This is a genomic window from Saccharopolyspora sp. ASAGF58, assembly GCF_012277335.1.
Lineage (GTDB): Bacteria > Actinomycetota > Actinomycetes > Mycobacteriales > Pseudonocardiaceae > Saccharopolyspora > Saccharopolyspora hattusasensis.
Genome location: NZ_CP040605.1, coordinates 4,215,888 through 4,273,558, shown reverse-complemented (window position 1 = coordinate 4,273,558; position 57,671 = coordinate 4,215,888). Strand labels below are relative to the sequence as shown.

Sequence of the window (57,671 nt, the reverse complement as noted above, 5' to 3'; positions counted from 1 at the left end):
CGTAGAACGGCCGAGAACCGGAATCCCGCCTTCAGCCCAGCACCACCCGATCGGCCGCTTAAGGACTTGAGAACCCGCAGCGGTGCAAGCTGAGTCCCGCACCGCAAGCGGCTCACGCCGTTTAGGTGAAGATCCCAGGTGGTGTCCCGGTGCCGAAGGGCTTGCCGCCCAGGGCTTCTCGGCCGTGCGGGGTGCCCCAGCCCGCGAGATCCGGGCCCACCGGGACGATTCCGGTTGGGTTGATCTGGTGGTGCGTCGCGTAGTAGTGGCGCTTGATGTGGTCGAAGTCGACCGTCTCGCCGAACCCCGGCGTCTGGAACAGGTCCCGCGCGTACGCCCACAGGACCTGCATCTCGGTGAGCTTCTGGCGGTTGCACTTGAAGTGGCCGTGGTAGGCGGCGTCGAATCGGACCAGCGTGGTGAACAGCCGGACGTCGGCCTCGGTGATCGCGTCGCCAACCAGATAGCGGCGGTCCGCCAACCGCTCGGAAAGCCAGTCCAGGCGGGCGAAGAGCCGCTCGTAGGCCTCCTCGTACGCATGCTGCGAGGTAGCGAAACCGCAGCGGTAGACGCCGTTGTTGACATCGGCGTACACCACCGCGTTGATCTCGTCGATCTCCGCGCGCAGGTGCTCCGGGTACAGCTGCGGTGCGCCGTCGCGGTGGTACGCGACCCATTCCGTGGACAGGTCGAGGGTGAGCTGCGGGTAGTCGTTGGTGACGACCTTGCGCTCGGCGACGTCCAGGACGGCGGGAACCGTGTAGCGGCCGGTGAACTCGGGATCGGCGGCCAGGTACGCCTCGGACAGGAAGGCAATCCCGGTCACCGGGTCCACGCCCTGCGGGTCGAGGGTGAAGCGCCAGCCGCGCTCGTCGCGGATCGGGTCGACGACCCCCAGCGACAGCACGTCCTCCAGCCCCAGCAGGCGGCGGACGATCACCGACCGGTGCGCCCACGGGCAGGCCAGGCTCACCACCAGCCGGTACCGATCCGGCTGCACCTTCCACCCAGACGAGCCGTCCGCGGTGATCCGGCTGGTGAACCGGTTCGCCTGCCGCACCCACTCGCCCCGCGTCGAGGTCTCCGCCCCGAACTCTGCTTTGGCCATACCCCCACCCTAGGCCCTGCGAGAACCCCGGTTTCAGTTGAAACGGGGGTTACTGACAGTTCCGGAGCTGTGTCAATGTGTGACAGAGCGTGGCGTAGTGTGTTGCTTGCTGACCGAGCGAAAGCCAAGCCCGGTCAGCGGTTTTCCTTCGGCGGCAGTGAGAGGCGTCAGGTACCGCGAGTTGCGTGGGAACCGGCCGTAAGGCCAAACGCACGTGGAGACCGTGTCAGACCAGCGTTCGTGCTGGCAGTGGTCGAGGAAGCGTGAAGCCACCAGTCTTCCTGATGGTCAACGCAGGTGGCGCAAGTCATCTGCTCACGGGACGTTTTGACACGTTTCGTGAACGGTTTCCCAGCAAATGGACGTGCACGGTCAGCGGATTCCCTCGCAGTTTCAATGGAAACCGCGCGGGAACCTGGTTCCGGGTCGTGGAGGGGTTCGGGTGGAGTCGGGCGCGGATTAGGGTTTCGGGCATGGATCTCGATCTTTCCGGACGCTGCTTCCTCGTCACCGGCGCCAGCAAGGGGCTCGGCTTCGCCACCGCGCGGGCGCTGGTCGACGAAGGCGCCGACGTCGTCGTGTCGTCTTCCTCCGAGGACAACACCGCCGCCGCTGTCGCAGCGCTCGGCGACCACGCCCGCGGGCTCGCCGTCGACCTCACCGACCCCGCCACCCCGCGCCGCCTGATCGACTACGCGCGCGAGCAGTTCGGGCGGCTGGACGGGCTGTTCGTCAGCCACGGCGGACCGCCCGCCGGACTGCCCAGCTCGCTCGACGACGACACGCTGCGCCGCGGCCTGGAGATCGCCACGATCGCCCCGATCCGGATCGCCCGCGAGGTCGCCGCGGAGCTCGGCGAGGGCGGCTCGATCGTGGTGCTGACCTCCACCTCCGGCGCGGAGCCGCTCACCGGGCTGGCCAGCTCGAACGTCGCCCGGCCCGCGACGCAGGGCTTCGTGAAGGACCTCGCCAACGAGATCGGGCCGCGCGGCGTGCGGGTCAACGCGCTGCTGCCGGGGCGCTTCGACACCGAGCGCTCCCGCCAACTCGCCGCCGGGAACCTGAAGGCGCTGGAGCAAGCCGAGCAAGCTGCGGCCCTGCGACGGTCCGGCGACCCGGCGGAACTGGCCGCGGTCGCGGCATTCCTGCTGTCCCCAAAGGCTTCCTACGTCACCGGGGCCGCCTGGACGGTGGACGGCGGGCGGCGCGCCGAGATGTGATCAGGCGACGCCCTGCTCGTCGGCGGCGCTGCGGGCCTGCTCGACGCGGGCCCGCAGCTCGTCCGGCAGCGTCAGGCCCCGCTCGCCGCTCGCTCCTCGCCGAGGTGAGGGGCACCCTTGCGCGACTATGGAGCCTGTTGCGTTTTAGGCGAAAACGGCTGAACCGAAGTACCAAATCAGTCTCGTTCGCCGCCGTTCGTCCTCCAGCGGCCATCTCAGCATGCAACAGGCTCTATGCCCCGTCGACTATGCCGCTCAAGGGTGTCCCTCACCTCGCTCTGTTCAGCCCGCTCGGTGGGCGAGGACGTCGGCGTGGCAGGGCTTGGGCGCGCACCAGCAGCCCAGCGCGCGCCCGCTCAACTCGCCCTCGCGCAGCTTCGTGAGCAGGTTCGGCTGCTCGTCCAGCCACTTCTCGTAGTGCCGGACCATCCCCTCGCGATCGACCTTGGCCTCCTTCAGGAACGGGCTGGCGAACTCCGAATCCGGCCAGTGGTGCCGCGGCCCGGCGTGCCCGACGTAGGTCAGCAGGCCCTGCTCCTCCAGCCACGGCACCAGGTGCTTGTGCGGGCCGCCCTTGCGCACGTTGACCACGACGGCATGCCCGTCGAGCAGGGCGTCCGCCCGCTCCCGCTCGTCATCGCTCCAACTGCTCGCCTCGTCCGGCAGCACTACGACCACCTCCGCCGCTCAGGGTGCCGCCCCGGGGCGCGACGGACAATTTCGCGAGAACCGACGACCGGCGTCACCCGGGGCCTGCGCAATTTCTCGCGAAATTGTGCCAATCCCAGGCGGCGGTGACTGTGCGCAGCCGAATGCAGCCGAGTGGTGGTCACCCCGGGCGCGGTCAATTTCTCGCGAAATTGCACTCGCAGAACGGCTCAGACGTCGGTGATGCGGAGGCCCGCGTGGGCCTTGTATCGGCGGTTGATCGCGATCAGGTTCGCCGTGAACGCCTCCACCTGGTGGGCGTTGCGCAGGCGTCCGCCGTAGATGCCGCGCACGCCCGGAATCACGCCGGCCAACTCGCGGACCACGTCGGTGGCCTCGCGGTCGTCGCCGAGCACCAGGACGTCCAGGTCCACGTGGCCGACCGCGAGATCGGCCAGGGTCACCGCGGAGACGTGGTGGAACGCCGCCGTCACCCGCGACTCCGGCAGCAGCCTCGCCGCCTGCTGTGCCGCGCTGCCCTCCGGCACTGGCAGCGCGTACGGGCCCGTCTTGTCGAAGCCGAGCGGGTTGACGCAGTCGATCACGATCTTGTCGGCGAGCTCCGCCTGCAGGGACTTGAGCAGGTCCGCGTGGCCCTCCCAGGGCACCGCGGCCAGCACGATGTCCGAGGCCGCCGCGCACCCGGCGTTGTCCTGGCCCGAAACGTCGCCACCAGCGATCTCGACGATCTCGGCCGCCGCCTGCTGGGCACGCTCGGCATTGCGCGAGCCGATCACGACCTTCAGGCCCGCCTTCGCCCACCGGATCGCCAGCCCGCGCCCCTGCGCCCCGGTGCCGCCCAGCACCCCGACCGTCATCTCCCGCACCTCAGCCACGCCGGGCCCCTTTCGTCGCCGTCGACCATGCGAATTCCACAATCGACCCGGAGACACGAATGCGCCACGGGGTGTGCGTCAAGCCACTTCGAACGCGACATCGCGGCGCGCCGGGTCGGCCTCGACGAGCCGCACCCTGACCTGCTGGCCCTCGCCGAGCCCGGTGCCGGTGCACCGCGCGATGACCGGCGGATCGGCCACGAACACCTCGCCCGCCGACCCGTTGGGCACGCGCAGCACCGTCGCGGCGAACTCCTCACCGACGCGCGACGCCAGCGACCAGGCCTGTGTCTGGGCGATGCAAGCGCGCTCCACCTGCCCGGCCATCCGGTCGGAGCTGCCCATCGCTGAGGGCAGCTCCGCCAACGCCGCCCGCACCCATTCCGGTACTTCCCGGTCCGAAGCCACCGCCAGGCACACCTCGGCGCTGTAGCGGTCGACCAACCGGCGCAGCGGGGCCGTCACGTGCGCATACGAGGCTCCGATGCCCGCGTGGTTGGCCTTCGCAGGCGCCCCGTCGCCGAAGGCCGTGTAGCCCGCGCCGCGCAGCAGGCGGGTCGCCGCCACGTGTACTGCCAGCGCCTCCGGCTTGATCGGGTTGAGCCTCGCGAGCGCGGCTGCGGGTGGGGTATCCACCGGCCAGTGCACGCCGAGCCTGCTCGCCGAACGGCGCAGGCCAGCGACCGTTTCCGGCTCCGGGTCGGGCACCGTGCGTAGCACGCCGATCCCGGCCGACAGCATCATCTCCGCCGCGCACATGCCGGTGAGCAGGGAGATCTCCGCGTTCCATTCCTCGACCACGAGACGCGGCCGCAGCACGAGCCGCCACCCGCCCGCACCGTCGGATTCCACCTGCTGCTCCGGCAGGCCGAGCTCTATCGCGCCGCGCAGCACCGCCTGCTCCCGGCGCAGCCGCCCGACCTCGGGAAGCAGCGCGATCGAAGGATGCGGGTCGCCGTGCCGCAGCGAACGCTGCACGCCGTCGTAGTCCAGCTGCGCGACCGACCGCACCAGCGCCCGCCGGACGTCGACGCGCACCGGCAGCCCGTCGGAATCCAGGTCGAGCGTCCACAACACGGCCGCGCGCACCTGGTCCGGCAACAGGCTCGCGGCGTCTTCGGACAACCGCGTCGGGTGCAGCGGAACGTTGCCGTCCGGCAGGTAGAGGGTCTGCCCGCGCCGCCGCGCCTCGACATCCAGCGCGCCACCGGGCAGCACGAAAGCGGCGACGTCGGCGATCGCGTAGTGGATGCGGAACCCGCTGCGCCGGCGGCGGACCAGCACCGCCTGGTCGAGGTCCTTGGAGCCGGGCGGGTCGACCGTCACCAGCGGCAGGTCGGTGGCGTCCACCCGCGCCCCGGTGGGCACCGGCTGCGCGACGGTCTGCTCCACCTCGGCGAGCGCGGCGGTCGGATAGTCGATGGGCAGCCCCAGCTCGGCGCGGATCGCCGAGAAGTCCAAGCCCAGTTCCGGCCGACTCCGACCGGTCGGTAAGGCGGCGGCAGCTACGGTGCCACCCGGTGGGATCCCCGCCGCCGCCACGAGCTCAGTCCTCGCTGTTCCAGCGCCGGTCGGCGTCGTCGGCCGCTTTGGTCCGCTCCTCGGCTATCTCCAGCGCGCGAGCAGCGGTCTCCCGGTCCGGGTACGGCCCCAGGCGCTCAGCAGCCCGGCAACCGGCCTTCGGCTCCACCTGCCGATGCTTCAAACAGAAGTACCAACTTCCGCCGCCCATGCCTCGAGCCTCGCACGACAGCGCGCACCTGTCACGCTCCGGGCCGCGACACGACCGGTATGTCCCAACCTCACCAGGCCGGCGGGGGAGGCGCGGCCGGCATCGGCTGCTGGCCGCCGGGGTCCTGCCGCAGGATCGGGTCCAAGCAGGACACCAGCACCTGGTGGTTCTCCGGGTTGGCGATGCGGCGACCATCCCGCATCCGGTACTCCAGGTCGCCGTTGTCGCCGACCTCCACGGTGCACCCGACCTCGGCGAGCTGGTCGTCGTCGAGGTCCACCAGGCGCTCGTAGCGGGACGGCACCACCCGGTACACGGGCCACTGCAGGTGCCCGAAGGCCTGGTGGAACTCCGCCAGCAGGTTGCTCATCTGCTGCTGCCACGGCAGCGGCATGGCCTCGGCCAGCGATCGCGGCAGCACCGCGTACCCGCCGTCCACCCCGGGCCGGGGCTGCCTGGTCAGGTAGTCCCCGAGCGGCGTGCTCGACGCGGGCGGACGAGACGGCCACGGAATCGGGTCCGGCGTGAACATGATCAACCCTTTCCGAAGGTCAGCAGGCCGCCGCCATTCTTACCTACCGCGCACCCCCGGCGGCAGGAGCGGGCGCGCCCGGCGACGGCGTGTCGGCGGGTGCACCGGGCTCGCGCGGCGCGGTCCCGGCAGGCGGGGCGGGCTCGCTCGTCGAGGATCCAGCCCCGCTCGACGGCGCCGGATCGGCGGCCGGGCGGACCACCGTGGGCAGCAACTGGCCGCCGTCCCACAACTTCGTCACCTCGACGGACTCGCCGGGCTGCGGCGCGTGCAGGACCTCGTTGTCGCCCAGGTACAGCGCCACGTGGTGGATTCCGTTCGGATCCCGGCCGTACCCCCAGAACACCAGGTCACCGGGCTGCGCCTGGGCCAGCGGGACGTGCGCGCCGCCCTGGAAGTACTGGCTCTGCGAGTACTTCGGGATCTCCACCCCGGCCGCCTTCCAGGCCTGCTGCGTCAAGCCCGAGCAGTCGAAGGCGTTCGGCCCCGCCGCGCCCCACACGTACGGCTTGCCGAGCTGGGTCTGGGCGTACTGGATCGCCTGGCTGGCCAGCACGCCGGCGCTGGGCAGGTCCTGGCAGGCACTGATGCCCTCGACGTTGCCCTCCACGCTCACCAGGTGCGCGGCCATCGGCTCCCACTTGTGATAACGCAGCGGGAACGCCGACCGCTCCACCCGCTGGGAGGCGTCGCCCGGCCGCATCTCCTCCCAGCCAGGCACCGCGAGCAGCACGTCGTAGAACTTGTTGATCGCATAGTCCACGTCGGTGACCTGCTGGGCCGAGCCCCAGCCCATGGACGGCCGCATCTGGAAGATGCCCAGCGAATCCCGGTCGCCGTGGAACACGTTGACCAGGTTCGACTCGGTCTTGCCCGCCTGGATCGCGATCTGCCAGGCCCGCGGCGGCAGGCCGCGCTGCTTGCCGATCTCGATGATGCGCTTGGCGATGGCGATCGATTCGCCGGACAGCGCCGCGGCGTCCCGCTCGCCGCGGCCCGCGCCATCGCCCCACGGCCCCAGGTCTGCGCTGCAGTTGGACCAGCCCGCGCCCCGCCCGCCGCTGCCGACCAGCAGGGCGGTCACCGCGCCGACGCCGATCAGACCTGCGAAACCCGCGAGCACGACGAACGCAACCACGAGCTTCCGCATGTCAACCTTCCTTGTCGTACTGGGCGACTCGCCAACCGGCAGGGGTCTTGTTCACGGTCACCGAGAGCGCGCCGATGTCGGTTGGCAACCGCACCACCATCGAGCCCCCGGTGGAACTGACCACGGTGGTCGCACCGGTGATCACGTTGCCCGCGTTGCTCGGATCCACCGACGCCATCTCGGTGAGGAACTCGTCCGTCGTGTACGGGCGCAGCTTGTCCAGCCATTGCTGGCGGTCGGCGCCGACCGGGTGGTCCACCCACGCCTTGCCCCACTGCTCGACGACGGCCAGCCCGGCCGGGTCGGGGGCGACCGGCGCCGGGCCGGCCTGCGGCACCGTGATCGTCGGCGGCGACTTCGTCCGGGTCGGCGGCGGCACCACCGCCGAGCGCTGGGACGCGGAGGCGCGGGGGGCGGCCATGTTCCCGCTCGGCGGCGGCTCGGGCAGCAGGAAACCGATGGCAGTAGCCACCACGGCGAGCGCGATCACCGCAGTCGCCAGGTGCTTCGGCGAGCGCAACGGCCAGCCCCACAGCCTGCGGTACACCGCGGCCCGGCCGCGATGCGTCCGGATCGGCATCAGCTACCCCTCTTCCGCTCAGCCATCGGCTACCTCCAGCCCTCGGGAAGGCCGGTAGACCACGTAGACCGGCCGGCCGGCCACGACCTCCATCTCCGCTCGGCGCGGTGCCGGTTGTTCCGGCGGTCCGGGGACCGGGGAACCGGCCGTGCGCGACGGGATCAGCACCGGATCTTCGTCCATCCCATCCCATTTGGCATCCGCCACCGGGTTGGTATCGACCACTCGGCTCGTGCTCCGTGCCTCCGGCAGCGCCGCCGCTCCGCCTGGTCGGCGCGCCGCGCCTCCGGCGGGCAACGCGGTTCCCGCGCCCGCCGCCACCGCGGCCGGCGCGTCGCGGTCCAACCGCTGCGCGGTCGCCGCGACCGACATGTGCTGTGCCTCCGGACGGCTCCGCCGGCGGCCGCGCTGCGGCGTCCCGTGCTCCTCGTCGGGATCCATGTCGCGCACCTGGTCCCAGAAGTTGCCGCCCTCTTCCTCCGACCGCCCGCGCCCGCGGAACTTGGCGAACAGGCCCTGCGGGGCGCGCGGCATGGCGCGGCCGACGGTGCCCACCGACAGCTGGACCATCTGGCCGATCCGCCGGACCGGCTTGGCCACCAGCAGGAACACCACCGTGACCAGCGCGGCGAGCAGGATCTGGGTCAGCGCCGAGAATCCGCGCAGCGGGTCGAAGATCCAGGTCAGGATCAGGGTGTGCAGCCCGGCCAGCGCCGAGATCATGACCACGTTGAGCACTGCGGCCCCGGCCACCCGGCCGATGGTGCGCAGCACCTGGTGGTAGATCAGCGCAACGAGCCCGATCAGCGGCCCGGCCAGGATCAGCACCCGAAGCAGCACCTGGGCGAGCAGGATCGTCGCCTTCGCCAGCAGCTGGAACGCCGCGTAGGACAGGCCCTGCACCAGGGCCAGCATCCCGGAGCCGACGCGGCTGCCGTCGACACCCTGGAAGTAGCCGTAGGAACTGCCCATCTTGCCGGCGACGTCCTCGAAAGCCTGCTTCTTCGGCTCCGGTGAACCGGCGTCGGCCCCGTCGTTGACCTCCTGCTTGGTCCACGCCTGCGCGCGCAGCAGCTCCCGGCCGAACTGCTGGGCCTGCGGGGAGTCGGGCGAGCCGAACTCGCCGCGCAGCCAGTTGCGGTAGATGACCTGGTCGTGCAGCAGCGTCGGCAGCGCGTTGGCCTCGTCGACGCCGACCTCCCGCAGGAACCCCGCCTGCACCGCCGAGGTCCCGGTGATCACCACGTCGTCCAGCGCGTGCGTGTAGACCAGCGGCGTCAGGTAGGTCGCGGAGGCGAACCAAAGCCCCGCCAGCGCCCACATGCCCCGCTTGCCGATCGTGGCCAGGTCGCCCTGCCAGATGTAGCGGAACAGCACTATCGCCAGCACCAGCGCGACCAGCCCGAACCACGGGGTGAACACGCTGTCGTAGAGCGCGACGGTGCCGGTGGCGATGACGTCGTCCAGCGGGTCCATCAGGTCGCCGTTGAGCAGCGCGTAGTGGAGGCCGTTGGTGGCGCCGACGAGGTTCTTGGCGACGTTGAACATCTCGTTGCCGAGCCACGTGTCGACCAGCGCGTTCGGATTGGTCACGCCCTGTGGGCCGCAGCCGAGGTCGTAGGTGTGCCAGACCAGGCCTGCGTAGCCGACCTCGTCGTAGGCGCTGCCCGGATTCCCGACACCCATCGGCGCGGGATCCAGCGCTCCGACCATGCCCGAGCCCGGTCGCTCAGGATTGGGCGCTTCCTTGCAGTCGAAGCCCTGACCCCAGGCCGGGGCGCCGATCAGCGCCTGGATCGCGATCAGCCCGGCGACGAGCGCGAACGCGCGGCGCTTGGGCGCGGTCCGCTTGGGTGCGGTGTGCTTGGGTGCGGTGTGCTTGGGTGCGGTGTGCTTGGGTGCGGTGTGCTTGGGTGCGGTGTGCAATTTCAATGGAAATCGAAGGTCCGATTTCCATTGAAATTGCGTTCGGGTCTCACGCCGCCGCCGAAGTCGCAGGGCCATGACGATCACCGCGGCCAGCACGGTCACCAGAACTGCGCCGCTCACCGCGCGTCTTCTCCACCCCGCTCGCCCGGCCGACCGGTCGAGCGCTCGCTGCCGTCATCGGTGTAGCCGATGCCGACCGTTTCGAGCTCGAATTCGTCGAACGTTTCGAAGTCGTCCGCGTACGCCTCGGCCGAGCGCAGCGCCGGGACGCTGGAGTCGGAGTTCGCGCCGTTGTCGACCGGCTGCAGGGCCCGGCGTTCGACGCGGTCGTCGGCGGACGGCGTGGTGTCCAGCGCGTCGCGCAGGTGTTCCAGGTGCGGGCCGGAGAAGTCGATGCGGATCTTCTCCACCCCGCCGGCCCCGTCGCCGAAGATGAACTGGCGCGGCGAGTGGTCCCGCTCGGTGGCGTTGCGGGCCGGGCCGGGGCGGCGGCCCAGCGCCGCCACCACCTGTTCGTACCCGGCGCCGACTGGCACCTTGAGCAGCCGCAGCGCGTCGGCCTGCGCCTGCTCGTCGTCCAGCCGCCCGATGAACACCGAGTCCAGCAGGGAAACGAAGCCCTGGATGCGCAGGAAGTCCGCCGGGATCTGGCTGGACAGCAGGACTCGGACGTTCCACTTCCGGGAGTCGCGGGCGAACCGGTTCATCAGCACCCGGCCGGTCGGCACCTCGGAGAGGAAGAACGCCTCGTCGATCCACACGCCCTTGCGCTCGTTCTTGGGCCGCTCGTAGATCGACCGCTGCGTCAGCCAGGCGGCCAGGTTGAGCATCTCGACGCCAAGCGCCTCCGCGTCGGTCCAGTGCTCCCGGCCGACGCCGTCCTTAGGCAGCGTCAGGCCCGCCATGGTCAGCACCGTGAGCCGGTCCTCGCGGCGCTCGGAGTACGGGTCGGCGTTGACCTCGGGGATCAGCAGCGACATCCGCTCCCGGATCTCGTCGAGGAAGTCGGCCACCACCACGGCGTGCTCGTGGTGTTCGCTCGCGTCACGGCGCAGCGCCTCGAAGACCATGCCCGGGTGGGCGTCGGGCCGGCCGCCGACGGCGCGGACCGCGCGCAGCAGCACGATCCGGGTCTGCGGCAGCCGCGCCACCTCGTACGGCAGCAGCCCGGTCAGCACGTCGAGCACCAAGCGGCGGCGGGTGGCCGCGGCCAGCGCGCGCTCGCGGCGCCAGCTGCGCTCCGGGTCTTCCTCGTCGACGAAGTGCTCCAGTTCCGGCTCCGCGACCACCCGGTACGGGTTGAGGATGCCGGGCTGGGCGTTGAGCAGGTTGATCGGCCGGGCGTAGGGCCGCAGCTCGGGCAGCTCGCACAGCGCGGCCAGTGGTCCGGACGGGTCCAGCAGCGTCCAGTGCGCCCCGGAGCGCAGCGTCTTGTAGACGGTGCCGCCGCCGAGGAAGGAGTTGTGCGTGGGGATGCACGTCTCCCCGGCCAGATACATGTGGTCCGCGTTATCCACCTGGACACAACGCACCGGAACAGATTCCACCGGCACTACATCGGCGATGTAGCGATAGCGGTTCGTGTCCCGAATGCTCGGATTGAGCCGCGCCAGCTTCCGCGAGAGCCGGAACACCTTGTCCGAGGTGGTGAACGAGACGATGTAGGCGGTCGAGGTGTGCGGATGCCGCCCCGTTACCCGCTTCGTGCGCAACCGAGCCTGGTATCCCAGTCCCAGCACCAACTCGTGAACATCCCGAGCCAGTCGCTGGTTCGTCACGGAGAACTCGATGCCACCCGACGGCTTGCAGTACCCATCCATATCGAGCAGACCGGCGAGCAACGCGCGGCGCTGCCTTTCGGACGCCCGTAGGTAGGCGGCCGGGATGTGCTTGTTGTCCAGCAGGCCCATCCGCCGCAAATTCTGCTGCACCGCACCCGGCAAGCCGTAATCCCGTTGCGACGGACGATACCGGCACTCCTGGCCGGCAAACTCGATCTCGTCGATGATCTCACGATCGAAGACCGTGATGGCCGCTCGACACGAGGTGCCGTCGCCGAGCCACGCCCCAAGCAGGTACGGCTCGACAGGCAAATCGGCTTCCGGCAGGTCGAACGCCGCTGCGACCGGAACCGCATGGTTTCGCTGCCCGCCGGAACTGAGCGTCGCAGCGATCTCAGCGGTCGTATGGATCGTGGGGCGCTGATTGACCTCCAGCGAGATCTCACCACGGCGCTGGTGCCCGCGAACGAAACGCGAATAGTAGACCGTGCCATCGCTGCGGGCGTCAGGGGTGCGCCGGTAAGTCCACGCCTTCGTCGGCTGCCCACAGCCGCAGGCGCAGCTACCCGGAGGCGGTTCCGGGCTCGGCATCGTGGCGGCCGCCAGGCGGAGTCGTTCCGCTAGCCGGTTCTGGGCCTTCCAGTCCTTCCTCGTCCGGGTCAGCCATTGATGCTGCGCGTCGGCGCGGATCACTGACCCATCCGCGAACACCACGTCATAACACGGACGATCGAGCAAAACGTCGGTTGCCGCGATCACGCGAGTCGGCTTGCCATCCATTCCCAGCAGTTGATCGCCGACCTTGACCTCACCCATCGTGGTCCAGCCAGTCGGTGTGGGCAGCGGGGTGTCCAGGGCAAGCGCCTTGCCCCCACCCAACCCGGCGACTATTGCGGTCAGGCCGGAAGCGTCGCGGATCTCCTGCGCCATCCACGGGTCCCAGGCCACCGGGCGGCGGGTCGCGGTGCAGGTCTCGCCGAGCAGGACGCCACGCCGGTCGCCGACCTCCGCGGTCGCCTGCGGCACCGCGGAAGCCGCCCAGACCACCGATCCTCGGCGCAGGTAGGCGCTGTTGGCCAACGGCTCGCCGGGGATGAATTCACGGGCCATCGCGTACTGCGCTTCGGGGTGCTCGATGGCGACCTTCGGCTTGTACAGGTCGAGGATCTGCTGCGCCAACCGCAGCGCGTCCCGCTCGGTGGGGCCGGAAACCGCCAGCCGCCACCAGGATTTGACCCGGGTGGCCAGCGCGGTGAAGCCGGAGGTCATCTCGTCGTCGACCTCCAGCACCCGGCCCGCCTGCCGGGCCAGCGAGGTCGGCGGCTCCAGGCCGTGCTCATCGGTGTAGTGCCGCACCTGGGAGCGCACCTTGTTCATCTGCCGCTGCAGCTCGCCGCCGACGTCTTCGGGGCGCCGCACGTAGATCCGCGCGGACCACTCGACGGGCGCGGGCAGCCGGTCGGAGTGCTGCACCCAGGGGTCGTCGATCTCCGGGATCTGCAGGCCGTGGGTCTGCCCGACGGTGAGCACCGCGAGGTGCCGGGTGACGCCCGCGTTCGAGCCGGTGCGGCCGCGCACCGTCACGGTCGGCGCGTACGGGTCCTGGTGCATGTCGGAGGCGTCGGTGAAGGACGCGAGGTCCTCCGGTTCCCACGGAGCGCCGGGCACCGCGGGCAGGTTGCGCGGCGCGGGCAGGCCCAGCGAGCACGAGCGGTGCATCAGCCAGGAGATCTCCTCGGCGCTCACCGGACGCCCGTCCAGCCCGGCCGAGCCGATCACCTGGTCCAGGTGCTCGATCTCGCTGTCCAGTGCGACGAGTTCGGCGTCCACCGCTTCCGGGAACACCCGGCGCAGCAGCGGCGCGGCGCGTTCGACGGCGCGGTCCACCACGTTGCGGGTCTGCACCTGGACGCCCAGGTAGACCTCTTTCTCCGCCATGGAACGGCCCATCAGCTGCTGCTGCTCGCCGACCATGTAGTCGTCGAAGGACAGCGCACCGGGCGCGTCCGGCATGGGGTTGCGCGCGTTGTGCACGTGCGCCTCGGCCCACATCCTGATCGGGTAGGGCCGGTTCGTCACGCGCAGGTGCATCCAGCGGCCCTGCAGTTCGGCGTACTGGCCGGCGATCGCGGCGATCAGGTCCTGGCGCTGTGAATCGGAGCGGAAGGACCAGCGCTGCGGCGAAAGCCGGTACCAGGCGAACACGTCCTGGCCGGTGCGCAGCACGTGGCCGTCGATCGACCGCGCGGCGATCGACGGCGTGTAGTTCGGGATGGACTGCTCGTCGCTGGGTCCGCGGCCGCGTTTGCTTTGCTTTCCGCTGGCGCTGCGGACCTTGCCGTTCGAACCGCGGGGACCCGGAACCTGGTGCGTGTTGCGCTCACGGCCTCGCCGGCGACCGAACACCGCGAACCTCCTTGCTACGCGTGCGCCTGCTGGGAACCGTGCCGCGGGCCGCCGGCTGCCTGGACCGGGCGGGCCGCTGCGGTTGCTGCGGCTGCTGCGGGCGAACCCGCTTGGATTTCTTCCTGGGCCGAGGACGCTGCGCCTTCACCCTGATTCGCGCCGCGCTGGCGGCGCCGCCCGTGCCGGACGTCTTCTCGCGGGGCGCGGTGAGCTCGCGGAGCCACATCACCAGCACCGCACCCAGCGGGCGTTCGTGCCCGATCCGGGAGCAGATGATCCGGGTGACGACGACCGTGATGACCACGGCCCACGCGGTGGAGAAGAAGCCGAAGCCGATGTTCATCCGGCGCTCGACCCCGAGCACGATCAGGAACACCACGAGCCCCACGCCCCAGGCGACGTAGCGGGCCCGCCACGGGAAGGTCGCATTGGGTGGGCCGAGCCAGACCGCGTCGACCCGGTAGATCTCGTCGTCGGTCCGTATTCGCACGCCGGATCACCCGCCGCTGGTGCTGAACAGGCCAGCGATGAATGTGCCGATGTTGACACCCGCCCCGTTGACGGCGAGACCGATGATCGCGAGCGCGACGATCACCCCGCCGACGCGGCGCATGACGCCCGCGTTGTCGCCCTTGCCGCCGCCCAGCCACAGCAGCAGGATCGCGACGGTGAGCAGCAGCAGCGGCAGCAGGTTTTCGAGGATCCAGCCCTGAATGCCTCCCGTGCCCACCTGTGTCTGCTGCGCCAGTACGTCCAGTTGCGCCAGTGTTTCCAGCGGCATGGCGGTCATCTCTTTATCCCTGCTTGCGCTGAGTGTCGTCGGGTCGGTACCTCAGCGTTCCGGGCCAGCCCCGGCACGCAGGTACGAGTAGAACATGACATGGTCACCAGAAGTAGTGGTTGCGAGTTCCGGTGTGGCGGAATCGGTCGCACGTAGCCGTCGCCGTCACGCCGTGAATAGGCCTTTCGGGCAAACCACTTTCGGCGCACCACCGAGAAGAAGACGCTCACCAGGCCGGTTCTGGTCTGGATCAGTATGGCTGTTCACCCGCTTGCGAGCCCCTTCGTAACACACCGTGCACGTTTCCGGTGAGCCAGTGGATTTCCGCACATCGCGTCATGATGCACCCGACCGGATCACGCGAATGTGAAATCGCGGGGCCGGATCGGAACAAGGTGATCTTGGCGCGCCAACTCAGGGTAGCGGTTCGGGTACAGCGACCGGCGGGCAGGGCCGTCACCCGACGGAGACCGGCCGGGTGCACAGTGGACGATTCACGATTCCGGCGGGCTACCCGGAAGCCGGACGCCCCGGCATTCGGCCGGGACGTCCGGAACTGGAGCGGTCACTGGCTAGCCCAGTACGAGTAGGACTGGTAATCCGGATAGGGGCCGAGGAATTCCTGCAACGGGCCCAGTTCGATGGTCACGGCCGAATCGGTGACCAGCTCGGCGGCGATCTCGAAGGTGGTCTCCACCCAGCCGCGCGGATCGGCGTCGAACTGCCAGATGCCCGCGACCTTCCCGTTCACCTCGACCTGGACGGCCCGGGAACCGGTCGGCTCGTCGGCCTCCGGCTCGGTCGCATCGATGCGCGCCATGACCGTCAGCGGCTGGTGCGGGATCAAGTCATGGAAGGTGAAGCTCTCGCCGCCGATGACGTGCCGACCGCTGTCGACCACGTCGCCGCCGTCGGGCCCGGTGACCGTCTTGACGTGGGTTTCCGGCTGGAAGCCCTGGTGCGCCGGGATCACCTGGTAGTCGTGCCGTTCCTCGTCGCGCAGGTCGGCGACGTTGAGGCGGTCGCGGATCTGCCCGTTCGGCGCCTGCAGCGGCTCGGCGCCGGAACCCAGCGCGTTCCAGTCGGCCTGGTAGATGGTCACCTTGTTGCAGGTCCGCGCCGCCTGGCAGGCCGACATCCCGCCGATCGTGGTGTGCGAGAAGGCCGGCGACTTCAGCTCGAAGGTGGTCAGCTCGCGGCCGAACAGTCCGCCCTCACCGAGGCCATGCACGCTCCAGGAGTCGAAGATGGCGAAGTAGTCCGGCCGCTGCTGCTGCGGCAGGTGCCGAAGTTCCTCGTAGAGGCTGCCCGCACCGTGCAGGTTCGGGGTGGCGAACCCGGTGGTGGCCAGACCAATCAGGTCGACCACGTAGCGGTCCGAGAAGTAGGCGATCGCGCCGACGTCGTTGACCGCGACGCTCGCCCCGCGCGGCAGGTGCCCCTTGATCCAGTGGCTGATGGTCACCTGCTGGTCCCGGATCCCGGCGGCCTGCTGCGCCTGCCGCAGGCTCCACGCCGGCAGTTGGGAGACGGTGAAAAGCAAGGCCACCACGACGCCGCCGACCAGCACGGACCGCCGCGCGCCACCGGTGAACAGCTGCGCCGCCGAGTGGATCCCGATGACGCCGAACAGCAGCAGGATCGGCATCAGCGGCTGAACGTAGCGCATGTGGTGGATGTCGGAATACTCCAGCGTCGACACCGAGGCCAGCACCAGCACGACCCCGAGCCCGGCGGCCAGCGCCAGGCCGCGCCACTGCGGGAACCGCCGGAACAGCCCGATCACGCCCGCCACCGCGAGCAGCAACGCACCGGGGAAGACGTAGTCCTGAGTGGACAGTCCGGTGAAAGCGTCCAGGAAGATGCGGAAATTGCTGAGCACCTTGTCCGCGACTTCCAGCGGGTACACCGCCGGCATGTGCAGCAGCGACTTGGCCAGCACGCCGTTCTGCTCCGCCGAACCCGTCGCGGACCAGTAGTACAGGTACTGGGCCCCGGCGGCGTAGACCGGCAGGCCGATCCAGAGGATCCGGCCGATCACGCGCGGCCAGGCCGCGCGGGTGCCGCGGGCGTGCGCGATCACGTGCCAGATCATCGCCAGGCCGAGCATCCCGGCGAACAGCAGCGCTTCGGTCCGGGTCAGCGCGGCCGCCACCGCGACCAGCGGAGTCCAGACGAACCGGCTCTGCGCGCGCTCGCCGGTGAACACCAGCAGCAGCGAGACGAGCAGGAAGGCGACGAACGCGATCTCCATGCCGCTGGTGGCGCCCCAGGCCAGCGGGCCGCTGAGCGCGACGAGCAGCCCGGCGAAGAGGCCGGCCTGGCGGCCGACGAGCCGGGCGCCGAGCCGGTAGGTGCCCGCGGCGGTCAACGCCAGGCACAGCGCGCCGAACGTCATCGCGAACGGCAGGAAGGCCGCGCCCTGGACGCCCAGCGCGTAGGCGCCGCCGAGGATCAGCACGTAGAGGAGGCTGCTCGCGCCGGTGCTGATCGGGTCACCGGTGTTGTACTGCAGGAAGTGCCCGGTACCGATCTGGCGCGCGTACTGCAGGTGGATGTAGGCGTCGTCGACCGGGGGGATGAAGTTCCACTGGTTGTAGGCCAGGTTCACGGCCAGGAATAACGCGCTGACGAGGAACGACAGCCCGCCGATCGACCACGCGGCGGCATCCCGGAAGGGACGTCCGGCAGATCGCGAACCGCCCGCGACCGCCGCCGCGGTGGTCCGCTCGCCCGGAATGTCGGCGGGTAACTCGTCGTGTTCGTCGGCGCTGGGCGCCACGAATCTCGTCATTCTGGCTCCGAAGGTGAATCAGCGCGTTTCAACGCGCGAGGAGGAAGAAGGTTCCCGACTGGTGGCGGTTAAAACCGGCGCGGCGTTGCGGACTCCTGAGAAACCGATGCCGTTCCGGCACCGATCGCCCCGACCTCAAGAACCCACGACGTCACCTTCCGCAATCGAACGCACGCTGAGAAAACTCGCAAAACGCCCATCGTGCGCACCAAGAGGTTAACCCGTCCGGCTGAACAAACGATCTCCGGGTCAATCCCCAGACCACCACGATCAACGCCGCACGAGCACCTCGCCGAAGCCCGGCCCGCGAACCCCCGCCCGGACGCAACCGGCTCCACCAATCGGCGCAACCACGCACCCCCACAACGGCCGCCACGATCAGGCCAACGAGCCGCGCAGCCACCCAGGCAACGACCACCACGACAAGCAAAGCAACGCCCGCCCAAAGCGCCCCCGCAGCGGAGCCGCTCATCTCGCCCATGCAAGCCCATGCAACTGTCACCGCGACGCGCAAAGCGACGCCCTGCTCGAGTCGACACAAGCGCGAAGCCGCTTGGCCCACGCACGCAACTCGCACCGCGGCGGGTTCTCAGACCGTGCCCATCCTGTCGGGGCTCTTGGCGAGGCCGATCCACGAAGCCGCGTAATAGGCGGGGATCCCGCTGACTAGGCGGCGTCTGAGTTCCGCTACCCACACCGCCACGCGAAACGAACCTGGAAGCAAGAGGGGCGGATGAGTCGGCCTGTAAGCCGGATTCTGTTTTCGGGGGCCTTGCGGCCTGCCCGGTCGGTGACCATCCATCTGGGCCTGCCGTCGCCGACAGGCTCGTGCGGCCTACCCGCGGACCTCGGGCGAGCAGCCCTCGAACGTCCGCGCAGACGCCTGGCCGGCGTCCTCTTGGCCTTGCTCCGGGTGGGGTTTACCTAGCCACCCCGGTCACCCGGGGTGCTGGTGGTCTCTTACACCACCGTTTCACCCTTACCCGGCGAAAGTTCGCCGGGCGGTCTGTTCTCTGTGGCACTGTCCCGCGGGTCGCCCCGGGTTGCTGTTGGCAACCACCCTGCTCTGTGGAGTCCGGACTTTCCTCGACGGGATCGCTCCCGCCGCAGTCACCCAGCCGACTCATCCGCGGATCTGATTCTAGTCCGTGCGCGCCCCCCGCAACCCGGGTGGTCGCCCGGGGAGGGGTGGGGTGGCGATTTCGCGCGAAATCGCCACCCGCCAGGCGTGGCGAACGGCGATTTCGCGCGAAATCGCCACCCCGCTCAACCGAGCTGCTCCGCGGGGCGGGAGTCGGCTCCGGTCAGCTTCTGGAGGGCGGACCGGGTCGGCGCCGATCCGGTCCAGGCCGCGTAGCCCCGCGCCGATCACCGGCGGGCCACGACGATGCGGACGTCCACCTCAGGCGAGACCTTCGCGCAGCGCCGCCGGATGTCCGGCACCAGTCGCCGCCCGGCCCCGGTGAGCACCCCCACCACCGAGGACCACCGTCGTGGCTCATCGACCAGCCCCAACCGGCGCAGGGTCACGGTGGCGAGCAGCCCGATCTTCTCGGAGAGGCGATCGACCACCTCCGCGGCGATCGAGTCGCCGCCGTCGGCCACCTCGAACAGCACCGGGCACAGCTCGTGCAGTGCTCCTCCGGGCCGCCTGCGTCAGGGCGTGGACCAACTGCACCGCAGCCTCCGAGTAGTAGGCCCCGCCGCGCTGCGCCAGCTCTTCCGGCTGGGCGGTCACTCATCCGTCACCCGGGGTGGGCGCAATTTCGCGAGAAATTGCGCCCACCCCGGGTGACCACCGGCCGGGTCGGCGTACCGCTTGAGCAGGTCGCGTTCGACGTCGGCGACTAACCCACCTCACACACGTCAATGGTCTGAACCAGCGAATTTCACGTCCGCACCGACCCGAGCCGAGCGCCCGGCCAACCCAGAACCGCGAGCACTTCCCGGCGCCACCCAGGCCACCCCGAGCCGCTGCCCCGATCGGAGCGCCGAAAACGTCCACCCCAGACGGATCTGTTCAGATGGAGGGCACCCCTGACGGGCTGTGCCGGTCGCCGACCGTGCCGGTCAGAAGTGCCCTTCACTCGTCGCCCGAACGGGCGTCAGGACCAGTGGGAGATGTCGTTGACCAGGCGGACCGAGGCGTTGCCGTCGGGGTAGAACTCCACGATGGACAGCGATGCCAGGTCCAGGTGGAGGCGGTAGAACATCGACGGGCCGACGTCCAGGCCCAGCCGCAGCAAGGCCTTGATCGGGGTCACATGGCTGACCAAGATGATCGTCTGACCCGCGTACTGCTCCAGGAGATCGTCGCGGGCCCGCGTGACCCGCTGGAAGACCTCGTCGAGGCTTTCGCCGCCCGGCGGCAGGACGCTCGGGTCGCCGAGCCACTTGCGGTGCAGCTGCGGGTACTGCTCGGAGGCCTCGCCGAAGGTGAGGCCCTCCCAATCGCCGAAGTCGGTTTCCAGCAGGCCGTCGTGGAAGTGCAGTTCGCCGCCGGTGGCGTCGACCACCGCCTGCGCGGTCTGCCGCGCCCGGGTCAGCGGCGAGGCGATCACCGGCGCGACGCCATCCTGGGTGATCACCCCGTCCATCGCGGCCAGCCGCTTGCCCGCCGCGCGCACCTGCCGCTCCCCCAGCGGGGTCAGCGCGACATCGCCCCGACCGGAGTACCGCCGGTCCACCGACATCGGGGTCTGACCGTGGCGCAGCAACAGCATCTTCGTCGGCGTGCCATTGGCGCCGAGCCACCCGGACGCGCGGATCCGCGCCCTGCTCGCCCCGGCACCACCGGATCGCGCCGCATCCGCTTCGCCGCCGGAGCTCTCCCCGGCAGCGGGATCCCCGACCGGCCGGGCACCGCCGCCGGACTGGTCGCCGCCCGCCTGCTGGTCCATCGCCTCGTTGGCCAGGCGGTCGGCGTGGGCGTTCTGGGCGCGGGGCACCCACTCCAGGCTCACCTGGTCGAATCCGGCGATCAGCTGCCTCGCCTCGGCGGCCAGCGGCTGCAGGTTCGCGTGCTTGACCTTCCAGCGGCCGGCCAGCTGCTCGATGACCAGCTTGGAGTCCATCCGCACCCCGACTGCGGCAGCACCGAGTTCCGCTGCCGCCCGCAGGCCCGCGATCACGCCCTGGTACTCGGCCACGTTGTTGGTCGTGACACCCAGACCGATCGAGCGCTCCGCGAGCACCTCCCCGGACCCGGCGTCGCGGACCACGGCACCGCATCCGGCCGGGCCGGGGTTGCCCCGCGACCCACCATCGGCCTCGACGACAACCCGCAAGCTCACCGGTTGTCCCCTGTCCGCACCAGGATCGCGCCGCATTCCTCGCAGCGGACCACGTCATCGGCCGCCGCCTCATGCACCTCGGTCAACGCGGTGCGGTCCAGCTCGATCCGGCACGCGCTGCACCTGGCACCCTGCAGCAGTCCGGCGGCGACGCCGCGCTGTGCTCGGATCCGCTCGTAGAGAGCGGTGAGGTCCGCCGGCAACGCCTTGGCGATCAGGTTCCGCTCGCCCCGGCGGCGCGCCTCCGCCACTTCGAGGCCGGCGAGCGCCTCGTCGCGGCGCGACTGGATTTCCGCAAGGCGCTCCTCGGCCGCGGCGAGCGTCTCGCGCGACTTCGTCACGTTCGTTTCGAGCGCCTCGCGCTGCTCCATTACCTCGAGCTGCTCGTCTTCGAGGATGCCCTGCCGGCGGGCGAGCGTCTGCAGCTCGTGCTCCAGGTCTTCGAGCTGCTTCGCGGACGCCCCGGCGGCCATCAGGTCGCGATCCCGCTGCTCCCGGGCGCGCACCTGGTCGACCTCGTTCTCCAGGCGCTTGACCTCGCGGTCCAGGTCGCTGAACGCGGTCTGGGCGACCACCAGCTCGTCGCGTTTGGCCCGCACCTCGCCCTCGGCCTGCCCGATCTGCTCCAGCTCGGGCAGCGTGCGCCGGCGGTGCTCGACGCGGTTGAGTTCCGCGTCCGCCTCCGCGAGATCGAGCAGTCGTCGCTGAACGGCGGGGTCGGCTTTCACGCGAGCGCCCTCCCTGGGTCTGATGCCGCGCCGGCGTGAACGGTCCACGGGTCAGTGCGGCGGGTGGAAACGAGGACTTCGACTGTATCCGGCAACGCGGCGGCGACGGTGTCCGCGGCCTGTTGGCACCACGGCCATTCGCTGGCCCAGTGCGCCACGTCCACCAGGGCCGGCACCTCGGCGCCGGGGACGGCGGCCCGGGCCAGGTGCTCGCCGGCCGGGTGATGCCGCAGGTCTGCGGTCACGTACGCGTCAACACCAGCGGCCGCCGCGGTCGCCAGGTAGGAGTCGCCCGCGCCGCCGCACACCGCGACGGTGCGGATCGGACGGTCCGGATCACCAGCACCGCGCACCCCCCAGGCCGTGGTGGGCAGGTTGTGCGCGACGCGGCGTACGAACTCGTGGAACGGCTCGGCCTCGGGCAGCTCGCCGATGCGCCCCAGCCCGGTTCGGGCGCCTTCCGCGTGCGGGACCAGCGGCCCGGTCACGGTGAGGCCGATGGCCTCGGCCAGCGCATCCGACACGCCCTGCACGGCGCTGTCGGCGTTGGTGTGCGCGCAGTACAAGCCGATCCCGGAACGGATCAGCCGGTGCACGATCCGCCCCTTGGGGTCGTCTGCGGGCACGCCGTGGACCCCGCGCAGCAGCAACGGGTGGTGCGAAACCACCAGCTGCGCACCGAAATCCACCGCTTCGTCCACAGTGGCCTCGACTGGGTCCACGCAGAACAGCACCCGCTGCACGACCGACTCGGGATCGCCGCACACCAGGCCGACCGCGTCCCAGCTCTCCGCCAGATCGGCCGGATATGCCGCTTCCAACGCGCCGATCACCTCTTGTAGCCGAACCACCACCGGCTCACCCCCGTCCCAAGATGTCACGTAAAGCCTTTACCAGCAAAGCGTTCTGCGCCGGATCGCGCACCGCGACCCGCAGGTGATCGGGCCCCAGACCGGGAAACGTGTCGCCCCGGCGGACCGCGATGCCGTGCTGCCGCAACGCATCCCGCACCTCGGCCCCGCCATCCGCCCGAAGCAGCAGGAACGGGGCGCGTGCGGGCATCGCGACCTGCAGCCCCGGAATCCCGTCCAACTCCGCGACCAACCCGGCGCGGTGCTCCTCAAACTCGACCGCGGCCTGCTCCGACTCGGCCAACGCATCCGGCTCGCAGCAGGCGACCACGGCCTCCAGGACCAGCGCGTTGATCGGCCAATGTGGACGGTACCGGCCCAGCCGCCGTAACAGGTCCGGATCGCCCAGCGCATACCCGGCGCGCAATCCGGGAAGGCCCCACATCTTCGTCAGGCTGCGGAACACCAGCAGCCCCGGTTCCCGGCACCCGGCCAGCGACTCCGGCTCGCCGGGCACGGTGTCGCTGAACGCCTCATCGACGACCACCACCCGACCGGGCCGAAGCAGCCGCCGGATCTCCGCCGCCTGATGCAGCACCGACGTCGGGTTGGTCGGATTACCGAGCACCACCAGGTCCGCCTGCTCCGGCACCGCGCCCGCGTCCAGACGATAGCCGTCCGCCGGATCCAGCTGCACCCGTGCCACCTCGACATCGGCGGTGCGAAGCGCCAGCTCTGGCTCGGTGAACGACGGGTGCACCAGCGCCGCGAGGCGGGGGCGCAGCGACGGCAGGAGCGCGAAGCCCTCCGCCGCGCCGGCCAGCAGCAGCACCTCGGAGGCGTCGCGGCCGTGGCGGTCGGCGGCGGCCGCCCGAGCGGCGAGGTCGTCGGCGGCGGACGGGTAGCGGCCGAGACGGTCGAGCGCCGCCGCGAGGCGGTGGCGGAGCCACGCCGGCGGACGGTCCAGGCGGACGTTGACCGCGAAATCGAGCAGGCCCTGCTCGGCGTCAACATCGCCGTGGTGCCGCAACGAATCCTGATCATGTCCGCTGTTCATCCCGGGCAGTCTAACCAGGGCGGAGCCCGGCCCGTGCGCCGCGAAGGGCGGCGGTGACCCCCTCGTGATGTCGAGCCGGACCACAACCTCACCAGAAGGCGCGAACGCCCCCGTTCATCTCAAACAAACCCAGCTGCCCCCGCCGCCGATCCCCAGGCACCGCCGATCCCCATCCGGAGCGAACGGACAGTGATGATGCCCGTCCGGCCGCGTGCGTAGCAACGCCCGGGACGGGTTGTCGTCGAGCTTGCACGGGCTCGGCTACGCCAAGCTCCACGACCTGCCTACCGCTCAGGGTTACTTACGACGGGTAGGAATCGCCGCGGGGCCCGTCCTCCGCGAAACCGGTAGCGCGCCGGGCAAGACGCAGCACCCCGCATACGGAACGGTGAACACCTATCCCGCATGGGTGCTGGAACGCGCATTCGCAGATGTCGCCGTTGCGGCAGGACGCACCGCCTGATCAACCCCGAACCACCTCAACGGGCATCGCAACCGCGGTGCCCGTTTTCTATTGCAGGAGGAAACCCGTGTCCGACCAGCTCACCGCGTGGCTACGCACGATCGTTCCCGCCGCCTGGTCTGCGCTGATCGCCTTGCTGATCACCACCGGCACCCCCGACTGGCTCACCGATCCGCTCGGCGACGCCGGAAACACGCTCGTCGTGCCGGTCGTGCTCGGCGGGGTGTACGCCCTGCTGCGCTGGGCCGAACCACACCTACCGGCGTGGGCCGCCCGGGTCCTGCCCGGATCCAACACACCACCCACGTACCCGACCGAGTAGCAACGCGCCCCGCACCCTTCACCGGGTGCGGGGCGCATTCGGCGTTTTCGGGTCAGTACCACTCGCCGGGTTGCCACTGCACGCACGTCGGCCGCGCCCCGGTACGGCAGTACTCGGCGATGGCCTCGCGCACCCTCTCCAGAGGCAAGGACGCCGAGGCCGGGAAGTCAATCCCGTCGGTGTCCAACGGCAGGACCAGGGTGTCCGGTCCTGCGTCGGGGTTGTAGGAGTCGACCAGGTCGCCGTCCGGCCTGTCCCGGTCGACGTAATTGAGCGCGCCCCAACCGGTCGTCGGCGAAGTAGACACTCGCAGGCGTCCGGTGGGAAACGCGGGGCCGCCAGGCTCGAAGTGCCCGCGGCACGGCCGGTCCCACACATAGACCGCGCAGACCGGGCGCGGCGGATCCTCGACGATCCGCCGCACCAGCGCGTCGACCTCCTCAAGAGTGCCCGCGTAGTGGAATTCGGAGTGGAACACGACCGTAATCACGGTCGCTGTGTCCGTTGCGGTCATGGTCTGGCTTCTCCGTTAATCTCAATCGGTTTCGTAGCGCCCGGCTGCCACACCACCAGGACCGAGCCGAGGGGCAGGATGGCACGCACCGCCGCGCCACATCCGGTGTCCATGTTGCAGACCGCATTGTTCAGCACGATCACGCCGTACGTCTGCCCGGCTTCGCGCATCATCTGGGCGTATTTTGTCTCCACGTGGGTGATCATCGTCGGCGCGCCTCGATCCGAGTGGGGTGTGAACCGATCGCTGTTGTGCAGGGTCAGACGCGCGCTCTCCGAGATGTCCTCCCGGCCGCTGGTGATGCGGAACTCGGTGCCGTCGCGGTCGTAGCCGAAGCCTGTCGTCTGTCCGCCTTCCCACCGGGGCAACCGCTTCCGTATTTGCTCGACCCACCGTCGGTCGTGGGCGGCGTCTGTAGGTATCCGGCCCGCGGTTGAGGGATGTGCGACGCTGCGCGGGGTTTTGTCGACCGCCTGCTGGACTTCCAGACCTCGGCGGTAGGTGGTGATCAGCTCGATCACGCAGGTTGCCGCCTGGTAGGCGTGGATCAACTCGTCGCTGGTCGGCTCCACAGCCGCGAGGACTTCCAGTGCCACCGGGTCGGCGGTGCCTTCCAGTGCGAACCCCAGGACTTCACCGGCTTCGTCGCAGGCGTCCTGTGCGGCGGTAAGAAGGCCGAGGGCGGCCGTGATCCGATCAACCACCTGCGCCAATGCCTGATCGAGATCACCGACCGCCGACACGCCGTCCCCCTCTTGAAGTTCGCCGCGCCGGATAGCGTGGCAGGTCCCCCGGCGCGGTGGGACCGGTTGCGGCGCACTGCCGCTCGTCGACCCCACCACGGCCGCCATGTCGGGTCGGTCGGCCGTTCCGCGCCGGGGGGCTGGGGTGGATGGTCAGACGACGCCGGGGGGCTTCCGTCGCCTGACCATCCGTGTACCTGGCCGACGTGTAGGCGACGGCGCAGGCACGGGGTTGCGGTGGGAACACCGGCCGGGATCGACTGCGGCATCCCCACCGGGCCTACAGCTGCAGCAACGCGGCGACCAGCCGCCGCAGCATTCCGGGATGCCGTGCCATCGCTTCACGGTCATCGACCGGCAAACCAGACTCGACCAGCGGCAGGTGCCGGGTTTCCTCGACGGCAAGCGCCTCGGCCAGATCTCCGCGCATCTGCACGGTCCGCGGCTCGCGCAGCCGGTGCCGGCCATTACCGCGCGTCTCCGCATCCACCCGCGCAACCAGATAGGCAACCGTCAACGCACCCTCGCCGCTACCCGCGTGGCGCGCCGGGGCGTAGTAGAACGTCGCCCACAGCGCGAGCCCGCCGACGCCGAGCAGACCGCTTGCGACCAAAGCGGCAATCATCGCTTTGCCTCCGATAGGTCGATCACAAATGGTTCCGGCGTCTTTCCTTCACCGCGCAGTGCAGCGGCAACCGTTGTGAGCTGGTCGCCGAGTTGCCGGATTTCGTCGTCGCTCCATCGACCGCGCTCAACGTCGTCGGCGGCGTACCCGAGCATCAACACCGTTGCGCGGATCATGCGCCCGATGTGGGCGTGCTCAGCGTTCATCGCGCACCCACCGTCGGCGGCATCGGGACCTCGGCGAGCACATGCGCCGCCGCGTTGCAGTCCGGGCACGTCTCCCACAGCCAAGCCAGCGTCGTGTTTTCCACGGCCAACTGGTAGCCGCACAGGGTGGCCACCACGAAACCGGTGGGATAGCCCTTGCGAGGTTTGGGGTCGGTGCTGGCATGCCGCTTCCCGTCGGCGGGTGCCCAATGAAACGGATGGGGTTGGTACATCACGCCACCGCCTGTGAGGTCGTGACGGGGCCGGTGTCTTTACCGGCGGACACCGGCCCCGTCTGGCCACTCGGCGCCGACCTGGGGGTCCGTCGGCGAGTGGCCGTTTCGTGGTGGATCGACTTGAGCGACGCAGAGGGTGAGACGACGGGGATCGTGCCGTCTCGCCGCGCTGCGTGCCCCCGGCGCTGCCGCAGTTCCGCACTGGAGCAACGCAGGCGCTGCGGAGCGGCCGCAGATTCGTTGAGCAGAGCGGAGATACGCTCGACCGCTGCTCGCTGCTGGCGGTCGCGCGCACGATCGATGGCGATCGCGGTTCCGGCAGCAACTGCCAAGAGGACCAAGAGCACTACACATAGCAACATGTCGCACCCTCTCCGCAACGGGTTGAAACCCAGTTTCTTGGTTCACGACCCATGATCATGGATCATGAACCACATGGGCAATAGCCCGATGGGGCGATCATCAGGCCCAGATATGTGCTTAGGATTGGTTCATGGCGCGATCCAAAGCAGGCAGCCCAAAAGCGCGCACGCTCGGCGCCGAACTGCGCAAAGCACGAGAAGGCAAGGGAATTACGGTTCGGGAGCTGGCGCGCCGCCTGGGAATCGGGCATGCGTGGGTGGTTCGAACCGAAGCCGGGTCACGGCCGACGACCGCTGAGGATGTGACCGCGATCCTGGTTGCACTCGGCGTCTCCGGAGTTGAGCGCGAAAGACTTGTCGAGCTGGCGCGCGAAGCGGACGGCCCGGATTGGTTGCGTGCTGGTATCCCTGGCGTGCATCAAGAGCTTGTGACACTGATCGACTACGAGCGCACCGCGAACGCGATCTCGGAGGTCGCACCGCTACTCGTGCCCGGCGTGCTGCAAACAGCGGACTACGCGCGAGCTGTCATGACGGGCCTTCCGCCAGGCGAGCTCGAAACACGGGTCGCGATGCGCGCCACCAGGCGTGACTTCCTGAGTAGTAGAAAAGCTCCCGCGTTTGAAGCGCTCATCGCGGAGTGCGCATTGACGTCGCCGATCGTTGATGCCGAAACGATGATCGATCAGTATGAGCACATTGAGAAGGTCGCCGACCTGCCCAACGTAACGGTTCGAATCATACGGTCGACGCCACCTCGCTGGACGCCTGCGCATGAGGGCAGGTTCATCATGTTCGAGTTCCCGCAGGCCCCGCCGCTCGTGCACCTCGAACACCTCGGCTCAGCCGCGTTTCTGACCTCGCCGAACGTTATCGACACCTACTCGAAGGCGCTCGGTACTCTCCGCGACGTGGCGATGTCTCCCGCAGAGTCCGCGGAGTTCATCGGCGCTTGTATCGAGAGAGCCAAGGAGACCACCAAGTGACACGACCAACGGGATGGCGGAAGTCGAGCCGATCCGGCCAGAACACGGCATGCGTCGAAGTTGGGCGGGTCAGCGACGGCGCCGCCGTCCGCGACACGAAGGACCGGGCAGCCGGGTACTTCACCGCAACCGCCTGCCAGTGGTCGGCGTTCATCGCCGCAGTAAAGGGTGACCGTTTCGACGCCTGAGACAGCACGGCAGCGCCCGCCTGGTGCCGATATCACCAGGCGGGCGCTGCTGTATGGGTGCTGGAACGCGCATTCGCAGATGTCGCCGTTGCGGCAGGACGCACCGCCTGATCAGCAGCAACCCACACGGGCACCGCGACCGAGGTGCCCGTTTTCCTATTTCAGGAGGAAACCCGTGGTCTGACCAACTCCGATTGTGGCTGCGCACCATCGTGCGCCGCCTGGTCCGCGCTGATCGCTTGGCTGCTCGCGGCCGGCGCCCCCCGACTGGCTCACCGATCCGCTCGGCGAGTACCTGGCCGACCTGTAGGCGACGGCGCAGGCACGTGGTTGCGGTGGGAACACCGGCCGGGATCGGCTACGGCATTCCCACCGGGCCTACAGCTGCAGCAACCTGCCTCGTCGCCGTTCCTCGAGCCGCCGTTCTCGACGTCGGAGGGTTTGATCCCGAGTTCGAACGGATCGGCAGAGGCATGAAAGACACCTGCCCCGGATCGCGGTGTGCCCGTGATGGTCGTCGGGTCCGGTTGGCGCGCCGATGGGCGTTCGTGGTCAGAGCAGTAGCATCGACCGCATGCCTACGGTGAACGACACCGCACGTCATGGGACCACAGTGCTGCGGGCGTCACGGCTGTTCGACGGCGAAACGGCCAGTCCTGTGGACAACCCCGTCGTGATCCTCGAAGGAACGACGATAGCCGGAATCGGCTGCGCGGCGGATCTGCGGCATGGGGAGACCGTGGTGGACTTTCCGGGCGCCACCCTGATTCCTGGTCTGATCGATCCTCATGTGCATCTCGCCTTCGACGCGAGCTCCGACCCGGTGAAGTCGCTGGCCGAGCGCGATGACGATGCTGTCGTGGCCGCGATGCGCATCGCGGCCACGACAGCATTGCGCGCCGGCATCACGACCATTCGTGACCTCGGTGACAGGGACTTTCTGTCACTAGCGCTGCGAGGCGCGGCGGACCTGCCGACCATCGTCGCGGCCGGGCCGCCACTGACCACCGTGGAAGGGCACTGTCATTTCCTCGGCGGGGAGGTCGCACATCGCCCCGCCGAACTTCGGGCAGCGGTACGCGCCCACGTGGAACGTGGCGTCGACGTTGTCAAGATCATGGCCAGTGGTGGCACGATGACGCCGGGCAGCCTCCAGGAGCAGACACAGTTCGATCGGGAAGCCCTGCGTGCCGCTGTCTCGGAGGCGCATCGGCACGGCATCCCTGTGACCGCGCATGCGCACGGTCACAGGGCTGTACTCGACGCGATCGAGGCCGGAGTGGATGGTGTGGAGCACGTCACTTTCTGGGCGACCGAGGGTGTCGATACGCCGGGGCGTGAACTCGTCGAGCGGATCGTCTCACAGCGTGTCGCGCTCGGTGCTACCGCCGGAGTCCTGCCCCGGACGGACTCGGTGATGCCTGCGCCAGTGTCCCAGCGAATGCCTGCAATCATCGCCAACTTCGCGGCCCTGTACGCGGCGGGAGCGGTGATCGTCGCGGGTACGGACGCGGGGATAGGTCCGTACAAACCGCATGATGTGCTGCCGTATGCACAAGATCGGCTGGCGGCATTCGGAATGGACCCGGTGACCATCCTGCGGAGCATGACGTCGGTCGCCGCCGGCGTCTGCGGACTCGGCCACCGCAAGGGCAGACTGAGGGCAGGGTACGACGCCGATGTCGTTGTCGTACAGGGAGATCCGATTGCAGATCTCGCCGCGCTGCATCGAGTTGTGGCGGTCTATTCTCGCGGCACCCGAGTCGACCCGGGAAGCCGCACCACGGCCTGATCTCACGCTGAGTCGAGATGTGAACCCCGCTCTGGTTCACGCACACGCGGGTCAACCCGCACTTCTCCGCTCGTGGCCACGCGTTCACGAAGGCTTGTAGGCTGCTCGGCGCAGAGGACGCGCCGGGCCGAGGCGCGTGCTCGACGGCCAGTGGTCAGCACACCCAGCATCAGCACAGCGCAGCCGCAGGCGGCAGTGATCCACCAACCGGCTTGACCGATGGGGGTAGCGCTGTCGACGGCGACGTGCACATCGACGGTCGCTACCGAACCCAGCACCGCCACCCCAAGGCAGGCTCCGACTTGACGGCTTGCGGTCGCCACGGCTGCGGCCATTCCGGCCTGGGCTTGCGGCATTCCCGCGACAGCCGCGTTGGTGATCGGGGCGTTGACAAAGCCGAAGCCGATGCCGAACAACACGTAGGCCGCGAGTAGGTAGCCGATGGAGGTGTGCGAGGTGATTCGAGTGAGCAGGAGCCCGGCGAGTGCGATACCGAGCCCGCTGATGAGCAGTGGCAAGCGAGGTCCGCGGCTTGCGACGATCCTTCCGGCCACAGGGGAGGACACCACGACCATCGTGGCCATCGGCAGTGTGAGCAGGCCGGCGTGGAACGGGGAGAAACCGCGGGCGTTCTGCAGATACAGCGCGTTGATAAAAATGAATCCAGACCACGCGCAAAAGCTGCAAACCGCTATGACTGTGGCGCCGGAGAAAGGAATGCTGGCGAAGAAGCGCAGCTGGAGAAGCGGTTCACGGTGCCTGTGTTCGTAGGCTGTGAGCGCCACGATCATGACACCGGCGAGAGCGAAACAGGTTACGATGACCGGCGAACCCCAACCGATTGTACGGCCTTCGATGATACCGAAGGTCAGACTAGTCAGTGCCACGATGACGAGAAGCTGTCCGGCTGGATCGAACCTCCGGGGCCGCGCGGCCTTCGATTCAGGTATGAAAAGCGCTGAGAGCACCGCAGCGGCGATGATCAGCGGAACGTTCAGCCAGAAGATCGACCGCCAGCCGGCCGCGTCCACCAGCAGGCCACCGGCCAGTGGACCGATCGCCATGCTCAATCCGGTTACACTGCTCCATACCCCGATCGCGCGCACACGTTCACGAGGATCGGTGAACACACTGCTGATGATCGACAACGCCGATGGCGTCATCAGGGAGCCGCCTGCTCCTTGCAGGGCACGAAAAGCGATGAGAAGCCCGGCATTCGGCGCGATGCTGCACAGCAGCGAACCCAGCCCGAACGTGGTGAGCCCTGCGAGGAACGTACGGCGCCTGCCAAAGCGATCCCCCGTGGAACCGCTCAGGATGACCAGGCTGGCTACGGCGAGCATGTACGCATCGACGATCCATTGCAGTTCGGACACGCCGGCGTGAAAATCCCGCTGAATGGCGGGAAGTGCCAGGTTCACCACAGTGTTGTCGAGGCCTACGATGAAGAGACTGAAACAGCAGACTGTCAGCACGATGGCCTTTCGGCGCCGACCGGGCACCGGCGCCGCCACAGCAGGCCTGGCATCGCTCGTCTGCACAGGGCCGGGTACCCGAACCCGATCAGGAGGTTTCGACGTCATACTCGGCGATGAGTGCTCGGGTGATGGCGACGTATCCCCTATGTGCATCACCCGTGTCCGACCTGACGAGTCGTGCCGGCCAAGCGGGTCATGGCTTCGCCCGAGCTGGCTGTTACTGTCCCGGTGCCCGTCGCGCACGCGGTCGCGGCGATCGCGTCGCAATGCTCGACAACGGCGGGAAGCGCGGTCCCGAACGGGCCCAGGATTCCGCGTAGCGGCACACCATAGGCGAAACGGCGAGGATGAGCCCGGCCATCCGAGCGCACCAGCGTGAACACGTTCTCGGTGACGTCCAGGCTGCCCACCGGGTATCCCGGGGGTGCGGCAGCATCGCTGATCACATGTGCGCGGCAGTCTCCGGCCGCCAGCATGGAGGCGACCAGGGGATCGGTGGCATTGCGCACATCGGTTGACGGCAAGCGGGCATCGATCAGAACATCGGCCGTAACCCTGGACTGGTCCACCACCGCGGATTCGGCCGTGAAGGCCGCGGTGTCGCGATCGAACGCCACTCGAGTCCGGGGGCCCGTCAGGCGCACGACCCCGGCGTCGAGCAATGCGAGCAACTCCTCCACACGCACCGGAGGAGGACCCCAAACCAAAAATTTGGACAGGCCGTCGAACCAGTTCTCGATGTCGCGGCGGTAGGACGAGCCAGCGATACCGTGATGGCAAACCGCGAGACGCACCAGCTCACGCAAGCGCCGTAGCGCCGCGGTCACAGCTCGGTGTGGACTTCGCGTGACCCCCGCCGCGGCTTCGTCCAGAACTGACCGGTGGTACTCGGTGGCGAAGTCGCCGAATTCGGCTGGATCACGAAACCTCCTGTCCGCGGCTGGTCGAGTGTGGCGGTCCCAGTCCCAACGCATCCACGGCTGGGGGAAGAACTCGGCGATCAGATCGCGCATGCGCGAGGAATCCCATGATGCTGCGGCATATCGTGCCGAGAAAGCCTCGAACCCACCTGTGCCGTGCAATCGCGCGTACTGCACCGTGTAAAACGTCCAGCCCAACTCCTTGGCCAGCAGTGGCCACACGTCCCGCTTGAAGTCACCGACCCCGGGAGTGGATTCGCGTAGGGCCGTGACCGCTGCCTTGGTGAGGAAGCGAGGAACGTAGGGCTGATCTCCGGTCGGCGAAAAATCCGCCCGCACCGGGTAGGGGACGCCCCGCTCTGAACCCGCATAGATCACCGGTTCGGTTCCCGACGGCTCGTAGCGGAGACGCCCGGCGTCCAACCGGAAGCGTCCGCCGCGTTCTGTGGTCAGCAACGTGACGTAGTCGTAGAACGAGAGCCCCAGGCCGTTGAGGATCACCGGTGCCCCTGCGGCGATGCCGGACAGATCCGCCTCGGCCGCGCACATCGGCGGTATGTAGATCAGTCCCAGCTCTTGTGCCGCGCTGGCTTTCACACGTTCGGGTGACCCCAGGCCGACCGCGTAGTGCCCTTGGGTCAGCACGACCGCGTCGACGTCGAGGGCACCGATTCCGTTGTCCACCAACAGTCGCTGGCGGCCGTTGGACAGATCGGTCACCGAAACGGCGCTCCCGCGGTGAACTCTTATCCGGGCCGCTTCTCGAGCCTGCCGTACGAGGAACCGAAACGCCCACTCCAGGTACGCGCCATAGAAGGCGCGGGGAACCGCGGTCTGCGGCTCGACGGCTGCCGCGAACTCCCGGCACCGTGACGGAAGCCCGTCCACCAGGCCTTCTCGCACCATCACCGCCCAATCGTGGACGCTGGGCCCGGTCAGGTCCGAGGGGCCGGGCGGGAACACGGTGGCTTCGGCGGCTGCGGTGTTCATGAGCAGCGACCATGCCTGATCCACGCGCCACACTCGGCCCGCCCCTGGAACGAACGGTTCGACCACATCGATCTCGAGATCGAGTGCGCCGGCGTTTGACGCGGCGAACGCGCAGAGTCGGTTCACCATCATCGTGCCCTTGGGGCCCGCGCCGACGACAGCGACTCTGACCCGTCCGCGCGCGAGCGTGGCACTCATCGGCACACCCCTTCGATCTCCACGAGCAGGTCGGGTCGGCACACGTCGACGTTGAAGTACGCGATCTCGGAGTCAGAGCGGAGCACCTGCGCGCAGATTTCGCGGACGGCGGCAACGTGCTCGGGATCGCGGACGTAGACCTTGACCTGGTCGAGATCCCGCACGGCGTACCCGTACCCGTTCACGCCGTGCCGGCCCAGATTGTCGCAACCGACGAGCACATCGATGTTGCGGAGGGTCTCAAGGGTCTGCCGCGCGATGTCGTGCACGTGCGCGGTGTCCTCACCCAGGATGCTGGCCGTGCCCGACACGAACAGGCTGGCGGTCTGCTGCCCCCGCAGGAACGTCGCGCGGGCGAAGCTCGGGGATTTCGGCCCGTACCGGCACGGGTACTGGTAGGCCGGGGTCTGCCGCGGATTTTCCAGGTGGACGGTCCGGCCCTGTTTCGTGGCGAGGAAGCAGAGGTCGATCCCCGGACTGAGCGTGCCGATTCCGGTGGCGGCCGGCAACTGTGGGAACTGTGCTGCCCAGGTGGCGAACGCTTCGGCCCGGCCGACGCAGAAGTCGCGGTAGATCTCGACACCTTCAGCGTTCGGGCCGGTGATGTCGCCGATCAGGTTCCACATGCGTACCAGGTCGGTGTAGCCACGTTCCCAAGTGAACCGCAGCGCGTTCTCGTACAGTTCGCGTACCCGCTCCCGGTAGACCGGTTGCGGTCCAAGACGTACGGCGTAGAACAGGTGCTCGCCGTCCTCGGAGAAGACGGCCTCGCCCAACGCACCGGAGCGCACGGGCCGGTCGGTTCGCCAGACCTCCTCGACGGGAACGCCACTCCCGTTCGCCATGTGAGTGGTCAGGCATGGGACCCCGTCGACCAAGGCGGGCTCAGCCGGTCTGTCGGCGAAGATGATCCGCCCCAGGGAATTATCACACCCCGCGTCGGCTACTCCTGTGATGTTCGTGGCCAGATTGGACCGCAGACCCTGCACACGATCCCGGAGTCGTCGGTGACTCAATGTATCTCCAGAGCTCGACCCAATAAGGATTTCAAACGGCGGCTGCCCGTGCCGTTTCCTCGGATCAATGCGACCTCGGAACAGCGGCATGTCGCGTGGAACGGCAGGCAGGTCGCAGCAATACTGATTGTCCGCGTCTCAGGCCGTACGATGCTGCGAGTCGCGGCGCCGGGCAATACGACACCACGCCCCCACAGGGGGGTGTTGCATGCGTAATAGGGAGGCTATCTAACCATCGGATAGTTTCCAGACGCACCCAAAGAGTGACCGAAAATCAGAATTATTGGGTGCCAGGTGTGTGTTGTTCGATGCAACAAGGCCAGGTTGAGCATGCCTTTTTCGGCCCCCCTCCCCGGTGGCATTGATTTTGGCGGCATGTAGTCTCACCATTTGATCCAGTATCGCAATTTCGTTCTAGAGAATCTAGCGTGAGAATGATGGTGCGTCAACGAATTTTAGAAAAACTTAAGCTGTGACCCCTGCCTCAAGGCAATGGGCTCGAGAGTTTCATACTTACCCTTTCGCGCATTCTTTTCTGCGCAAAAAGCTCTCCCTGTTCGTTCGGGTGAGTCGCGCATCGACCGTTCGGTCCAGAGAAGTTCGAAGAAGTCGCGCTCGACCGCCCCGCCGTCGAGGCCTAACCACACTGGCCCCGGCCGCAAAGTTCCATGGCACGACCGAGTTCAGGGAAGAACGCGCTGGTGATACCTGTGCAGCTCTCGAATCTCGGTGGTTACCTGGACGGAGTACGCGCTGGGGATCGTGAGATGCGCCTCGAGCAGGCCCAGTACCAGCTTGCCCAATCGGGTCTTCAGCTCCTCGGGACGGCCTGGCAGGATGTCGACGATTGCATGAAGCATGTGGGAGTTGGGGTTTCCGTCGCCGACAACGGTCTCGTCGAGGACGAGGAACCGGGTCTTGAATCCCTCCAGGGCACTACTGATCAGGTCAGAAGCCGCAGCGTGCGCGGCTAAGGCAAACCCTCTCCTGTCGAATCCCACCGCCAGTGCCGCCGGGTACTGGACCGTGATCTGCGGCATGCTTGCCCCTACTCTGTGAACTGACAACCCGGCGGTCATTGTCCCAAACCTTGCATCGCCCTGGGCTCGGGGTCACTACGAGGAGTCTCAGTCGGTAATCAGCAGCGATGCACATCGCCAGGATCCGGGCCGGCCGCACAGATAAGTGTGGTGGCACCGTCAGTGCGAGTCACGTCACCTGCGATGCGCTTACAGGGAGGACGGTTAGGGCAGTACGAACGCCGCCCATCTTCCCCGGCAGCCGATGATGTGGCCAACGCCGTCAAAGCCCGCGGGAAACCAGATGGTGTCAACGGTGGACAGGGAGCCATCAGTAATGCGCTGGCGGATTGACCGGTGTCTCAAGGACAGCCGGCTGCGCGGTCGGTTCCGTTGACGCCAGCTCAACCAGCGCCCACCGCTGCGATCACGCAGCTCGGGTTACTATGGGGATGTGCTGCGCTGTGAGGAATGCGATTACGAATACGATCTGGCATTGGCCGATCAAGTGTCCCTGCTGGCCCGCGATTATGTGGCTGAATATGCGGAACTGTTGAGCGCCGACCCTGTTGTGCTCCGACGACGCGCTACGCCTCAGCTCTGGTCTCCCCTCGAATACGCCTGTCACATGCGCGATGTGCTACTTGTCCAACGAGAACGGCTACTTGCCGCGCGACGCAGCGACTCGCCGGTCACCGAGCCCATGGGGCGGGATGAGCGGGTCGAACACGACGGATATATCCATCAGCAACCAGCCGATGTCGCCCGTCAGCTGCACGACGCGGCCCTGTTGTTCGCCCACGGACTTGACCAGCTCGGGCCCGAGGACTGGGAACGCACACTGAGCGTCCCCTACCCCGAGATCGCCGTGAAATCTCTGCGCTGGTTCGCAGTGCACACTTTGCACGAGTTGCGGCACCATCTGCTCGACATCCGCCGTCAGCTGGAACACACCTAGACGACTCGATCCCGTCTTCGCCGAGACCGGCCACCCGAACACCGTGGCCAAACAACAAGATCTGCCCAGGGCGAGACATCATCGACCGGCCGCGGACCTTGTCGGCGACATGATCGTCGCGCAGCAGCTCGGCGATTTCGTGCATCAGCGCCGCGGTTTCGCTGTACTGCTCGTCGGTCACGGTCTGCTCGCGCACGTCGTCGGCGAGGTCTTCCAGCACGGCCGAGGCACGCACCAACAACTCGTGCAGCTGCGGTTGCACCTGCGCGTTCATCGCACACCCGCCACCGGCAGCATCGGGCATTGGGCGAGCACATGCGCCGCCGCGTTGCAGTCCGGGCACGTCTCCCACAGCCAAGCAATGTCACCGGTCGATATCCGAGCTGCGGATCAGCAAGGCGGCACGGCGGGCACAGCTGCGGGCCGGCCATCGCGCACGGCAACAACAGAGCTTCGACAGCGAACACGCCGCGACCCGCATCCGCAACGTCGAATTCGGCGTCGTACCCGGACTGCTCCAAAGCGCCGACTACGCACGCGCCGTGTTCCGCACCCAAGCCGAACTCCTGCAAGTGCCCGACTCGGACATCGAAGCGTCGGTGCGTGTCCGCATGCAGCGGCAACAAGTCCTATACCAGGGCAAAGACATCGAGATCGTTGTCTCGCAGCACGCGTTGCGGCATCCTGTTGCGCCGCCTGACGCCATGCTGGGCCAACTCGCCCGGCTCGTGTCCGCCGTCGACATCCCCGGATTGCGGTTCGGTGTACTACCCGAGTTCCGGCGACTGCCCAACATCACGATGAACGGCTTCATCATGCTCGACGACGTGGTGCAGGTCGAGCACGTCTCGGCCGAACTCACCATCGACGACCCCGAGCAAATCGGTATCTACCGTCGACTCATGGATCGTCTATGGCAGGTGGCGTGCGAGGGCGACGAGGCCCGCGCCATCCTGCAACGCCTCGCCGCCGAGTACCGGCACCAGACCGAAGGGTGACCCCGTGGCCGACAGCACATGGAGGAAATCGAGCCACAGCGGAACCCACAATTGCGTCGAGGTCGGCCGCGTCGGCGACGGTGCCGCGGTGCGCGACACCAAGAACCACGCCGCCGGATACTTCACCACTACCACCGACCAGTGGTCGGCGTTCATCGCCTCGATCAGGAACGGTCGTTACGACGACCTCTGGCCGTCGTTCGTGCGTCGTGCTTCCCAGCAGGTTCGGCAGGGTACTCTCCGCGAGCCAGCGCGCGGTGCCCTCGCGTTCCGCTCGATCCGCGACCTTGAGGCGGTGGGCACGCTGTGAGTGATTTTGGGCGCTATAGCACAATGCCGCTTAGCTTGAGTTGATCTTGTTGTTGGTGGCGGGGATGATCTCGGGTGTGGTGGATGATGGCGTGGTGGCTGGTGCCCGGTTGACGGATCTGGTTTCGCTGGGGGTGCTGGCCTCGTCGGTTCCTCGGGATGTGGTCGATGAAGTGATCGTCGCGGCGGGGCGGCAGGCCAAGCGCTCGGATGGGAAGCTTCCGCCGCACGTCATGGTGTATTTCGTGATGGCGATGGCGTTGTTCGCCACGGAGGATTATGAGGAAGTCGCGGCCCGGCTGACCGATACGCTGGCGGCGTGGGGCTGCTGGGATCAGCAGTGGAGTCTGCCTACTTCGGGTGGGATCACCCAGGCTCGTCAGCGGTTGGGGGCCGAGCCGCTTGCGGAGTTGTTCGCCCGGGTCGCGGTCCCGGTGGCCGGGGAGCTGACCCGGGGTGCGTTTCTCGGGCCGTGGCGGTTGATGGCCATCGACGGGTTCGAGTGGGATGCACCGGACACCAAGGCCAACGGCGCGGAGTTCGGATACGGCGGCTCGGGGGAGAGCCGGTCGGCGTTTCCGAAGGTCCGTGTGGTGTCGGTCAGCGAGTGCGGCTCGCATGCGATGGTGGACGCTGAAATCGGTGGGGTCACCGGCAAGGGCAGCGGGGAACAGACCCTGGCGAGGCGATTGTACGGGCGCCTGCAGCCTGGCTGGTTGCTGATCGCCGACCGCAACTTCTACACCTGGCAGGACTGGTGCACCGCGGCTGACACGGGTGCGGAGCTATTGTGGCGCGTCAAGTCCAACACGAGGCTGCCGGTGCTGGGATCGCTGTATGACGGCTCCTACCGCTCGGTGCTGATCGAGGCGAAAATCCGGGGCAGGGCACGGCAAGCGCTCATCGACGCCGCCGCCCGCGGCGAGGATCTCCCTCCTGATCAGGCCAGGATTGTGCGGGTCGTGGAATACACGGTGCCCGACCGCGACGGCAACGGCAAGGGCGAACTGATCCGGCTGATCACCACTATCACCGACCCCACCGCAGCGCCGGCGGCGGCGTTGGCCGAGAGCTACCACCACCGCTGGGAACACGAAACCGCCAACGGACAGATCAAAACCGTCCTGCGCGGACCGGGAAGAGTGCTGCGGTCGAAAAGCCCCGACATGGTCCGCCAGGAGCTCTACGGCTACCTGCTCACCCACTACGCGATCAGCGCGCTGATCTGCCGGGCGGCCACCGAAGCCGACATCGACCCCGACCGGGTCAAATTCACCCGCACCGTCCGCATCGTCCGCCGCCGGATCGCCGATCCGGCGGCTTTTTCCCCCTGAACACCAGAAACGATCTCTGGCCGCTATCACCTCCGACATCACCGCCGCCCGCAACCTCAATCCCCGCCGCCGCCACCGCAGCTACCCCCGCGTGATCAAACGCGGCCGCCACAACGCCTACCGAGTCAAAAAACCCACCGACACCGGAACCCGCCACGACAGCCCGCCCAGCATCCAACTCACCCACACAGCAGCATGATCAAAATAGGCTAAGCGGCATTGCGCCATAGCACCGAAAAACGCTCACGGTCCTCGGTCCTGCACCACGCACACCCAACCATCCGATGTGGACACCACGTTGTCCCTCCCCGCACGGGACGCGGCCGCCGCCCTTACTCACTGACAGTGAGCTGCTGACCTTGGCGGTTGCCCAAGTTGACCGTGCAGGCCGTTGTCCAACGCCCGGATGACCACACAAGCAACACGTGTCGTCAGCGGCCAAAGTCGCTGCTCGCAGCTTCTTCCACCGGCTCGTGGGTTCTCTTTGCCCTGCGTTTGTTACCGACATAGGTTTCTGGGGATAACACCAGTAGCTAGCTGGAGGCGCGACAGGTCGTGATACGCGAAGGCGCCCCGCGGTGTGGTACGGGGCGCCTTTCGTCCAGGGATGTCAGAACGGCAGTCGGTCCGCCGAGACGACCGCGCATGTCACGTTGCCGGACGGCTTGCCGTTGACCATCACCACGGCTTCCTGTGTGGTCTTCTGCCCGGGCTGGAGCTTGCTGGAGAACACTGCGCCTTCGCCGAGTCGGGAGCCATCGGCGGCGTCGGCGGAGACGGTGGCGGTGTAGGACGCCAGGTCATCGCTGCTGTTTACGATCTCGACCTGCGCTTTGACGCTTGGGAAGTACGGGTTGTCGTCGAGCTTGCACGAAGTGACCTTGACGTCGGCGATGGCGTTTCCGTCAGCAATGCCAGGAACGCCAGTCGGCGCGGAGTCTCTGGCCGGAACCGCGGGCGGCTTAGGGAGTTCCGATACCGACGACGCGAACGAGCCGAGCCACGCAATGCAGATGATCAGGGCGACGGCGCTGGTGGCAATGCCGGTGATCGCCATGCCCTTTCGAGCGCGCAGCCCGATGACCCCGAAGATAAGGCCAAGCGGGGCAAGTACCCACGCGATGACGCCGATGAGGGGGATCAGGCTGAACAGCAGGGCGCAAAGGCCGAGCACGAGCCCAGTGATCGCCAGTCCGGCGCCACGCTGGGGCTGCGGGTGTGCCGGCGAGTAGATGGGCTGCTGCGTTGTCATGGCCCGCTACTCCGTTTTCGGTTGTGGCTTGGTTGGAACTGAGGTTTCGCATTTCTCGTGGTTACACGGTTGGTTGATCTTCGTGTGACACGGGGCGATGGTGGCGATCGAGGCCGAGCATGGCGGAAGCATCGGCGTGCTTGTAACCGCCCGTTGTCCGGGAGATTCGCCGATGCTTCCTGCGGGAACCGTACCGTCTTGTTTGCTGTCTGTGTTGGAAGGGGTGCGGTCATTGTTCACCGCGCCGACGTTCGCCACGTTCGCATCGCTAGTGACCGGCTTGCTGGCGGCCACGGGCCCCCGGACGGTGACGGGAATGTGGGGCGCGGCGGGTCTGGCGGGACGCTCCCATCACGCTCGGGCGCACCGGTTTTTCTCCGGATGCCCGTGAGTGCGGGTGGCAGGCCGTTCGCTCCCCTCCCTGCGGCCGGAGGCGGGGACGGTTGGGCCGTACCCTCGGGAAACGTGCACATCTCCTTCATCTGTACCGGCAACATCTGCCGTTCCCCGATGGCCGCGCTGGTGTTCCGCGAGCAGCTGCGGCGGGCCGGGTTGGACGGGCAGGTCGAGGTCACCAGTGCCGGAACCGGGCCGTGGCACGTCGGCGAACCGGCCGACCCGCGCACCGCGAAGGTGCTCGCCGAGCACGGCTACCCCACCGAGCACGTCGCCACCCAGATCGACGACGAGCACTTGGCCGCCGACCTGCTGATCGCCATGGACGCCGGGCACCTCCGGGCGGTGCGCCGCCTCGTCGACAGCTCGGCCGAGGTGCGGCTGCTGCGTTCCTTCGACCCGGACTCCGCCGACGGTGCCGAGGTCCCGGACCCGTACTACGGCGGCCCGAACGGGTTCGACGATGTGCTGGCGATGGTCGAGGCCGCCACACCGGGTCTGCTCGACTGGGTCCGCGAACGGTTGTGACGATGATGCTCGATCAAGCCCGGGCGGCTGTAGCGGAGATCACCGGCCGTGCAGCGGACGATGTGCGCCGACTCGGCGGTGGCGACACCGCTGCCGCGTTCGCGGTCCGCCTCGACGACGGCGAGATGGTCTTCGCCAAGACCGCGCCCGCGACGATGCCCGGCGCCATCGCGGCCGAGGCGGCATCACTGGTCTGGCTCGCCGAGCCCGACGCGGTCGCCGTACCCGCAGTGCGCGGGCATACCGAGAACTGGCTGGTCACCGAGCACGTTCCAGAGGCGGCTCCGAGCCCGGGGGCCGCCGAGCGACTCGGCCGCGAGCTCGCCGCGCTGCACGCGGCTGGCGCACCTGCCTTCGGCGCAGCGCCGCCGGGAGGCCCGGCCGACGCGTGGATCGGCCTCGCCCCGATGCGCAACGAACCCGGCGAGCGGTGGCCGTCCTTCTACGCCCGGCACCGGGTCGAGCCGTACCTGCGGCGTGCCGTCGACTCCGGAGCGCTCAGCGGCGAAGCCAGCGCGGTGATCTCGCGGGTGTGCGCGCAGATCGACGATCTCGCCGGGCCCGCCGAGCCGCCCGCCCGGCTGCACGGCGACCTGTGGAGCGGCAACGTGCACTGGGGCGCGCAGCGGGCCTGGCTGATCGACCCGGCCGCGCACGGCGGGCATCGCGAGACCGACCTCGCGATGCTGCACCTCTTCGGCTGCCCCCACCTGGACCGCGTCCTGGCGGCGTACCAGGAGGTCAGTCCGCTGGCCGACGGCTGGCGGCACCGGATCGGACTCCACCAGCTCTTCCCGCTGCTGGTGCACACGGTGCTCTTCGGCGGAGGCTACGCGTCCCAGGCGGTCGCCGCGGCACGCTCCGCTCTCGATGCTTAACCACCCGAAGGTGACAACCTTCACAAATCTCCCGGCACTCAGGGCAGCCGCGGCTTCTCACGCGAATGAGGTTCACCCAGGTGACGGTCGATGATCGCGCGGGTCACGAGCGGCCAGCGCGGCGGCGGGGGTGGCGGCGGGGCTCCGGACTGGCCGCTTACCGTAGAAGGGTGCGCCTGAAGTTCTTGCTACGACCCGGTTGGCTCGGCCTGATCGCGTTGGTCGTGGTGTTCGCGTCCCTCTGCTTCACGCTGCTGGCTCCCTGGCAGTTCAGCCGCAGCGACGAGGCCCAGGCGCGCAACAACGCCATCTCCGAGTCTTTCCACGCGTCACCGAAGCCGCTGGCGGAGGTGCTGCCCGCTGGGCAGGCGCCGCACCAGCAGACCGAGTGGTCGCAGGTCTTGATGCACGGCCGGTACCTACCGGAGGGCGAGACGCTGGCCTGGCAGCGCACGGTGCTCGGCGAGCCCGCCTTCGAAGTGCTGACGCCGTTCCGGCTCGACGACGGCACGACGGTGCTGGTCGACCGGGGCTTCATCCGCCCCGTCAACGGCACCCAGGCGCCGGACTACGCGGCCGCGCCGGCCGGTGACCTCAAGCTCACCGCCCGAGTCCGCACCGACGAGCAGGACAGCAAGCAGCGCCCGCTGTTCGACCACGACGGGCATCGCTGGGCCTACGCGGTGAACGCGGAGACCATCGCGAACGGCACCGGTATCGCACTGCGGCCGGGCTACCTCTCGCTCAACGAGGGCCAGCCGGGCGTGCTGGAGCCATTGCCGCTGCCGCGTCTGGAGTCGGGACCGTATTTCTCGTACGCGCTGCAGTGGATCGCGTTCGGCATCATGGCGATCATCGCGATCGGCTACCTGGTGTACTCGGAACTCCGCACCGACGCCCGCCCGGCCTGGCGAAACCGGACCGATGCGGCTGGCACGGCGGACGAGCCCGCCGACGGACCGACGCCGGGTGGCCGGGGCAAGAGCAGCGGCCGCCGCAAGGTGTCGGTGGCCGAGGCGATCGCGGAGGAAGAACGCCGCGAACGCGAAGAAGCGGCCCGAGAATCCGGCTAGAGGGCCGGGGAAACCGCCACCACCAGTCCTTGGTGCTGGTGTTGCCCGGGTGCCCGTGGCGGAAGAACACCCGTGAGCGTTTGTGGGTGCCATAGCACCCAAAAACACGCACGGGTGTTCTTCACTTACCGAAACGCTCGTCGCGATCCGCATAGCCGCGAACACGCCCCCGCCGCTTCCCGCCATGGCGCGGCCAGGCGTTGTTCGATAGCGCGGATTGCCCTGGTGAGTCTGGTTTTCTGGAGCGCCCAGGCACCGCAGGGATAACCGGTACTGGTCCTCGGATGCCCGGGTGATCGCACCAGCGCATTTTTGGGCGCGATAGAGGCCGTTCGGGAGCTCTCTCTGCGGCGGTGGTACATCTGCAAGCGACATGCACGTCGCTGGTGTGGAGCGAACGGACCGTCCACGACAATAGGCGCGACAAACGGGCCGTTCGCCTCATCCAGCCAGCCGCAGGCCTTGCCGCGGGTAAGTCGGGCACCCCGGCCCGCGTGAGGTCGCGCTGAGTGTCGCTGAGGGCCTCGGCGCTTCGAAGACACCAGCAGCAGCCCCACCGCGATGCCACACCCCACATCCCGGGCGGCATCTTTAGGGCCCAAATGCTAACCAGGGGTTTTGGGGCTCATGTTGGCTGTGAGCCTTGTGGGACGGTTGGTCGCGGACTGGTCTGGCGGTAGTGCTTCTGGTCGTTCGGGCCGTGAGGCGTTGGGGGTGCTGTCGGCGCCCCGGGTGCCTCGCGTGCGAGCCTGGGTGCCTCGCGTGTGAGCCCGGGTGGGGTTCGTGGTTCAGCGGGAGCGGCGGTCTCGGCGGAGGGCTCGGGTCAGGGCGAAGGCCGCCGTCAGGACTCCCGTCACCGTGCCGATCACCCGCGAGAGCTCGACGCTTCGGGTCACATCGCCCGCGTCCGCCGTGCGGCCTTCTCCCAGCACCGGGCGCTGCTCTACCACGTGGCCGTAAACCGTCCGGCCGCCCAGGCGGATCTGCAGGGCACCGGCGAACGCCGCCTCGACCTGCCCGGCGTTCGGGCTCGGGTGCGCCGAGGCGTCCTGCCGCCACGTCCGCCACGCCCCGCTCGCCGATCCGCCGACCACTGGCGCGCACGCCGAGGTCAGCACCGCCGCGAACCGGGACGGCACCAGGTTCAGCACGTCGTCCAGGCGCGCCGAGGCCCAACCGAAGTTGCGGTAGCGCGGCGAGCGGTGCCCGACCATGGCGTCGAGGGTGTTGGCCGCGCGGTAGCCGATCAGGCCTGGGACCCCGGCGATCGCTCCCCACACCAGCGGCGCGACCACCGCATCGGAGGTGTTCTCGGCGACGGATTCGACGGTGGCGCGGGCCAGGCCTTGCCCGTCCAGCACCGCCGAGTCCCGCCCGCACAGATTCCGCAGCCGCGCTCGCGCCGCGTCGATCTCCCCGGCGTCGAGCATCCGGGCCATCGCGGTGCCCTCGTCGGCCAGCGACGAGCCGCCGAGCACCGCCCAGGTGGCCAGGCCGGTGACTGCGGCTTCCAGCACGGGGCTGCGCCGCGACAGCCGCTGCGCGAGGACCCCGATCCCGACCGTGACGCCGACCAGCAGGCCGGTGTAGGCGACGCCGGCGATCCGCTGGTCCCGGTGCAGCGCCCGCTCGGCGGCCTGCGCGGCCTTGCCGAAGATCGCGACCGGGTGTCCGCGCTTCGGGTCGCCGATCGCCGCGTCCGCGGCCACTCCGAGTAGCAGTCCGACCGCCCGTCCCGCGCTCACCGGTGCCGTTCCTCCAAATCGATCTGGTGCGAGCGAGCCTCTCCGGAAGCCCGCGGCAACATCCCCATCAGATAGGCGTTCTCTCTGGTGATCGGCCGTGAGCCCGTCGAGCGGATACCACCGCCCGAGCGGCTCTCGGGTCCGGACGCACCAAGGGTTCGCAGGTGCCCCCCGCACCTCGCAAATCTTTCCGGAACGCTACCCGTGGGGCCGGTGGGACCGGACACCGCATGCCAGGTGACCGGACGTGTCGGCACGACCGGATATCGTGGCGGACCGTGACGGCCCCGGACCACGATGCCGACGTGCTGCGCGCGGGCGTCGCGGGAACCACCGCGACGGACGTGCCGGCCACGCAGGCTCCCGAGCAGCCCCGCGACGGCGGGCAGCGCCTGCAGCTCTTCGCCTACCTGCAGGCACCCGAGCACCGCACCTATCTCGCGATCATGCGGCTGTTCACCTCGACGCTGCTGGCCGACCTGTCCGCCGGCGAGGTCGGCGCGGCGCTGGCCGCGGCCGAGCGCGAGGGCCGGGTGGCGGCCGGCGAGTCCGATGTGGACACCGCCATCGACCGACTAAAGCAGCTGGTCAAGTGGGGCAACCTGGTGGTGGGCCGCCGCGAGACGATCGCGTCGAGCATCGCCGAGTTCCAGCACGGCAGCGTCCGCTACCAGGTCAGCAAGCTCGCGGTCCGGGTGCAGCGGGACGTCGACGCGCTGCTGCGGGTTCCCGAAGGCGCCCGCGAGGTCTCGCGCGAGTTGCTGCCCGCCATCGACCGCGGGCTGTCCGGGATCGGCGTGGCGCTTTCGGAGGCGTTGGCCGTGGAACGCCGCGACCCGAAGGCCAAACCCGCCCGGCAGGCCCGGGAACGGCTCGCCGAGCAGGTCACCACGGTGTTCCTGCAGCACGCCGAGCTCGCCGCCACCGTCCGCGACTTCTACGCGTACCTGGGCCAGGTCGTGACCCGCCACCAGCTGGCGCCCGACGAGATCTCCGGGTTCCGGAACCTGCTGGTCGAATACATCCAGATGGTCGTCGAGGACGTGCTGCGGCACACCACGACGATCGCCGGTTCGCTGGCAGGGTTGGCCGGGGTCCGCAGCGAGCTGCTCCGGCTGCTGGGTCCGGCCGACCAGTTGGGCATCGACGTGGAACGCGCCCGGGGCCGCACCGCCGCGGACTGGCAGGAGCTGACCGACTGGTTCGTCGACTCGCCGGGTCGGCCGAGCCAGGTGGCCGCGCTGCGCGAGGCCACCGCCCGCGCGATCGGCTCGCTGCTGGCCAGCGTCAAGCGCGCCACCTCCGGCGGTGGGCTGGTGCCGGGGCGCCGGGGCGAGCTGCTGAAGCTGGCGAAGTGGCTCGATGGGGCCGACGAAACCACCGCCCACCAGGTCTATTCGGCCGCTTTCGGCCTGCATTCGGCGCGGCACCTGCTGCCCGCACCGGATTACGACAGCGACAACGACAAGGTCGCGTGGCGCGATGGCCCGGTGCTCGACGTGACGGTCAGCGTGCGCAGCCGGGGTGATCGCGGGGCGCGCGGCCGGACTTCGCGGGTGCTCGACGACCCGATGACCGAGGAAACCCTGCTGGCGCAAGCACGTCAGGCCGACGAGCGGCGCTCCGCGGCGGTCGCCGAGCTGGCGGCGGCGAGTTCGCAGCTGGCCGAGCGGAAGCTTTCCGGCGATGCGCTCGGCGTGCTGTGCGAGCTGTTGACGCTGGCGATGGCGCAGCGCGAAGGTTCCGACGACTCCGGCACGGCGCTCGACCCGGTGCACCGGCTGCGCGTCACAGTGCGCCCCGAGGCCGGCCGGGAAACCCGGATCTCCAGCGCGGTAGGCACATTGACGCTGCGCGACACCGTGCTGGAGGTTTCCGGCGACGGAGCCATCCCCGAAACCCCGGAAACCCTGCGGGGAGCCGCGCGATGATCTCAACCTTCGAAGAACTTCCCGACATCGATGCGGCGAACGTGGTTCGCTGCGCCCGCGTGCTGCTGCGCCGGCCGCTGCTGCGCCCCGGCGGACCGGACGGCGACCTGCTGCCGATGATCTACCGCCAGCGAGTCGTGCTCCAGGAGGTGTTCTCCTCGCTGCTGGGCTACCGCCTGGTTGTGGAGCGGCGTTTCGCACGGCTCTACAAGTCCGGCCCGGGCGCGGACGCCACCCGCGGCGAGGCGTCGCTGTCGCCCCGCGGCTACGCGTACCTGGCGCTGACGCTGGCCGCGCTGACCGGCATCGGCCGCCAGGTCCTGCTGTCGCGGCTGGTGAGCGACGTCCGCGCAGCCGCCGTGGAGGCCGATGTCCAGGTGGTCGACGACCCGGCGGATCGGCGCGCGCTCACGGCGGCGCTGCGGCAGCTGGTGGCGCTCGGTGTGATCAACGAAACCGAGGGCTCGGTGACCGCCGAGTCCACCGCCGAGGCCCTGATCACCATCGACACCGATCTGCTAGGCCAGCTCATCGCCGGGCCGCTCGCCGAGGCCGGCAGCCCCGAGCAGCTGGTCGAGCTGGCCGCCGCGGCCGGGCCGCGGCACCTGGAGCACGCGGTGCGCCGTCGGCTCGTCGAGGACCCGGTCGTGCTCTACGACGACCTGCCGTCCGAGCAGGCCGCCTGGCTGCGCGAGCACGTGACGAACGAATCCCGCCTGCTGGAGCGGTTCTTCGGCTTGGTCGGCGAGTGCCGCGCGGAGGGCGTGGTGGTCTGCGATCCGGAGGACTACCTCACCGACCTGGTCTTCCCGGGCCCCGGCACGGTCGCGCGCATCGCGCTGCTGGCGCTGCCGGAACTGCTCGGCCGCGCGGAGCCGGACGGGTCCGGCAAGCACCCGGCGACCTGGCAGGACTTCACCGACGTCTGCCAGGAGCTGGTCGACTCCTATCCGGCCGCGTGGTCCCGGCAGGCCACCGAGAACCACCAGGACCTGGTGCACTCGGTCGTCGCGCTGCTTCGCCGGCTCGGCCTGCTGCAGGACCACGACGGCCGATGGCTGCTCAGCCCGGCGGCGCACCGCTGGCTGCCGCAGCCGGACGCCACCCCGGCCCCGGGCCGGGAACCGGAACCGGCCCCGGAGCCACCGGGCTGGTCGTTGTTCGACGAGATGACGGTGTTCGACGAGATGCAAGAGGACGGTCCACGGTGAGCGCAGACAGCACGGAATCGGTGCCCACCGCCAACCGCTGGCGGCTGCACCGCGGCGGGATCGTCAACATCTGGCAGTACGCCGAGACGACCTTCGACCTGGGCGGCGGCCGGGCGATCTTCCAGGGCACCAACGGTTCCGGCAAGTCCCGCACCCTGGAGCTGCTGCTGCCGCTGTGCCTGGACGGCGACCTGCGGCAGCTGGGTTCGAAGGGCTTCGACACGGTCAGCATCCGGCGCCTGATGCTCGACGAGTACCCGGGCGGGCCGAACCGGATCGGCTATGCCTGGATCGAGCTGCACCGCGAGACCCGGGGAGGCGGTGCGAACGGCGGGACTGAGGAATTTCTCACCTGCGGCATCGGGGTGAAGGCGTCCAAGACCTCGCAGTCGATCAGCGATTCGTGGCGGTTCATCACCGGCCGCCGGGTCGGCATCAACCTCCACCTGGTCGGCACGGACCGGGTGCCGCTGGGTTCGGCGCAGCTGCGCGAGCTGCTCGGCGCCGACTGCGTCCTCGACGACCAGGCGTTCCGCGCGAAGGTCGCCGCCTCGGTCTACGGCGTGCCCGCCGCGCGCTACGGCGACCTGCTGCACCTGCAGCGGACGCTGCGCAACCCCGACGTCGGGCTGAAGGTCCTGGAAGGGCAGCTGGAGCAGATCCTGTCGGACGCGCTGCCGCCGCTGGACCCGGGCCTGATCGAGCGGCTGGCGACCTCGTTCGACGACCTGGAGTCGATCCGGGAGAACATCGTCCGGTTGACCGGCGCGGACAAGGCGCTCACCGCGTTCCTGTCCACCTATTCCGGCTACGCGTTCGGCGCGCTGCGCGACCGCGCCGAGGCGATGCGCACCGCGCAGGAGAAGCTTCGGGCGCTGCGCAAAGAGCTGACCGGCCTGGAGAAGCAGGTGGCCGGCAAGCGGCACGACCGCGAGACCGCGCAGCAGACGATCGCCGAACTGGAGCAGCGCGAGGCCGAGCTGGAATCCAGCATCGACGCGTTGCGCTCCCACCCGGCGTACTCCGAACTGCAGAACCTGCGCGACCGCGAGCGGTTGGTGGAAAGCGCCCGCACCGCAGCGGTTTCCGCGCTAGGCACGGCGAACAAGCACCGCGCACAGGAGTACCGCTCGGCGGAGTCGGTGGTGGGCATGCTGCGCCGGTTGACCGGTGACACCGAGGCGGCCGGGCAGGCCGCGGCCCGCGCGGCGCAACAACTTTCCACGGCCGGGCTGGACGGGTCGCTGGTGCCGCGACCACCGGCGATTCCGGCCGCTGAGGTGCAGGCCGAGCAGGCGCGGGTGCGCACCTCGCCGGAACCGGACGCGGAGCCGGTGCCCGTGGAGCGCTACGCCGCGCCCCGACCGGACACCGATGCGCTCGCCGCGGAATTCCGCGCGGCGGTGCGGACTTCCGAGCAGGTCTCGTCGGTCGCCCGGCAGCGTTCGGCGTTGACGCTCGCGCTGCACCAGCAGTCCCGGGAGCTGGACGCCGAGCGGGACAAGGTCACCGAGCTCCAGCGGCAGGCGCGGCAGGCGCAGCTGACCTCGACGGAAGCGGCCGGGCGGCGCAACCAGGCGCAGCAGGAACTCTCCGACGCCGCGGCGGTGTGGGTGGAACGCGCGCAGAAGTGGGCCACCGAGTGGCCGTCCATTGTGGATGACCTGCCGCCGGAGCCGCCCGCCGCCGAGGACCTGGTCGGGGACCGCTCGGCGACCCGGCAGGCCCGCGAGCAGGCACGCCGCTGGGCGAAGCCGCAGCTGCACGAGGCGCGCCGGCAGGTGTCCGAGGTCGAGCAGGAAATCGCCGAGCTGCGCGAGCGATCCCGGTCCCGCGAACAGGAACTCGCCGAGCTCCGCGCCGGGCACGAGCAGACCCCGAGCCGCCCCGCCTGGGCCGATGCCGAGCGGGACGCCAGCCAGGGGCGGGCCTTCTACGAGCTGGTGGATTTCCAGCCGTCGCTGGGCGAAGCCGACCGGGCCGGGCTGGAGGCGGCGCTGCAGTCCAGCGGGCTGCTCAACGCCTGGGTCACCCCCGACGGCGCAGTGCCCGGCCTCGCCGACCTCCTGGCCGCCCCCGCCGAGTCCGGCTCCGGCGGCACGCTGGCCGAGCTGCTGTCCCCAGCCGCCGAGGCCGACTGCCCGGTACCGCCGGAGCGGGTCGCCGCCCTGCTGGGATCGGTGTCGATCGACGGCGGTGCCGGACTCTTGGTGTCGGTCACCGGTGCCTGGAGCGCCGGGGTGCTGTCCGGTGCCTGGCGCAAGGAGACGGCGGAGTACGTCGGAGCGGGGGCCCGCGAAGCGGCCCGAGCCCGGCGCATCGCGGAGCTGGAGGAGGACCTCGCGCGGCTGCGCGCCGAGATCGGCGAAGCCGAGCGGCGGCACCGCGAAGCGGGCGAGCACGCGGTGGCCCTCGATCAGCACCTCGAGTCGTACCCGGACGACAGCGACCTGCTGACTTCGCACGCCAAGCTGGCCACGGCGATCGAGGCCGCGGCGGATGCAGACCAGAAGGCCAGGCAGCTGCGCGAGCAACATGAGAGAGCCGCTCAGCGCTGGCAGGCGTCGCAGGCCGAGCTGGTGCGCGCCGCGGGCGAGGCCGGCCTGTCGGCCGAAACGCAGGCGCTCGACACCGCCCACCGGGCCGCCGTCGACGCCCGCGCTGGCATCGATGCGCTGCGCGAGGCGATCGAGTCGCGCTGCCTGCCGACCCTCACGGACCTGCGGGACCTCTCGTTGCACCACGACGCGGCGGTGGCCGACCGGATGGAGGCCGAGACGCAGGCCGAGCGGCGCTGCGCCGAGTACGCGGAGCAGGCCACCGGCCTCGCGGAGCTCACCTCCGCCGTCGGCGGCGAGGCGCAGCAGATCGCCGACAAGGTCGGCGCTTTCGAGCGGGAGCGCGCCGGGCTGCGCAAGCAGCTGCCGCAGGCGCGGGAGAAGATCAGCTCGCTACGGGAGTCCTCGGCGCGACTGGAAACCCAGCTGGAGCACAAACAGTCCCAGCTCGCCGGCCGGGAGCACGACACGACGGCTGCGACCGACACGTTCCGGCAGGTGCTGCGCATCCCGGGCCTGTGGTCGGCCGCGGGCATCGCCGGCACCACGCCGGAGAATCTCGACGAGGCGGCGGGCCTGCTCGCCGAGGCGGACCGCCGGGGCTCGACGGAATCCACGGTGCTCAACCGCCTGCAAACCCTGCAGCACTCGTTGAGCGGCAACTACGACATCACGGCCGCCGACCAGCACGGCCTGCTCACCGTGACCGTCACCGGCGAGGAAGGCCCGCAGCCGGTGGCCGAGGCCGCGCGCCGGGTCGGCGAACGGCTCGCCGAGCAGCGCGGTTACCTCAACGAGCGTTACCAGTCGATCTTCGCCGACTACCTGATCCGCGACCTCGCGGAGCGGCTGCGCGGCCAGGTCGGCATCGCCGAGGACCTGTGCAAGCGGATGAACGAGGTGCTCGACGGCGCCCGCTCCAGCCAGGGCGTGCACGTCCAGCTGGAATGGCAGCCGTCGGCGGCGCTCGGCGACGACATCAAGCAGGCCATCGAGCTGGTCCGCACCCCGTTTGCCAACCGCAGCGACGACCAGGACACGCTGCTGCGCCGGGTGTTCACGGATCTGATCGAGTCCGAGCGGGACAGCACCTCGGGCGGCTACGCGGAAATCCTGGCGCGGGCGCTGGACTACCGGTCGTGGTTCGCGTTCACCGTCCGGGTTCGCGACACCGGACCGGACGGCAAGCCCCGCGTGCGGCGCCTGCGGCAGCTGTCCTCCGGCGAGACGCGGCTGATCTCCTACGTGACGCTGTTCGCGGCGGCGGCAGCGTTCTACGACGCGGTCAGCGTGTCGTCGGACGGGCGCGGGCCGCTGCGGCTGGTGCTGCTGGACGAGGCGTTCGAGCGGCTGGACGATCCGACGATCGCGCGGATGCTCGGCCTGCTGGTGGACCTCGACATGGACTGGCTGATCACCTGGCCCAGCGGCTGGGGCGTGTCCCCGAAAATCCCGAAGATGCACATCTACGACGTGCTCCGGCCCCGCAGCGGCCACGGCATCGCCTGCACCCACACGACGTGGGACGGCGCCGCCCTCGACCGCGCCAACACGTGATCTATTAGGTGTGCGGGGCACCATTTGCCGACTACGTTGGTGGAAGGTGCCTTTCACGCCGCACACTTCTGAGCGAATGGGGGCGATCCGACGTGGGTGTCGAGGACGACGTCCGTGCCGTGTGGGGCGTTGAGCCGCTGCGCGGTTTGTGGGCGCAGGCGCGGGAAGCGCTGGAGGCCGCGAAGCCCCCGGCGACGTTCCGGTTGGAGCTGCCCGATGCCGAGACCCAACGAGCCGTCGGCGAGCTCTACGGCCGTCCGATGTGGGGGCAGGGTACACGGATCAGCGTGTCCAAATTGGACGAAGCAGTCCGACGCAGCCGGTTCGCGTTGGGGCTGGCGCGAAGCCCTCGACCGGGCCGCGGCAACCCGCACCGACCTGCCGGAACCTCGTCGGCACCCCGCTCGAAACCCCCTGGGATCCCCAGCTTGCGGAGCTGATGGCCACGACGGCCAGAGCCATCGAAGAGGAAGCGGTCCTCCCCACCCTGCTGACCGACCTCCGCACCGGTTTAAGTACATCAGGTACTTGACGTACTTAAACGGGAGCGGAACCGAGGGCACCATCGTGCCTAAGTCGCATTCGCCAGAGCCGACCGTAGGGCCGAAGCGAGATCACAAACGGTGTCCGGCGCGTTGCCGCGTTCGATTAGGTCGACTGCGCCAGCCAAGCGGTCAATTCCGCGCCTTGACTGGAAGACTCCGACATCACCTATCACGCCTCTAATTGACCTATCAAGGTCGCTCCACGATCTATTCAGGGCGTACGCGTAGAGCGCCCATGACCTGTATATGAAGTTCATTCTCGGCTCGGGAATCGCGTTTGCGGACAGCTCAAGAAATTCGACAGATTCGACTCGGTTTCCTAGATCTACGCGTATCGATCCTTCAAACCACCACAGCTGAGCGTCATTCACCCACCATGACCAATGCGGGTCGCTGCCACCTACCCCGCCTTCGAACAGAACGCGTGCCCGTTCCAATTGCTTCTTTGCTTCTATTTCCGCTTGAAGTCGTCCGTAAGACCGGGCAAGACGCAAGCGAAATAGCGCTTCGATCCGGGGGGACAAGTGGCTCGATTCCAAAACCAAGCGTGAAATGTTGATCGATTCTCGTGGGCGGCCGATCGTCTCTGCGTGCATGGCCATGTTTTGAAGTACGAACAACTCCATGTTTCGATCTCCGGCCATGCGAGCAAGACTGAGTGATTCAGTGTTCACGCGCTCGGTTAGCTCGTCATTTTCGGAGTCGTACAGACTCCATCCCGCTACTTCGGCGACTTCGGAAAGAGCCGAATACACGTCCCGATGCAAGCCGTTTCGGATCTCACTTGTGTTCACCCGGTGGCGCATTTGCTTGTACGCCTGCAAGATTACCGGAGATGCAGCGGCGCCACCGTATTGCTGATCAAGGTGAACAAAGTTCTTGATCTCTTTATGCAGGCCCTCTATGTAGCCGGAATCTATCGGCGCAGACTCAGCGCAGAGCGAAACGGAATTTGGATTGTAAACCGCAACGTCGTTTCGCTGTGTGCCGCTTTGCGTGATCGCTTGCGCTCGTACTCGGCGCTCGGCGTGTTGACACTCAAACTCGGCTCTTTTCAACTGTTCCTCTTGGTCACATACGTTGTCGTAATGTGCCACTAGCGCGCCACCCGCGCCGAGCGCCTTGTCCGCCTTCTCCCAAAAATCGCGTTCCGCGAACTGGCGGCCAGCCTGAATATGGGAAATGGACGTTCGGTGGTAGTTGGTCACGCGCGCTAGATCACCCTGACTCAACGGTGAGGCTTCAAGGTACAGGGCCAAGGCGGTGCCGATTTCGCGACGAAGTTTCATAACTGCCTCTGGCTGACGAGCCATGAGCGCTCCCGTTGGCTTGCAACAGCGTGTGTCCATTCCGCGTGCCAGCGTAGCCACCTGCCGCGAATGCTTGACACGTCCAGTTGGTGGGACCTGTGCCCACATGCTTTCCCACCACCCCGTCCACAGGGTTGCCTGCTGATTACGTAGCGCAACGGAGCCGCTACGAGCCCGGTATCGACGGAACCCCCGACCGCCGATGCTGGGGAACGGTCGGTGACCAGCCCACGGGCGGCCAGGGGCGAAGTTGGCTGCTCGAAACCCCGACAGGGCTGGTCGCCGGCCACATCAGGCGAATACGGCACGTGCGAGGGACGACATGGCGACGACGGGCAGCCCGGCCAACCCCGGTGGGCACGTGGACGCTCGGGCAAGGGCGCTCCGGGCGGCATCGAGCTACGCCGAACACGGCTGGTCTGTTCTACCCGGCTCGGCGTGGAATGGCAGACGGGGCCGGGTACTCGCTCCACGCCACGTTCGGCGCCGTGAAACGAACAGGGGTGGACTGGCTGTCATGGATCGCGGACCGGTCGCGGCAGGACGAGGCTTTCCGGCTTGACCTGGACCGGGACGGCAACGCCGACGCATTGGCCGCCTTGGTGCCGCAACTGGTCGCCCGCTACCCGCAGGACACGTACCTACTGGCGCGCAAGACCGAACGGCCGTCCAGGCGTCGGGTCATCACCCGGGACGTGTTCGGCGCGTTGACCGACGTTGTTTGCCTGACCGACTTCCCGCCGCACATCATCACCAACCCGGACGAAGTGACAGTGTGGACAGCCGGCAAAGAGCTGGTGTTCGCGGCGAAAGCCGAACCGGTCGTTCGCAAGCTGATGTCCGGTAACCCGGTCAACATCGAACAGGTGGCGGCCGAAACCGGCGTTCCTGCCGATGCCATCGCGCGCACGCTCGTAGACGAGGGTGTGTGCGCCGAGCTGACCCCGGAACTGGCCGCCGGCTTCCTACAACTCGGCAAGTAGCTGATCGGCCGCTGCCCGCGCGGGGCCTGACAAGGGAGTGGGCAAACCTCGTCGGGTGGCGGCCCTGACCGCGTTCGCCGCTTGAAGCAGCATGGCCAACTTCCCCGAACGCGTATCCAGATCGGCGGCGAATGCCTGCCGGACGCGCGCGGCCAGCTCCGGGCGGGGCAAGGACGCCTGCCACAAAACCCGGGGCGGTCCACCCAATCGATCAGATGCCCGTCGGTGGTCACGTTGTCCCAATGGACATCCGTATGCGCTGTGGCCCACTCGTCCACCGTCGTGTCCACAGCGTCACCGAACACCTCAGTGATGCGCCGCGTGACGTGATGCTGGCTCATGCCAACTCGCGTAGTCGAGTGCGCGGCGAGCTGATCAAGCGACAACCGTAGATCGGTCCACCACGATTCCGGCGGGGCCAGGGCGGTATCAAGGTCACTGACCGCCGGCGCCGTCATGAGCTGCACCTCATCCGCACGCCATACCACACCCCGCTCCTGGTCGGCCCACGTCGCCGATTGGCACCAGATCGGTTTGCGAACACCGGGGATGGTGGCTGCCTCCTCCAAGCCGATCCACGCTTGCCCGCCGGCACGCTCACGGCTGCGGCCCTCGATCCGTACCCAGGTACCGGCCGTGGTGCGGAAGCCCTCAGACACCCCGGACTCCCCATACACGACAGACGACCGATCGAGCTGGACGGCAAGGGCGCGTTCGGCGCGCTCCACCACATCGTCATGCACGGTGTGTCGCACATCAATCACAGCGAACATCGTAGGTCACCGTCCGTGGCGGTTGCTCCTTGCTCTTGCCAGCTACGTTGGTGGAAGGTGCCTTTCACGCTGCACACTTCTGAGCGAATGGGGGCGATCCGACGTGGGTGTCGAGGACGACGTCCGTGCCGTGTGGGGCGTTGAGCCGCTGCGCGGTTTGTGGGCGCAGGCGCGGGAAGCGCTGGAGGCCGCGAAGCCCCCGGCGACGTTCCGGTTGGAGCTGCCCGATGCCGAGACCCAACGAGCCGTCGGCGAGCTCTACGGCCGTCCGATGTGGGGGCAGGGTACACGGATCAGCGTGTCCAAATTGGACGAAGCAGTCCGACGCAGCCGGTTCGCGTTGGGGCTGGCGGAAGTTCTGGAGATCCTGTACGAGCGGCCGCTGGCGCGGCGCCAGACCGCGGAGCGGGACGAACGGCGCGAGCGGACCGCAGAGACGCTGCGAGCGGCGCTGGCCGAGCAAGGACTCGCGACGGCCGCATGGGCGGAGCCGTGGACGCAGTGGCTCCAGCAGTACGGGCGAGTCGGCGACGACGAGCTCCCGGACGTCGCGCGGCGCGCGGCGAAGGCGCTGAACACGCTAGCGCTGGCGGAGCCGCCGGAGGCGTGGACGTCGCGTGGCGAGCTAGCGGCGAGCGTTGGCGGAGCGCATCAGCTCGACAACGGCACGGCGTTGAGCCGGGTTGTGCTCAAGGCCGCGGCGCTGGCGCACGGGGCCGAGACACCAGGCAACGAGCGCGAGCGCCGGGCCTTGTGGGAGCGCTGCGGAGTCACGCTCGATGCCGTGTCCGCGACCGTTCTGTGCTGGGCCTTGCCACTGGTCGGCTCGGACGACTGGTCGCACGGCGTCCGCCAGCGCACCGCGCTGGGTCTGCCGACGCACCTGACCCACCTCGACCTGCGCGCCGCCCCGTCCGCGCTCGTCGAGGCGGGCACGACGATCGCCGTGTGCGAGAACCCGCGAGTCCTCGAATCGGCGGTGGAAGAACGCATCGCGCACCCCGTCGTGTGCGTGTCCGGCCATCCCACAACGGTTGCCGTGACACTGCTGCAGCGCCTCACCGACTGCGGCGCCACGCTGCACTACCACAGCGATTTCGACTGGCCCGGCATCGGCATCACCCGATCCCTCTTGACGCACCACAACGCGCGTCCATGGCGGATGTCCGCCGCCGACTACCGCGAAGCCCTCGACCGGGCCGCGGCAACCCGCACCGACCTGCCGAACCTCGTCGGCACCCCGCTCGAAACCCCCTGGGATCCCCAGCTTGCGGAGCTGATGGCCACGACGGCCAGAGCCATCGAAGAGGAAGCGGTCCTCCCCACCCTGCTGACCGACCTCCGCACCGGGCTGGACATTTTGAATCCAACAGGTCAGGACCCGTGAGCTTGTTCTGGTGCCAACGATGTGGGTTTGATCTTCGTCGTCGAAGCGGCATTGTGCTTAACCCGCCTAAGCAACTTGCTCAGACGTCGTCTGGCGAGCGACGCCGCGTTGGACATCCCGGAGTCCGGACGGCGTCTGAGGTTCCGCTATCCGCGCCGCCACGCAACCGAGTCTGGAAACAGGCTTCTCACCGGTCGCTAGCTGCTGAAACGCTGGTACATGACGTACAGGCCGACGTCGCCGTGGGTCGGGTTGTGGAATGCTTCCGGGAGGGTCGTCGCGATCTGCATGCCGAGGGAGCGCCACAGGGCCACCGCTGCGACGTTTGTCTCGACGACCGCGTTGAACTGCATCGCCCGGAAGCCGTCCGCTCGTGCTTGGTCCAGGACGCGGCGTCCCAG

General features: G+C 68.7%; 49 protein-coding genes, 1 other RNA gene and 2 pseudogenes (1 of these 52 only partly in view). 20 read left to right on the top strand and 32 right to left on the bottom strand.

The features are described 5' to 3' along the window. Window positions 1-121: 121 nt before the first annotated feature. Window positions 122-1,108, bottom strand: coding sequence for a glutathione S-transferase family protein (locus FDZ84_RS20480; protein ID WP_168587223.1), 987 nt, complete (start codon window positions 1,106-1,108; stop codon window positions 122-124). Between the two features lie 473 nt (window positions 1,109-1,581). Here FDZ84_RS20480 and FDZ84_RS20475 point away from each other — a divergent pair, with 473 nt between their 5' ends. Further along, window positions 1,582-2,328, top strand: a complete 747-nt coding sequence (locus FDZ84_RS20475) for an SDR family NAD(P)-dependent oxidoreductase (RefSeq protein ID WP_168587222.1) — start codon at window positions 1,582-1,584, stop codon at window positions 2,326-2,328. 282 nt (window positions 2,329-2,610) lie between these two features. Here FDZ84_RS20475 and FDZ84_RS20470 read toward each other — a convergent pair whose 3' ends face one another. The 18 genes from FDZ84_RS20470 to cobC all read right to left on the bottom strand — a co-directional run bounded on the left by FDZ84_RS20470 (window position 2,611) and on the right by cobC (window position 23,486). Next, on the bottom strand, window positions 2,611-2,997 hold the full coding sequence (locus FDZ84_RS20470) for a DUF4326 domain-containing protein (RefSeq protein ID WP_210435019.1): 387 nt from the start codon (window positions 2,995-2,997) through the stop codon (window positions 2,611-2,613). A 209-nt stretch (window positions 2,998-3,206) separates the two neighbouring features. Beyond that, window positions 3,207-3,872, bottom strand: a complete 666-nt coding sequence (gene npdG / locus FDZ84_RS20465; RefSeq protein WP_210435018.1) for an NADPH-dependent F420 reductase — start codon at window positions 3,870-3,872, stop codon at window positions 3,207-3,209. A 78-nt stretch (window positions 3,873-3,950) separates the two neighbouring features. Continuing rightward, window positions 3,951-5,414: an RNB domain-containing ribonuclease gene (locus FDZ84_RS20460; protein ID WP_168587220.1), complete on the bottom strand. Its 1,464-nt coding sequence runs from the start codon at window positions 5,412-5,414 to the stop codon at window positions 3,951-3,953. Between the two features lie 4 nt (window positions 5,415-5,418). Then, on the bottom strand, window positions 5,419-5,604 hold the full coding sequence (locus FDZ84_RS20455; RefSeq protein ID WP_168587219.1) for a hypothetical protein: 186 nt from the start codon (window positions 5,602-5,604) through the stop codon (window positions 5,419-5,421). Window positions 5,605-5,674: 70 nt separating this feature from the next. Further along, entirely contained in the window at window positions 5,675-6,136 is a 462-nt protein-coding gene (locus tag FDZ84_RS20450) for a hypothetical protein (protein ID WP_168587218.1), read from the bottom strand. Between the two features lie 43 nt (window positions 6,137-6,179). Then, on the bottom strand, window positions 6,180-7,286 hold the full coding sequence (locus FDZ84_RS20445) for a C40 family peptidase (protein WP_168587217.1): 1,107 nt from the start codon (window positions 7,284-7,286) through the stop codon (window positions 6,180-6,182). Between the two features lies 1 nt (window position 7,287). Further along, entirely contained in the window at window positions 7,288-7,866 is a 579-nt protein-coding gene (locus FDZ84_RS20440) for a hypothetical protein (RefSeq protein ID WP_168587216.1), read from the bottom strand. An 18-nt stretch (window positions 7,867-7,884) separates the two neighbouring features. Next, window positions 7,885-9,915: a hypothetical protein gene (locus tag FDZ84_RS20435; RefSeq protein WP_246868301.1), complete on the bottom strand. Its 2,031-nt coding sequence runs from the start codon at window positions 9,913-9,915 to the stop codon at window positions 7,885-7,887. Then, window positions 9,912-13,982 carry an ATP-binding protein gene (locus FDZ84_RS39055; RefSeq protein WP_246868300.1) on the bottom strand — a complete coding sequence of 1,357 codons (4,071 nt, stop codon included), beginning with the start codon at window positions 13,980-13,982 and terminating at the stop codon, window positions 9,912-9,914. Before FDZ84_RS39055 ends, FDZ84_RS20435 begins: the two co-directional genes overlap by 4 nt. After that, entirely contained in the window at window positions 13,957-14,472 is a 516-nt protein-coding gene (locus FDZ84_RS20415) for a hypothetical protein (protein ID WP_168587215.1), read from the bottom strand. Before FDZ84_RS20415 ends, FDZ84_RS39055 begins: the two co-directional genes overlap by 26 nt. A 6-nt stretch (window positions 14,473-14,478) precedes the next feature. Further along, window positions 14,479-14,772, bottom strand: coding sequence for a hypothetical protein (locus tag FDZ84_RS20410; protein ID WP_010695437.1), 294 nt, complete (start codon window positions 14,770-14,772; stop codon window positions 14,479-14,481). Window positions 14,773-15,328: 556 nt separating this feature from the next. Further along, a complete protein-coding gene (locus FDZ84_RS20405; protein ID WP_168587214.1) occupies window positions 15,329-17,557 on the bottom strand; it encodes a glycosyltransferase family 39 protein in 2,229 nt (742 codons plus the stop codon). A 730-nt stretch (window positions 17,558-18,287) separates the two neighbouring features. Then, window positions 18,288-18,683: RNase P RNA component class A (rnpB, locus tag FDZ84_RS20400), an RNA gene on the bottom strand. Window positions 18,684-18,925: 242 nt separating this feature from the next. Continuing rightward, window positions 18,926-19,174: a hypothetical protein gene (locus FDZ84_RS20395; protein WP_168584111.1), complete on the bottom strand. Its 249-nt coding sequence runs from the start codon at window positions 19,172-19,174 to the stop codon at window positions 18,926-18,928. 488 nt (window positions 19,175-19,662) lie between these two features. Then, the gene (locus FDZ84_RS20390) at window positions 19,663-20,850 is read right to left on the bottom strand and encodes a bifunctional RNase H/acid phosphatase (RefSeq protein ID WP_168587213.1); all 1,188 of its coding nucleotides are present in this window, start codon (window positions 20,848-20,850) and stop codon (window positions 19,663-19,665) included. After that, the gene (locus FDZ84_RS20385) at window positions 20,847-21,578 is read right to left on the bottom strand and encodes a zinc ribbon domain-containing protein (protein ID WP_168587212.1); all 732 of its coding nucleotides are present in this window, start codon (window positions 21,576-21,578) and stop codon (window positions 20,847-20,849) included. The genes FDZ84_RS20390 and FDZ84_RS20385 overlap by 4 nt, the downstream gene beginning before the upstream one ends. Then, window positions 21,575-22,429 (bottom strand): Nif3-like dinuclear metal center hexameric protein, encoded by an 855-nt coding sequence (locus FDZ84_RS20380; RefSeq protein ID WP_168590209.1) that lies wholly within the window; start codon window positions 22,427-22,429, stop codon window positions 21,575-21,577. Before FDZ84_RS20380 ends, FDZ84_RS20385 begins: the two co-directional genes overlap by 4 nt. A gap of 7 nt (window positions 22,430-22,436) precedes the next feature. Further along, window positions 22,437-23,486 (bottom strand): Rv2231c family pyridoxal phosphate-dependent protein CobC, encoded by a 1,050-nt coding sequence (gene cobC / locus FDZ84_RS20375; RefSeq protein WP_168587211.1) that lies wholly within the window; start codon window positions 23,484-23,486, stop codon window positions 22,437-22,439. A 211-nt stretch (window positions 23,487-23,697) separates the two neighbouring features. On the opposite strand from cobC, the gene FDZ84_RS20370 reads away from it, so the two are divergent. Then, on the top strand, window positions 23,698-23,949 hold the full coding sequence (locus tag FDZ84_RS20370; protein ID WP_168587210.1) for a hypothetical protein: 252 nt from the start codon (window positions 23,698-23,700) through the stop codon (window positions 23,947-23,949). Window positions 23,950-24,016: 67 nt separating this feature from the next. After that, entirely contained in the window at window positions 24,017-24,271 is a 255-nt protein-coding gene (locus tag FDZ84_RS20365; RefSeq protein ID WP_168587209.1) for a hypothetical protein, read from the top strand. A 52-nt stretch (window positions 24,272-24,323) separates the two neighbouring features. Here FDZ84_RS20365 and FDZ84_RS20360 read toward each other — a convergent pair whose 3' ends face one another. The 5 genes from FDZ84_RS20360 to FDZ84_RS20340 all read right to left on the bottom strand — a co-directional run bounded on the left by FDZ84_RS20360 (window position 24,324) and on the right by FDZ84_RS20340 (window position 26,592). Further along, a complete protein-coding gene (locus FDZ84_RS20360) occupies window positions 24,324-24,785 on the bottom strand; it encodes an Imm1 family immunity protein (RefSeq protein ID WP_168587208.1) in 462 nt (153 codons plus the stop codon). Then, window positions 24,782-25,528, bottom strand: a complete 747-nt coding sequence (locus FDZ84_RS20355) for a DddA-like double-stranded DNA deaminase toxin (RefSeq protein WP_210435017.1) — start codon at window positions 25,526-25,528, stop codon at window positions 24,782-24,784. Before FDZ84_RS20355 ends, FDZ84_RS20360 begins: the two co-directional genes overlap by 4 nt. A gap of 280 nt (window positions 25,529-25,808) precedes the next feature. Then, window positions 25,809-26,153: a hypothetical protein gene (locus FDZ84_RS20350; protein WP_168587206.1), complete on the bottom strand. Its 345-nt coding sequence runs from the start codon at window positions 26,151-26,153 to the stop codon at window positions 25,809-25,811. Beyond that, window positions 26,150-26,359 carry a hypothetical protein gene (locus FDZ84_RS20345; protein ID WP_168587205.1) on the bottom strand — a complete coding sequence of 70 codons (210 nt, stop codon included), beginning with the start codon at window positions 26,357-26,359 and terminating at the stop codon, window positions 26,150-26,152. Before FDZ84_RS20345 ends, FDZ84_RS20350 begins: the two co-directional genes overlap by 4 nt. Further along, window positions 26,356-26,592 carry a zinc finger protein gene (locus FDZ84_RS20340; RefSeq protein ID WP_168587204.1) on the bottom strand — a complete coding sequence of 79 codons (237 nt, stop codon included), beginning with the start codon at window positions 26,590-26,592 and terminating at the stop codon, window positions 26,356-26,358. Before FDZ84_RS20340 ends, FDZ84_RS20345 begins: the two co-directional genes overlap by 4 nt. A gap of 496 nt (window positions 26,593-27,088) precedes the next feature. On the opposite strand from FDZ84_RS20340, the gene FDZ84_RS20335 reads away from it, so the two are divergent. The 3 genes from FDZ84_RS20335 (at window position 27,089) to FDZ84_RS20325 (ending at window position 29,923) form a co-directional block, all read left to right on the top strand. After that, window positions 27,089-27,943, top strand: coding sequence for a helix-turn-helix transcriptional regulator (locus tag FDZ84_RS20335; RefSeq protein ID WP_168587203.1), 855 nt, complete (start codon window positions 27,089-27,091; stop codon window positions 27,941-27,943). Beyond that, window positions 27,940-28,131, top strand: coding sequence for a DUF397 domain-containing protein (locus tag FDZ84_RS20330; RefSeq protein ID WP_168587202.1), 192 nt, complete (start codon window positions 27,940-27,942; stop codon window positions 28,129-28,131). Before FDZ84_RS20335 ends, FDZ84_RS20330 begins: the two co-directional genes overlap by 4 nt. 574 nt (window positions 28,132-28,705) lie before the next feature. Then, a complete protein-coding gene (locus FDZ84_RS20325; protein WP_168587201.1) occupies window positions 28,706-29,923 on the top strand; it encodes an amidohydrolase family protein in 1,218 nt (405 codons plus the stop codon). 2 nt (window positions 29,924-29,925) lie between these two features. Here FDZ84_RS20325 and FDZ84_RS20320 read toward each other — a convergent pair whose 3' ends face one another. The 4 genes from FDZ84_RS20320 to FDZ84_RS20305 all read right to left on the bottom strand — a co-directional run bounded on the left by FDZ84_RS20320 (window position 29,926) and on the right by FDZ84_RS20305 (window position 35,565). Next, window positions 29,926-31,464, bottom strand: coding sequence for an MFS transporter (locus FDZ84_RS20320; protein WP_246868299.1), 1,539 nt, complete (start codon window positions 31,462-31,464; stop codon window positions 29,926-29,928). 89 nt (window positions 31,465-31,553) lie between these two features. After that, window positions 31,554-33,509 (bottom strand): FAD/NAD(P)-binding protein, encoded by a 1,956-nt coding sequence (locus FDZ84_RS20315; protein WP_168587199.1) that lies wholly within the window; start codon window positions 33,507-33,509, stop codon window positions 31,554-31,556. Then, a complete protein-coding gene (locus FDZ84_RS20310; protein ID WP_168587198.1) occupies window positions 33,506-34,615 on the bottom strand; it encodes an FkbO/Hyg5 family chorismatase in 1,110 nt (369 codons plus the stop codon). Before FDZ84_RS20310 ends, FDZ84_RS20315 begins: the two co-directional genes overlap by 4 nt. A 593-nt stretch (window positions 34,616-35,208) precedes the next feature. Further along, window positions 35,209-35,565 carry a 5-carboxymethyl-2-hydroxymuconate Delta-isomerase gene (locus FDZ84_RS20305; protein WP_168587197.1) on the bottom strand — a complete coding sequence of 119 codons (357 nt, stop codon included), beginning with the start codon at window positions 35,563-35,565 and terminating at the stop codon, window positions 35,209-35,211. 475 nt (window positions 35,566-36,040) lie between these two features. Between FDZ84_RS20305 and FDZ84_RS20300 the strand changes: the two genes are divergently transcribed. The 4 genes and pseudogenes from FDZ84_RS20300 (at window position 36,041) to FDZ84_RS20285 (ending at window position 39,143) form a co-directional block, all read left to right on the top strand. Then, window positions 36,041-36,502, top strand: a complete 462-nt coding sequence (locus FDZ84_RS20300) for a DinB family protein (protein ID WP_246868298.1) — start codon at window positions 36,041-36,043, stop codon at window positions 36,500-36,502. 134 nt (window positions 36,503-36,636) lie between these two features. Next, window positions 36,637-37,500 (top strand): DUF5753 domain-containing protein, encoded by an 864-nt coding sequence (locus FDZ84_RS20295; protein WP_371812906.1) that lies wholly within the window; start codon window positions 36,637-36,639, stop codon window positions 37,498-37,500. Window positions 37,501-37,504: 4 nt separating this feature from the next. Further along, window positions 37,505-37,684: pseudogene (locus FDZ84_RS39050) on the top strand (DUF397 domain-containing protein); the annotation flags it as partial. Window positions 37,685-37,874: 190 nt separating this feature from the next. After that, window positions 37,875-39,143, top strand: coding sequence for an IS4 family transposase (locus FDZ84_RS20285; RefSeq protein WP_168587112.1), 1,269 nt, complete (start codon window positions 37,875-37,877; stop codon window positions 39,141-39,143). A gap of 610 nt (window positions 39,144-39,753) precedes the next feature. Here FDZ84_RS20285 and FDZ84_RS20280 read toward each other — a convergent pair. Then, complete coding sequence (locus FDZ84_RS20280) at window positions 39,754-40,395, bottom strand: DUF4190 domain-containing protein (protein ID WP_168587194.1); 642 nt, start codon at window positions 40,393-40,395, stop codon at window positions 39,754-39,756. A 465-nt stretch (window positions 40,396-40,860) separates the two neighbouring features. On the opposite strand from FDZ84_RS20280, the gene FDZ84_RS20275 reads away from it, so the two are divergent. The 3 genes from FDZ84_RS20275 (at window position 40,861) to FDZ84_RS20265 (ending at window position 43,270) form a co-directional block, all read left to right on the top strand. Continuing rightward, window positions 40,861-41,319, top strand: coding sequence for a low molecular weight protein-tyrosine-phosphatase (locus FDZ84_RS20275; protein ID WP_168587193.1), 459 nt, complete (start codon window positions 40,861-40,863; stop codon window positions 41,317-41,319). Window positions 41,320-41,324: 5 nt separating this feature from the next. Further along, on the top strand, window positions 41,325-42,197 hold the full coding sequence (locus FDZ84_RS20270) for a fructosamine kinase family protein (protein ID WP_168590207.1): 873 nt from the start codon (window positions 41,325-41,327) through the stop codon (window positions 42,195-42,197). A gap of 80 nt (window positions 42,198-42,277) precedes the next feature. Continuing rightward, window positions 42,278-43,270: an SURF1 family protein gene (locus FDZ84_RS20265; protein ID WP_246868297.1), complete on the top strand. Its 993-nt coding sequence runs from the start codon at window positions 42,278-42,280 to the stop codon at window positions 43,268-43,270. A 788-nt stretch (window positions 43,271-44,058) separates the two neighbouring features. Here the strand turns inward: FDZ84_RS20265 and FDZ84_RS20260 are convergent. Beyond that, window positions 44,059-45,015, bottom strand: coding sequence for a cobalamin biosynthesis protein (locus FDZ84_RS20260; protein ID WP_168587192.1), 957 nt, complete (start codon window positions 45,013-45,015; stop codon window positions 44,059-44,061). Window positions 45,016-45,293: 278 nt separating this feature from the next. Between FDZ84_RS20260 and FDZ84_RS20255 the strand changes: the two genes are divergently transcribed. The 5 genes and pseudogenes from FDZ84_RS20255 (at window position 45,294) to FDZ84_RS40785 (ending at window position 52,804) form a co-directional block, all read left to right on the top strand. After that, window positions 45,294-46,946: a DUF2397 domain-containing protein gene (locus tag FDZ84_RS20255; protein ID WP_210435015.1), complete on the top strand. Its 1,653-nt coding sequence runs from the start codon at window positions 45,294-45,296 to the stop codon at window positions 46,944-46,946. Then, entirely contained in the window at window positions 46,943-48,157 is a 1,215-nt protein-coding gene (locus tag FDZ84_RS20250; RefSeq protein ID WP_168587191.1) for a TIGR02678 family protein, read from the top strand. The genes FDZ84_RS20255 and FDZ84_RS20250 overlap by 4 nt, the downstream gene beginning before the upstream one ends. Beyond that, entirely contained in the window at window positions 48,154-52,272 is a 4,119-nt protein-coding gene (locus FDZ84_RS20245) for a TIGR02680 family protein (RefSeq protein WP_246868296.1), read from the top strand. Before FDZ84_RS20250 ends, FDZ84_RS20245 begins: the two co-directional genes overlap by 4 nt. Window positions 52,273-52,280: 8 nt before the next feature. Next, a pseudogene (locus FDZ84_RS40790) lies at window positions 52,281-52,550 on the top strand (hypothetical protein); the annotation flags it as partial. Next, on the top strand, window positions 52,535-52,804 hold the full coding sequence (locus tag FDZ84_RS40785) for a DUF2399 domain-containing protein (RefSeq protein WP_168587190.1): 270 nt from the start codon (window positions 52,535-52,537) through the stop codon (window positions 52,802-52,804). The pseudogene FDZ84_RS40790 and the gene FDZ84_RS40785, both read left to right, overlap by 16 nt. Before the next feature lie 39 nt (window positions 52,805-52,843). Here FDZ84_RS40785 and FDZ84_RS20230 read toward each other — a convergent pair whose 3' ends face one another. Continuing rightward, window positions 52,844-54,130 (bottom strand): helix-turn-helix transcriptional regulator, encoded by a 1,287-nt coding sequence (locus tag FDZ84_RS20230; protein ID WP_168587189.1) that lies wholly within the window; start codon window positions 54,128-54,130, stop codon window positions 52,844-52,846. A 500-nt stretch (window positions 54,131-54,630) separates the two neighbouring features. Between FDZ84_RS20230 and FDZ84_RS20225 the strand changes: the two genes are divergently transcribed. Together FDZ84_RS20225 and FDZ84_RS20220 are read left to right on the top strand one after the other, a co-directional pair. Beyond that, window positions 54,631-55,110: a hypothetical protein gene (locus FDZ84_RS20225; protein ID WP_210435014.1), complete on the top strand. Its 480-nt coding sequence runs from the start codon at window positions 54,631-54,633 to the stop codon at window positions 55,108-55,110. 876 nt (window positions 55,111-55,986) lie between these two features. After that, the gene (locus FDZ84_RS20220) at window positions 55,987-57,270 is read left to right on the top strand and encodes a TIGR02679 family protein (protein ID WP_168587188.1); all 1,284 of its coding nucleotides are present in this window, start codon (window positions 55,987-55,989) and stop codon (window positions 57,268-57,270) included. Window positions 57,271-57,467: 197 nt separating this feature from the next. On the opposite strand, the gene FDZ84_RS39040 is transcribed toward FDZ84_RS20220, so the two are convergent. Continuing rightward, window positions 57,468-57,671 carry the 3' portion of a GNAT family N-acetyltransferase gene (locus FDZ84_RS39040; protein ID WP_256413764.1) on the bottom strand. It continues 159 nt past the right edge of the window, so only the last 204 of its 363 coding nucleotides appear in the window; its start codon lies off the right edge, out of view; the stop codon is at window positions 57,468-57,470.

Excerpts from the sequence above, each read along its gene's own strand:
- FDZ84_RS20350 (WP_168587206.1), bottom strand. The coding sequence starts at position 26,153 with ATGATTGCCGCTTTGGTCGCAAGCGGTCTGCTCGGCGTCGGCGGGCTC.
- FDZ84_RS20325 (WP_168587201.1), top strand. The coding sequence starts at position 28,706 with ATGCCTACGGTGAACGACACCGCACGTCATGGGACCACAGTGCTGCGG.
- FDZ84_RS20360 (WP_168587208.1), bottom strand. The coding sequence starts at position 24,785 with ATGACCGCAACGGACACAGCGACCGTGATTACGGTCGTGTTCCACTCC.
- FDZ84_RS20305 (WP_168587197.1), bottom strand. The coding sequence starts at position 35,565 with ATGCCGCAGATCACGGTCCAGTACCCGGCGGCACTGGCGGTGGGATTC.
- FDZ84_RS20335 (WP_168587203.1), top strand. The coding sequence starts at position 27,089 with ATGGCGCGATCCAAAGCAGGCAGCCCAAAAGCGCGCACGCTCGGCGCC.
- FDZ84_RS20475 (WP_168587222.1), top strand. The coding sequence starts at position 1,582 with ATGGATCTCGATCTTTCCGGACGCTGCTTCCTCGTCACCGGCGCCAGC.
- FDZ84_RS20280 (WP_168587194.1), bottom strand. The coding sequence starts at position 40,395 with ATGACAACGCAGCAGCCCATCTACTCGCCGGCACACCCGCAGCCCCAG.
- FDZ84_RS20315 (WP_168587199.1), bottom strand. The coding sequence starts at position 33,509 with ATGAGTGCCACGCTCGCGCGCGGACGGGTCAGAGTCGCTGTCGTCGGC.
- FDZ84_RS20250 (WP_168587191.1), top strand. The coding sequence starts at position 46,943 with ATGATCTCAACCTTCGAAGAACTTCCCGACATCGATGCGGCGAACGTG.
- FDZ84_RS20440 (WP_168587216.1), bottom strand. The coding sequence starts at position 7,866 with ATGCCGATCCGGACGCATCGCGGCCGGGCCGCGGTGTACCGCAGGCTG.
- cobC (WP_168587211.1), bottom strand. The coding sequence starts at position 23,486 with ATGAACAGCGGACATGATCAGGATTCGTTGCGGCACCACGGCGATGTT.
- FDZ84_RS20310 (WP_168587198.1), bottom strand. The coding sequence starts at position 34,615 with ATGCCGCTGTTCCGAGGTCGCATTGATCCGAGGAAACGGCACGGGCAG.
- FDZ84_RS20285 (WP_168587112.1), top strand. The coding sequence starts at position 37,875 with ATGATCTCGGGTGTGGTGGATGATGGCGTGGTGGCTGGTGCCCGGTTG.
- FDZ84_RS20230 (WP_168587189.1), bottom strand. The coding sequence starts at position 54,130 with ATGGCTCGTCAGCCAGAGGCAGTTATGAAACTTCGTCGCGAAATCGGC.
- FDZ84_RS20445 (WP_168587217.1), bottom strand. The coding sequence starts at position 7,286 with ATGCGGAAGCTCGTGGTTGCGTTCGTCGTGCTCGCGGGTTTCGCAGGT.
- FDZ84_RS20450 (WP_168587218.1), bottom strand. The coding sequence starts at position 6,136 with ATGTTCACGCCGGACCCGATTCCGTGGCCGTCTCGTCCGCCCGCGTCG.
- FDZ84_RS20345 (WP_168587205.1), bottom strand. The coding sequence starts at position 26,359 with ATGAACGCTGAGCACGCCCACATCGGGCGCATGATCCGCGCAACGGTG.
- FDZ84_RS20455 (WP_168587219.1), bottom strand. The coding sequence starts at position 5,604 with ATGGGCGGCGGAAGTTGGTACTTCTGTTTGAAGCATCGGCAGGTGGAG.
- FDZ84_RS20405 (WP_168587214.1), bottom strand. The coding sequence starts at position 17,557 with ATGACGAGATTCGTGGCGCCCAGCGCCGACGAACACGACGAGTTACCC.
- FDZ84_RS20340 (WP_168587204.1), bottom strand. The coding sequence starts at position 26,592 with ATGTACCAACCCCATCCGTTTCATTGGGCACCCGCCGACGGGAAGCGG.
- FDZ84_RS20480 (WP_168587223.1), bottom strand. The coding sequence starts at position 1,108 with ATGGCCAAAGCAGAGTTCGGGGCGGAGACCTCGACGCGGGGCGAGTGG.
- FDZ84_RS20270 (WP_168590207.1), top strand. The coding sequence starts at position 41,325 with ATGCTCGATCAAGCCCGGGCGGCTGTAGCGGAGATCACCGGCCGTGCA.
- FDZ84_RS20410 (WP_010695437.1), bottom strand. The coding sequence starts at position 14,772 with ATGACCGCCATGCCGCTGGAAACACTGGCGCAACTGGACGTACTGGCG.